This window comes from Rhizobium sp. 268 (genome assembly GCF_036571585.1).
Classification (GTDB): domain Bacteria; phylum Pseudomonadota; class Alphaproteobacteria; order Rhizobiales; family Rhizobiaceae; genus Rhizobium; species Rhizobium redzepovicii.
Window position 1 is genome coordinate 1 of the sequence record NZ_JAPPSO010000024.1, and the last position, 54,032, is coordinate 54,032.

Below are 54,032 nucleotides of genomic sequence, written 5' to 3' on the forward strand. Positions count from 1 at the left end.
ACGGGACGGAACCGAAAAGCAATTGCGGGTCGCTGAGTGCATGGAGACGAACCGTTGCAACGTGCCTGGTGATCTGTGGCCTTGCACGGTTCGTTCCCGTTTTCGAAACGGCAGATGGCTGTTCTCGGCCCTATTATTGAGGCCCTTGTGCGACCAATGGTCAAGGCCGGGTGCCACTTCCGCCTTTGCTGCACTGTAGGAGCGGAGCTTATCGGTGATGATCCGTTTGGGAGCAAAGCCATAGCGCTTCGTTAACGCCACCAGCACGCGCTTCGCTGCCCTTTTATCACGCCGCTTCTGCAATATCTCTTCGAGAACGGTGCCATGTTGATCGACCGCACGCCAGAGCCAGAATTTCTCTCCAGCGCATTTCACGACGACTTCGTCCAAATACCAAATATCGCCGGGCGTGAAACCGAGCAAACCCGACAAGCCAAAGGTCGAACCGCTGAAGGCTTTCTCTATTGGTGTGATGCTGAAGGCCTGTCAGCAGTTGGCTGACTATGGACCGGGCGGAGCTGTCGGTAGCTGGCGTGATCTTATGTCGGCAGCGGTCGTGGTGAGATCGATGCTGGGAATCAGCCCATCTGCTTACCAAGATGCGTGCGAGGTCATGGGGCCGGAAAATGCCGCGGTGGCAGTCGGTTGCATTCTTGAGCGCGCAAATCTGATCAATTCCCCAGGTGGATATCTGCGGGATCTCACGCGGCGAGCCGAGCGGGATCAGTTTTCTCTCGGTCCGGTGATCATGGCGCTACTCCGCAACAATGGTGGCAGGCTCCTTCAAGTGGTGTAAATCGCCGTTAGTTGCGACTAACTGCGCTAAACGACTGAAATAAAAATGTGTTTCTGGACTGCTTGGCGTTTCCGTCTTCTAGCCCGCGAATTTTGCTGTTTGGCAGCAAAGCTCGTTCCACTGCAATCCAGGCATCGCGATATTGGACATCGGGGGAGGGAAAGTTTAGTGCTGGCTGTAGAGTTGCTGGTGAATCTCGGGTAATTTCTTTACCTACCATGGTCTGAAACACTCGAACCCGTCTGGCTTCCAGTTCGCAGACAATCGGGTGGAAAACAGGTGCTTGCGTTCGTTGCAATTGCTCAACGGGCGTCGATGACGGGAGCTTATTGGCCGTTAGTCGTGACTAACGGCCTCAAGCGACTGAAATCACAACGGGGTCTTCGTCGACGCCATGTTCTTCGAGTTGAGCGGCGCGCCGGCAATGAGCGCGCGGGCTTTTGAAAAGTGTGGGCCCCGCGGGTGCCGCGTACTTTCCTGCTTCGGATGCCTCGTGCAAAGTCTGCGGGATCGTGACGGGATCATCGTTCATCTCCAAGAACTCGTAGCAGGACCGGCTGTCGGGCGCTGACCAAGCCTACGCGCCGCCAGTATGCTCGCCCCTCACAGTTTTGATATACACATTATCAGAGCTGCTCGTCCGGCGAGGCAGAGCAAGAAGGGAGCGAGTGCTGGGTGGGTGGCGAACATACAAGCTTCAATTCCACCGCAGGCGGAGTTTGCCGTGACTACCCGACGTCCGTCTGCCCCCGCACACGGAGGCGCGGGAGGCGAACCTCGTCTCCTCATCGTGCGACTTGTGATTTCGGTGGGAGCGGGATCTTACAATAAATGCAAAACGACATATTCGCGCATAGCCGTCGCCCGACGGCCGCCTAGGCCATGCTACGTTCGCAAGTGACAGTGAAACGGCTTAAGCGTCCATCGTCGATAACTCGTGTATGAATACCCGCCTGTTCAACCGCACCGAGCGTCTCTCTCAGGCGAGACACGCGGTTTCGAGCCTCGCCAGTCGTGGCAAGCGCGAACCGCAATGCTCGGAACCCAAGGATTTCCGGATGGAAATTATTGGCGGAACCGTGATGTGGCAATGTCATGACCACAATTCGGTCATCAAAGCCTTCGAAAAACGTACGCCATGGCTGGCGCCATTTATCATGCCGAAGCGCCGCGTCACCCGTGCCCAGCCAGCCGATGCCATCATGTGACCAGAGAAGCGACCGTAGGGTGGTCCTTCGAGCGAGGAGCGCCATTGCCGGGATGGCTCGGTGTGGCTTGAGCTTGCGCCGGCGCGTTGAGATAACGGCCCAGAGTAAAGTGACATCGAAATCGCATTGTGTCCTCCGGCAAAATGCCGGGTGTAGATTTCGACCAGCCGCTTGGCACTTTCCATAGAACGTATGCGCTCAAGCAGCGATTTGGCGAGCTTTGCCTCGTCATTTCCCCGGAAATCAAGCACCTTTTTAATGTCCCGGAGAAACCGCTTTCGGGCGGGATCATCGACGGGATGGACATAGGGCAGGAGAACCCAATCGCCCCTGCGCCACGCGTCACCTGTAAAGGATTGCCACTCAAGCTGGAGATCCGAGCCGGATGCAGCCACATAGGCGCCGTTTTGCGTCTCTCGCGCTGTTGGATCCCCAGGAGTGAGCTTTTCAGCGATCGGCCAGTGTGGGGCACGCAAGTAAGACGCCAGTCTGTTTGCCGACGAGCCTTTGGACCGGAGCGTCATCGAGTCGTATCCGGCGTCCAGCGGACGGGCCGTCGGTCGGACCGTCGGGTTCCGCGCGACGCGGAGGAGGGATATCGTCAGGCCCGCCCGGTTGAAGGAAGATGATCCGTTCCGCACCTCTCCCGACCCACCAGGCTACGGGGCTCTCAAAGTAGTCGAGCGACGATCGGGATACCGTACCGCGCTCAAAATCGGAAAGCACGAAAAGCAGCGCTCTACAGCATCCAGGTAGGGAACGATGACCGTCTTCGCTGGCGCCATTGCCTGCAGACGATCGATGCCGTTGATGTGATCAGCATGAAGATGTGAAACAAAAAGCACGTCCGTCTTTCCGTCGCATGCTGCCGGGTAGAGCGACATTTCACTGTTGAAAGCGTCGCTTCGTTCCGAGCCGCAGTCATAGACATAGGAAAAGCTTGTGACGGGGCGCTCATTGGCAGAGCGCACGCCGTCGGGCGACCCCTCGACAGTCGAGATCAATCCGGAGTGAAAGCCGCCATGGCCGACCGGGTGCTGGGTACGTGTAATTTTTGCGTGTTGCATCTATGTCCGGATTTTTAGGGGTGAAGATCCTCGTTGGCAGTCGAGGGTCTATCGTTTGAGAAGCGATTGGGGTGGTGGTCGACGTCGGCTCAAGACGAGATGGACGAGGTGTGCTGCATTTTTCTGCGGCCGAGAAGGCTCGCACGTATCTGCTCTGATTTTGTCGCGCCTGGCGTCGAGGAAGGGGAGGATGAAGACGGCTCTGTTCGCTCACCGCCGGTTGCCTTTTTGCTTCAAACCTAGAAACGGTTCTGCGCCGTCATGCAATCATCCTCGCTCAGGGCTTCCAGCGGCCTACCGTCCAGACCATGGCGAACGGAATTGGGCCGGGCGCTCGCGAAATAATATCGCTTGGAGTGGACAAAGGCAGCAAGCGCGCGGCGCAACGTCGTGATGCCAACACCGGGTTTCAAAAGCGGGCGAATTTCCTCAAAGAGCCCGATAGCAAAGGGTCGGATAGGATCGCCTTGCCTTCCCGGTAGGATCCCGACCTGGCATACCAGCAAGGCGTTTATGGCGTCTGCTTTCCGGATGTCGATCTGCGAAGCTACGATCGGGCCGCGGCTGACTATCCAAGGTTTTGTCATAGGTTCCAACCCAATCTTTTCTTTCCCTGCGAGGCTGGGATCTACATCGTCTAAGCTGTTCTTGTTGCAGAATTGCATATTGCGGCAGCCGATCTCAAGGCACGACTGCGCTTCATCCGTCTGTTTGGTACAGACCAGTCTGCGCATGAGCTATGGAAATGCTCGCCCTCGTCTCTGCGGGAGTGGCGGTCCTTGGCAGAATCCTCTATATTGCAAACATGAGCGACGAACAGACCATATCGAAATCCACCAAGTCGGCCGTTGAGAAGGTCCTCCGTGATCGCCTCGGCCAGGCAGGGTTTTCTGGCGCCGACATTCGGGCCGATCGAGACAGCGATGGCGATCCCATCCTGCTCGTTGACGTGAATTATGCCTATTCGGACAAGCCGATCAGTTCGAAACTCACTTACGGTCTTTCGACTGAGGTGCGAAAGGCTTTGAGCGCCCTTGGAGAGACGCGGTTTCCGCATATTCGGCATCATTTCGACGAACAGCAGAAGATCGCAAGCTAAGTGTCGAATGATTTAATCGCCACCGCTCGGCGGCTTGCCAAGGCCAGCCCCAAGCGTCCACGCCAGTCCGACCTCAAACGTGGTGTCAGTACAGCTTACTATGCGCTGTTTCATGCGCTGGCTCGCGATTGTGCCGATCTACTGGTGGGGACAGGCGATACGCGCAGTGAACCGGCATGGGCGCAAGTCTATCGGACTCTCGAGCACGGTGTCGCGAAAAATTCCTGCAAAGCAGCGGCAGCCCGCGGCTTTCCGGGCAGTATTGTCTCATTCGCCGATACGTTTGTCATCCTGCAGGAAGAACGTCATCGCGCCGATTACGACCCGCTTGCGCGTTATGTGCGGGCAGAAGTCCTCGTTCTAATCGACAACTGTGAGCAGGCAATCAGAGATCTTGCATCGGCGCCACGATCGGATCGCAAGGCATTCGCAGTATGGGTTCTGCTCCAGAGAAAAAGATAGCGCCGTTTTCCTGGAGCTGGTCAGGACGACGAACAGAACAAGAACATCGATGGATTGCGGACATAGGTCCTGTCTGGAAACGCTAACCTGAGTAGGTCTGGGGACGATGTCGCGCGCCCACCCTCGGGTGATAGGGAAGTGGCGAGAGCGGATTTCGCACACTGAGAGGCAGCCCGGGCCGCAAGGCCGTGGTGCTGCCGTTCGGCGTTGCTCCAATGAATGTCAGACTGCCTAGCGGAGGTCTCGCATTCAGTGCGCTGCATGAGGGGTCAGGTGGAGGCGCGGGCACGGTTGACGGTGCGGCAGTGTTGGCAAAGTTGAAGCCAGGATGCGCCAGTCTTCATCCGAGGGGCTTCGATCCCCGACGCAGCATTACCGGGTCTTGACCGCAAGGGAAGCTTCGCTTGTCGAAGAGACGGTGGGACATGGTGGGGAGGCGATAGAGGGAGAGGAGGGAAGGGGAAAGCTGTGACGGATTGAGAGGGTTGGAGAGAGGCTCCGCCCGGTCCGTCATGGAGAAACCGACATGGCCCAGGCCATTCAGAAAATCACCCTCAGTGCAGCCCGGGATATTCCCTTCAACAAGCTGGTGCTCAGCCAGCAGAACGTCCGCAAGATCAAGGCAGGCGTCTCGATCGAGGACCTGGCGGAGGACATCGCCCATCGCGGGCTGCTCACCAGCCTCAACGTCCGCCCCGAACTCGACGACGATGGCAACGAGACGGGAAGTTATCGGATTCCGGCCGGCGGACGCCGTTATCGCGCCCTCGAGCGCCTTGTCGCGCAGAAGCGATTGGCCAAAACCGCCGGCGTTCCCTGCATCGTCAGCAAAGGCGAAACCCTCGAAGTCGAGGACTCGCTCGCCGAAAACGTCCAACGCGTCAGCCTTCATCCGCTCGATCAGTTCCGCGCCTTCCAGACCTTGCGCGAGCAGGGGCTTGGCGAAGAGGAGATCGCCGCGCGCTTCTTCGTTTCGGTCGCGACGGTCAGGCAGCGGCTTCGGTTGGCATCCGTCTCACCGCGGCTTCTCGATCTTTATGCCGAGGATGAGATGACGCTCGAACAGATCATGGCGTTCTCAATCACCAACGACCACGTTCGCCAGGAGCAGGTCTGGGACACGATCTCGCGTTCGCATAGCCGCGAGCCCTATTACGTCCGTCGGCTGCTGACCGAAACCGCAATCCGTGCCAGCGACCGCCGCGCCGTCTATGTCGGCATCGAAGCCTACGAGGCCGCAGGCGGTGTGACCATGCGCGATCTGTTCGAGCAGGACCAGGGCGGCTGGCTGCAGGATCCGGCGCTGCTGGAGCAGCTTGTGATGGAAAAGCTCAAGGCTGACGCCGAGGCAATTCGGATAAGCGGGGGCTGGAAATGGGTCGAAGCCGCCTTCGACTTCCCTTACGGCCACACGTCCGGCCTGCGCCGCGTCTATGGCGAGCAGGCCGAAATGACTGAAGATGAACTGGCCCGCTATGACGCGACCCGCGCCGAATACGACAAGCTCGATGCAGAGTATGCGGAGGCAAACGAATACTCGGAAGCGACCGAACAGGAGCTCGAGGAACTCGGCAGCGAACTCGACCGGCTCAACGACCGGCCATTCGTCTTCGATCCTCAGGATATTGCTCGCGGCGGCGTCTTCGTGTCGCTCGGCGCCAGTGGCGAGATCAAGATCGAACGAGGCTTCGTGCGTCCCGAGGACGAGCAGCAGGCTGAGGTCGATCCGTCGACTGATGGCGGCGACGGTCGTGCCGATCATGGCAGTGCTCTTGCGGTAACCGGCGCGGCCGGCGGCGAGGACACCCAACCGGACGACGAGGACGAAGCGATCAAGCCGCTTCCGGACCGCCTGGTTCTCGATCTGACGGCGGCGCGCACCGTCGCGCTACGCAATGCGTTGGCAAACAATCCTGTCATCGCCTTTATCGGCGTGCTGCATGCCTTCGTCCTGAAGACCTTCTACGTCTATGGTTCCGATTCGTGCCTGGAGGTGACGCTGCAAAGCGCTCGCTTCAGCCAGACGCCCGGCCTCGGCGATACAGTCTGGGCGAAGGAGATCGATCAGCGGCACGATGGCTGGGGCCAGGATCTTCCCAAAGATCCAAACGATCTCTGGGATTTCCTGATCAAGCTCGACGAGGTCAGCCGCCAGGCATTGTTCGCGCATTGCACCTCCTTGTCGGTCAACGCGGTGATCGAACCCTGGAACAAGCGGGCTCGGGCGATTGCCCACGCTGAGCAGCTGGCCCGCTCGATCGGTTTCGACATGGTGGAAGCCGGTTGGACGTCGACCGCCGACAACTATCTCGGCCGCGTCACCAAGGCCCGCATCCTGCAGGCAGTTCGAGAAGCCAAGGGTGACCAGGCGGCGGAGCTGATTGGCCATCTCAAGAAGACCGACATGGCCCGCGAGGCCGAACGGCTGATGACAGGCAGCAGTTGGTTGCCTGAACCCCTTCGCATGATGGTCGAGGGAGGCACCATCGAACACAACGCTGTCGGAGACACCATCGGGTCCGACGAGGGCGAGACAATCTTCGAAGCTCAGGACCTACCGGTCTTCCTGCTCGATGAGCCGGAAACGTCGGACGACGACACCGGCGATACGGAGAGGGAGATCGGCGGCGAGCATCTCGCCGCCGCCGAATAGTGACCCGACTCAGCCTGACCCGATCGTCATTGCGGTCGGGTCCTTTTCCCAATAGCCCGGCCATCGCGCCGGGCTTTTCCGTTTCAGGAGGCACCTATGCCTGACTTCACCATCGAGACCACCTATCACCTGCCGGTCTTCCGGCATCGCACCTATTCCGCTGACACGCTGGACGCGGCCTGCCGTGCCGCTATCGAGGACGACACTTGGGATATCGCCGAGACGGACTTCGATTCCTCGGGCGCAATTCATGTCACCGGCATCTGGGACGGTGCACATGCGGCCTATGCGGGTCCGCCGATCCAGATCCCCCAGCAATTCAACGAACCTGTCCAGCGCCGGGCGCGTCACTTCGAGATCCTGCTCGGATTGCTGAAGATCCTGTTCGATGATGTCGGTGCTGCCCGGCCACCGTCGCTCGATTGGCTCGCTCGATCTGCCTGGGCGATTACACGAGGAGAAGCCATTCTCGCCGGAGACCCGGATCCTGAAGAAGCCGGTCGATCCGCCAAAGCCTTCCCACGTCCTGGTCAGGCTGCAGGAGGGTGGTGTGCGCGACGCAATCACCGCGGTGCTCGAAGTCGACCCGAGCTTTAAGGGTTTAACATCCGAGGCGGTGACCGACGACGAGATCCATGCTGCATGCCTCTCTGTCGCCACCACGATGGATTTTTCCGACATGGTCGGGAACGCCGAATTCCAGGCGGCGCTCTTGGCAATCCGGTCGGCGCACCGCCGGCTGGCTTCCGATTGATTCCTCTTCCCAGCATCCTTCTCAACCTCGCCCGGCCATCGCGCCGGGTTTCTGCTTATAAGGAGACAGCTTATGACCACTCTCACCTCCAACAACCTGTCCGCCCGATCCGCCTTCAAGGTCGATATCTCCCGCGGCGAACGGATCGGCCGCGTTTCGTCCGAATGGTTTTCCCGTCCTGACGATGAACGCTTCCTGTCGCTGAGCGATCTCTACGACACCGTCCGGTCCCGCGCCGAACGCGCCCATGCCCGAACGATCGAAAGCGCTGCGATCCGCGTCGAAGCAACGCGCGACAATGCCGAGCGGCTTGAGCTTCTCGTTCCAGGTCAGCGCCAAACGATCGCACCGACCCACTGGAGCTACGGCCAGCTTTGCAGCCTCGTGGGTGCTCCCGCCACCTATACGCGGCAACTGCCGGCGCCGCTTGCGGCGATCAACCTGCAGCATGGCCTGCTCAATCACCGCGCCGAGCTCGTCAAGACGCTTGAGATGGATGACGGCCGGCTGGAACTGCGCGCGGTGACCGGACCGGAATACGGTCGCATCTGGGACCACGAACTGGTCTCAGCGGTGATGAAGATCGCCGGTAACGGGACCGGCGATACGATGTGGAAAGTACCGGGCGTTCTCGACTGGGCGACGATGTCCCACAATCCTTTCGTCGACATCACCAAGGACACGACGACGCTTTATGGCAGCGACCGCGACGTCTTCCTGTTTCTGGTTGACGACACCCATCCGATCGAAGCCGGACGCCTGCCGAACGGCGAGCCCGACCTCTATTTCCGCGGCTTCTACGCCTGGAACTCGGAAGTTGGATCGAAGACGCTCGGCATCGCCTCCTTCTATTTGCGAGCGGTCTGCGCCAACCGCAATCTCTGGGGCACGGAGAATTTCGAGGAAATCACCATCCGGCATTCGAAATTTGCTGCTCAGCGGTTCGCGCATGAAGCAGCACCCGCGCTGACCACCTTCGCCAATTCGTCGCCTGCGCCCTTCATCGCCGGCATCAGGGCGGCGCGCGAGCGGATCGTCGCGCGCGAGGACGACGACCGCGAAAACTTCCTGCGCCGGCGCGGATTTTCGAAAGGCGAGACCGGCAAGGTGATCGAGATGGTGCTGTCGGAGGAGGGACGGCCACCGGAGTCAGTCTTCGATTTCGTGCAGGGCATCACCGCGCTGGCGCGCACCAAGACCAATCAGGACACGCGTCTCGAACTCGAAGGCAAAGCGAAGAAGCTGCTCGAGAGCGCTGCCTGACATGTTCATGCGCCCCTGGCTCAGGCCCGGCCGCGTCTGCAAATCCCATCGTCGTCATCCCTGAGCCCGGTCAAGCGCCGGGCCTCATTTTGTCTGGAGCACCCAATGGCTATCCCCGATCATGCCCGCACAAACTTCGACACGCTGCTGCGCGCCGCAGCCGATGGCAATCTCGCTCTGTTGGAATGCCTCGATGCCGCTACACGCGAGCCGCGTTACGTGCTCTGCGCTGTCGGCCGCACCAATGGCGAATACGTCTTTACGCCATTCGGCCATCTCGCCGACGGCAATCCTTACGACGCCTATCTGCCACCTAATCCTGACGATTCGACGGGCTTCATCGTAAGCGCGACGACCTAATCCTGACGATCGCCAGCAGTTCAAGCTGGCGATCCCAATCCCTCCCTGGCTGCCCGATTTCGTTCCTCCGACCTTCGGCAGGACGCTGGGCTCCGCTGTTCTTTCCTCACTCTTGGAGCATCCTTCGATGAATATCATCTCGCATCCTCAGAACATTTCCACCACTCCACGATCTCACGTCGGAAGCAGCGCTGAAGGCCTCATGGACGCTGCTGCCCAAGTCATGTTTCTTTTGGAACGGGGCAAAACTGTCGCCACCACAGACTTGCGGCAAATCATGAACAAGATTTTCGGCGGCAGCGACGCCGAGGGCGCCTGGCTCTGGAAGGAGGCCTATGAGGCGACTGAAATCGCCCAGGTGCTGTTCCTCCGCAAATTCCGCGCGATCGTATCCGGAACCCAGTCGCCCCAAGCGACGCTAGCAATGCTGACGAAAGTGGCAAACCTCATGCCGACCCATACACGCCGATCCGAGGAGAGCCAGGCACGACAGCAATTCTCGACCCCGATCCCGCTTGCCTACGTCGTATCTCGTGCTGCCGGCGTCATAGCCGCTGACGTGGTGCTCGAGCCGTCGGCTGGGACCGGCATGATGGCGATCTTTGCGGAGCTTGCAGGCGCACGCTTGGCGCTCAACGAATATGCGGTGGTCCGGTACTCGCTGCTACAGCGGCTTTTCCCTGGCGTTCCGGTATCGCAGCACGATGCCGCGCATATCGACGATTACCTCGATCGTTCCATTCGACCGACCGTGGTGCTGATGAACCCGCCTTTCTCAGCCGGCGTTCACGTCGAAGGTCGCGTGGCAGATGCCGCCTGGCGGCATCTGGCCTCCGCATTCGCGCGCCTTGCTCCCGGTGGCCGACTTGTCGCGATCACCGGCGCGAGCCTCTCTCCCGACAATCCCGCATGGCGGGACGTTTTCGTGCGGCTGCAGGAGAAGGGTACGGTCCTGTTCACCGCAGCGATCGACGGGAGCATCTATGCCCGGCATGGAACGACGAAGGAAACGCGCCTGATCGTGATCGACAAGATCCAGGCGGGCGATCCTTCGAAGCTGGTGACGTCGAAGGGTACCGCGCACGATCTCGAAACACTGCTCACCTGGATCACCGGCCTTCCGCCCCGCGCGCCCGCGGCGGCGTCGAACTCCATCGGTGCGCTCTCCAACGGTAGCCTGCGCGCGGACACGATGCGTCCAGCAGCGGTTGCCGCCCCGGCGTATCGCCCCGCGGTCGGAGGACAGGCGCAGCCTGCAGCAACGGTCCGTCCGATACCCGTCGATGACGAGATCATCGAACTCTCCTACGAACTGCGGGACGCTCGGCCGAAGGATGAGGCAAACGCTGCTGACGGTATCTACGAGACCTACCGGCTGCAGTCGATCCACGTTCCCGACGCAAAACCTCATCCTGACACGCTGGTCGAATCGGTTGCGATGGCCTCGGTCGCACCGCCGAAGCCGAGCTATCGCCCGCACCTGCCGAAGCGCATCGTCACCAACGGTGATCTCTCCGACGCCCAGCTCGAAAGCGTCATCTATGCCGGCGAAGCCCATTCCCGTTACCTCGCTGGCCATTGGAGCGCCGATGCCTCCTTCGACAATCTCAAGGCTGTGGCGCCCGACGTTGAGGATGCCGTTCGTTTTCGCCGTGGGTGGTTTCTCGGCGACGGAACCGGGGCCGGCAAGGGCCGCCAGGCTGCCGGCATCATTCTCGACAACTGGCTGAAGGGCCGCCGTCGCCACGTCTGGATTTCCAAGTCAGACAAGCTGATCGAGGACGCGCAGCGCGACTGGAGCGCGTTGGGCCAAGAAAAGCTGCTGGTCACACCTCTGTCCCGTTTCCGGCAGGGCAAGCCGATCAAGCTGGAGGAAGGCATCCTCTTCACCACCTTTGCGACGCTGCGCAGCGATGAGCGCGAGGGCAAGCGATCACGGGTTCAGCAGATCGTCGACTGGTTAGGTCAAGAGGCGGGGAGCGGCAAAGACGGGACTGGAAATGCAAAGAGCTTCGATGGTGTTGTCGTCTTTGACGAAGGCCACGCCATGGCCAATGCCGCCGGCGGCAAGACTGAGCGCGGCGACAAGGCGGCATCGCAACAGGGCAGGGCGGGACTTCGCCTGCAACGTGCCGTTCCGGACGCCCGCGTCGTCTACGTCTCGGCAACCGGCGCAACAGACGTTGAATCCCTTGCTTATGCCGAACGACTCGGTCTCTGGGGCAGCAGCGACTTTCCCTTCCCGAGCCGCTCCGAGTTCATCGCGGCTATCGAGGATGGCGGTGTTGCGGCGATGGAAGTGCTGGCCCGAGACTTGAAGGCAATGGGTCTCTACGCATCGCGGTCGCTCTCCTTCGAGGGCGTCGAATATGAGATCCTCGAGCACGAGCTCACCGAGGAACAGATCCGCATCTACGACGCCTATGCCGAGGTGTTCCAGGTCATCCACAACCATCTCGATGCTGCCATGGAGGCGTCCGGCATAATCGGCAAAACCGGGACGTTGAACAGACAAGCCAAGGCGGCCGCACGTTCGGCCTTCGAGAGCTCGAAGCAGCGCTTCTTCAATCATCTCCTCACCAGCATGAAGACGCCGGCATTGCTCGCGGTGACCGCCGGGGATTTGGAGGACGGCCATGCCGCCATCATCCAGATCGTCTCGACGGGCGCGGCTTTGACCGAGCGCCGGCTGGCACAGATCCCGACCGAGGAATGGGGCGATCTGCAGGTCGACGTGACGCCGCGGAATATGTCATCGACTACCTCATGCACTCCTTTCCCGTGCAGCTCTTCGAGGAATTCTCCGACGCTGAGGGCAATCTCAGCTCCCGGCCTGTTCATGACGCAAACGGCAACCCAGTGATCTGCCGGGAGGCCGAACGCCGCCGCGACGAACTGGTCGAAACCTTGGGCAGCCTGGCGGCGATCCCGACGGCTCTCGACCAGATCGTCCAGCACTTCGGCACCAGCCAGGTCGCCGAGATCACCGGCCGCTCGCGCCGCATCGTTCGCCGCGAAGACGGCAGCACGATCGCCCGCTATGCCGTGCAGAACCGGCCGGGCAGCGCCAATCTCGGAGAGGCCCGCGCCTTCATGGACGACGAGAAAGGCATTCTCGTCTTCAGCGACGCCGGCGGGACCGGCAGATCCTATCACGCCGATCTCGCGGCAAAAAATCAGCGCCTGCGTCTCCACAACCTTCTGGAAGCCGGGTGGCGCGCCGACGTGGCGATCCAAGGCCTCGGGCGCAGCCATCGCACCAACCAGAAACAGCCGCCGCGCTTCCGGATGATTGCTACCAACGTCAAGGCGGAGAGGCGGTTCTTGTCGACCATCGCCCGGCGTCTCGACACGCTTGGCGCCATCACCCGTGGCCAGCGTCAGACCGGCGGGCAGGGCATGTTTCGCAGCGAAGACAATCTTGAATCCCAATATGCCCGCGACGCGCTGCGGCAATTCTACGGACTGCTGCATGCTGGCAGGATCGAAGGCTGCTCGCTGGAAACGTTCGAAAGCATCACCGGCCTGTCGCTGACATCAGAGGAGGGCGGATTGAAGGATGAGCTGCCACCCATCCAGACCTTCCTCAATCGCATGCTGGCGCTGACCATCACCATGCAGAACGTGCTGTTCGAGGCCTTCGAGCAGCTGCTCGCCGCCCGCATCGAGGGGGCGATTGCTGCCGGCATTTACGACAAGGGCCTGGAGACGATCACCGCAGACAGCATGACGGTCACCGACCGCCGGCTGATCTACACGCATCCGGTCACCGGCGCGCGGTCGCATCTCTTGACCATCGAGCGCAGGGATCGCAATGCGCCGATGCAGCTCGAGGACGTTCAGACCCTTGTGAGCCAGGATCCGCGCGCGAAGCTGATGATCAACGGCAAGTCGGGCCGGGCAGCCGTGATGGTCCCGACCCGCTCCATCATGCTGGAAGACGGCTCCATTCAGCCGCGCGTCTCGCTAATCCGGCCGACGGATGAGCTCCGCTTCGAAGTCCGGCAGCTCGAAGAGACCAGCTGGCAGGAAATAGACGAGCAGGCTTTCGCAAATGCCTGGGATGCCGAGGTTGCCGCCGTGCCCGAATTCTCGACGTCCACGGTGCACATCGTCAGCGGATTGCTGCTGCCGATCTGGAAACTGCTGCCACAGGATTTCTGCCGGGTGCGGCGTCTGCAGACCGATGACGGCGAGCGGATCGTCGGCCGCGTCATTGCTCCGGATCGGCTCGCTGGCCTTTGCCGCAACTTCGGGATCGATCAGACGCAAGTGCTGAGCGGCGACCAAGCGTGGGCGGCGCTGGTCGACGGATCCTCGATTGTCGGTCTTGCCGGTGACATGACGCTCCGCCGCGTGCGTGTGATGAACGAGTACCGCGTCGAACTGACCGGCTTTACCGACGGCATGCGCGACTGGCTGCGGTCTATCGGCCTGTTCTCCGAGATGATCAATTGGAAGCTGCGCTTCTTCGTGCCGCTGACAGATGAGGGTGCGGATATACTGTCGAAGCTGATGCAGCGTCATCGCCTCATCGACATTGCGCGCCGGTCGTGACGGAGGTCTGCCATGCTTTCCGCTTCCGATCTGGCGGGCCGTCTCGCGCAAAACGCGGAGGCGGTCTGCCGCCACTATCTTTCCGCGGGCCGCCGGGCCGGTAATTACTGGCTCGTCGGCGATGTCGACAACAACAAGGGCCGGTCGCTCTACGTGCATCTGGTCGGTCCGCGCGCCGGCAGGTGGACGGATGCCGCGACCGGTCAGTTCGGTGACCTGCTCGATCTCCTCCGCGAGACCTGTGGCCTCGTGGACTTCCGTGACGTTGCCGAGGAGGCGCGTCATTTTCTCAGTCTGCCCCAACCCGAACCGGTGTCAGACGTCAGGGGCGACGTCGGTGATGCCTCTCCGGTCGAGCGGCCGGCGACGGAGCAGGCACGACGGCTGTTTCGAATGACGCAGCCGTTGGCGGGTACGCTCGCCGATATCTATCTGCGCGAGCGTGGCATCTTGCGGGCGTCGACCCACGCGGTCCTGCGCTTCCACCCGTCATGCTACTATCGCAATTTCATGACTGGCCGGACGACGAGCTATCCGGCCCTGATCGCAGCCGTCACCGACGACGCCGGAGTGATCACCGGCGTGCACCGCACCTATTTGTCCCCGGGGCTCGACCCGAACGGAGTCGGCAAGGCCAAGCTGGACGATCCCCGCCGCGCGCTCGGCGGACTGCTCGGTAATGGCGTCCGTTTCCGCTTTCCGGTCAACGCGTCCGCGCCTGTCCTGGTGGCAGGTGAGGGCCTCGAAACCATGCTGTCCCTCTCACACGTGATGCCCGGCATGCCGATGGTTGCGGCCCTGACTGCTAATCACCTCGCGACTTTCAACGTCCCGCCCGAATGCCGGCGCCTCTACATCGCCGCCGACGCGGATGCGGCCGGCCGGCATGGGATCGAGGGATTGAGCCGCAGGGCGCAGGATCGAGGCATCCTGCCGTTGGTGCTGTCGCCGGAACTCGGCGACTTCAACGAGGATCTGCGCTGGCTGGGTCCGGACCAGATGACCGCAAGTCTGCGGCTTCAACTCACTCCGGAAGATGCGGTGACCTTCCTGCCCCGATGAGCCTTGCCGGAAGGCGCAGGAGAGCGGGACGCAGGCGGCGTGGGCGAGAGGACGGTCCGTGGTGCGGGCTCCTCGTGTGGATTCGCGCCCGCGGGCCTGCCGAGAGGCGACCCTTACCACGCGGGCCTCCGGGCCTTCAGCGGGTCGGTCGGGTTTCTTCCCCTGCCGGGCCATTTCCGCGCATCGGCTCCCCCGAAAACCGGTTCCCACTTTTCGGCCGAATGCGATGGCCCGTCATTCCTCGCGGATCAAGAAACCCTTCCTCCGCCGCCCGGCGCTTCGCTGGGCCGCTGCGCTTCGCTCGCGGTTCCGGCCTCGGCCCGCGTGACCGGGTTCGCCGTCAGGCCGCGAGAGGCGCGGCCCACGAAACGGAGACCACTATGGACCTGATCCTTCCCCCCGACGACGGCTTCGAGCCCCATCACGCGTCCTCTCCGACCGACCGCTTCATCTACGAGATGCAGGTCTTCGGCTATCGCCCCTTCCAGGACGAGCCCGACCCACGGCCATTGCCGGAGGAACCGCAGGTCCAGTCATCGATCACCGCGATCTTCGACGCCTTCGCCGAGATGCTCGGCGACACCCGGCTGGAGCCCGATCTCGAAGACCTGTTCTGGTCGGTCCCCAATCTCTTCCATCGCGCCGGCGAGCGCATCCAGCGCGAACTCGACCGCAACGAGGAAGCGCAGCGCACCGGCCAGCGCGAGCAGGACGGCTCGGAGGTGAAAAGTGTCGAGCTCGAACGCCTGGTCGCCGAGGGCATCACGCTCTTGGAACGCAGGAATAGCTTCGAGTTCATGCGCGACTATGCCGCCGAGCTGTTCGAGGCGCAGACCGGATCCTCCTGGCGACCGCGCACCGGATCCAAGGTAAATCATGCGAACATGACGGCGGCGATGATCGACAGCCGTGACTTCCTCTCGGCCAGACGCCGCGCCGAGACCGAGGTGCTAATCCCGGCCGGCACCAAGATCGCTTTCGCCGGTGGCATGGACTATAACGATCATGAGCGGATCTGGGCCAAGCTCGATCAGGCGCATGCGAAGTATCCTGACATGGTATTGCTGCACGGTGGCGCGCCGAAGGGTGCAGAACGTATCGCCGCCTGCTGGGCTGAAGCCCGCCGGGTGACGCAGATCACCTTCAAGCCCAACTGGACGAAGCATGCCAAGGCAGCACCCTTCCGCCGCAATGACGATATGCTGTCGGTCATACCCGCCGGATTGATCGTCTTTCCCGGAAACGGCATCACAGGCAATCTCGCCGACAAGACACGCCGGCTCGGTATTCCGGTCTGGCAGGCATCAGGAGACGGCGCGTGAGCGCCGGTTTCCTGAATATATGGAAAACATGGAGAAGATGGATTATATGGAAACTGAAGTGGACACGATAGCGATGAAGCAATTCACGACAGGTGACTTGAATAAACAAATCGGCGATATCACCGACGCGGCGAGCCGCGAGCCGGTGATGCTCACCCGGCACAAGAAGCCGCGTTTCGTGCTGATGAGCTACGAGCACTATGAGCGCATGCGCACCGGCGGCGATCCGCGCCGGGCCTATCATATCTCGGAGATGCCCGCCGAGCATGCAGAACTGTTCGACGAGGCGCTCGATAAGTTGGCGCGCGGCGAAGGCTACGACGATGAGCCGTGAATTCCGCCCCGGCGAGGTCATCTCCTATCCGTACCTACGGGCCTGGCAGCAGCAGCGCGGGGAAACCGAGGGCCGTAAGCAGCGCCCCGTCTGCGTCGTGATCGCCATCCGCAATGCCGCCGACGGAAACACGCACCTTGCCCTTCTCGCCATCACCACCCAACCGCCGCAGACGGGCCGGATCGCTCTGGAGATCCCGGAGATCGAGCGCAAGCGTGCGGGCTTAAGCGATCTGAAGCAGTGCTGGATCATGGTCGACGAATACAACTACGATATCGTCGAGCGCTCCTGGTACATTGAGCCCGATCAGGACATCCTCGGCCGCTTCAGCAAACCCTTCATGGTGAAGATCGCCAGACTGTTTGCCGAGGCGCGCGGCCGAACCGGCCGGGTCAACCGCCTCGACTGAGACTTCCCGCATCCCCGCCGCCCTCCGAAGCGACATCCCTTGAAATCACCTCCGTCAAGCGGTCCGGCTCCGCAGAACTGCAGTTGCGACAGGAGAGGCGGATAATTCGAGTGTCGCGCCGACCGAAGCCGCTCTGATGACGAGGATGGGATCAGAACGGTGCCAATCTCTCGCGATGTGCCCGACTGGTTGACGGCCAGGGTCCATTGATCCGAACACCACGACGCATGTCACGAGCGCGGCACTCCGCGCGGCAGCAAACGGCCGCCACGGCGAGGTCTCCTGACGACGTCGCAATCAAGGACCATTCCCGTTCTTTATGTCGCCTTTCTAAGGGACCGGCCGCGATCAGCGTCAACCCCGCAAGGGGGTTTCCCTTCGCTACGCTGCGGTGACGCCTGCGGCGCGGCCCCTTCTTCGGGCGCCATCGGGAATGGTCCCGATGCAACGAAGGAGACAATCCCATGGCTACCACGATCGCAACCCTCACCGAAAAGACCGACGGCACTCTCGAAGGCGTCTTCGCCACCATCCGGGTCAATGCCCCGATCGCCCTCATCCCGAACGTCAACAAGGCGAGCGAAGAAGCCCCGGACTACCGCATCATCCACCGCAAGACCGGCTTTGAGATCGGCGCGGCCTGGAACCGCATCTCCCGCCAGACCGGCGAGGAATACATCTCTACGAAGCTCGAAGCGCCCGAGATCGGCGTGATCTTCGGCAACGTCGCCCCGGCGCCCGGCGGCGAGCCCGGGAAGAAGGTCATCCTCTGGAACAGCCCTGCCTGAACCGGACCGCCGGCCCCGCAATCGGGGTCGGCTCCCCCCAATTGAAAGGAGGCCGCCATGAGCCGCTACACAATTACCGTCACCAGAACCGCATCCCGCCACTCGGACCCTGATGCCGTTATCGGCTACGACCGCCCGCTTCAGACGTTCTTCCTCCAGGCATTTCCGGACGCAGGTGCCGAGGATCTTGGACTCTGGCTTGGCACTGACCTCAGGGAGTTCGAAACACTGTCGCAACTGCGGTCCGCAGCAATCGCACGCGGTTTCGACTTCATACCCTTGGCATCGGGCATCCTTCACAAGCTGCTGGACGACCGTGCCCGCGAAGCGCATCACGCGGTCAGCGACACGATTATCCAGGATCTTCTCAACGGAACATCCGCTCGCTGACGCAAACGCAAAACGAAAATAGCCCGGCACGGCGCCGGGCTATTTTTTGCTTGGCTGACAAGATTACTTGTTCAGCGCATCCTTCAATGCCTTCGCCGGCGTAAAGGCCAACTTTTTGGCCGCGGCAACCTTGATCGTCGCGCCGGTCGACGGGTTGCGAGCCTCGCGCTCCGGTGTCGCCTTCACCTTGAACTTCCCGAAGCCGGGGAGGGACGTCTCGTTGCCGGCAACGGCTGCCTCGGTGATCGATGCAATCACTGCTTCGACGATCGCCTTTCCCTGGGCCTTCGTGAGGCTGTGTTCGCCGGCGATCTTGTCGGCGATTTCATTGGTCGTAGTCATTTTCCTCTCCGCATCAATGTTAATGCGAGAATCCCTGACAGGGGATCCAAGCGCTGTCATCGACGCACCGCACCAACTTCAGCGATTTGCCCGTTTTTCCACAACTACGAAGGGCCTTTGGGGCATCGCCGTAGGTCTGCATGGTGGATCCGCAAGCGGGCATCGAGCCCGCTCGCGGATCTCTGGTGCCATACGGAGAGGGAATGTCTGCTCAGTCCGGCCGAGTATGCCATGGCGGCATGAAGGCCTCAAGGACGAGCGGTTCCCCCAAATTTCAGGCCCGGTCCTGCGGCCCGAACCAGAAATTCGGCTCCCCCACTCGCCGGCTCCGCCGGTCGCTACCGCGATCCTTGACCCCTCCATCCCGCCATGACCGCGGGCGTCGTCTTTCACAAACGTCAAGGAGACGATGACAATGACAAACGAACTGGATCGGACCATCGTGGAACTGCAGGCCGAGTTGCGGAACGCGCACCCGGACGAACGTCGCCAGATCGAGGCGGAACTCGACCTGGCACTGGCCGAGCGCGAGGTTCTGGTGGCAGAACAGGAAGGGCGCCTCAGTGCCGAGCCACCCTTTTGAGGGTGGCTTTCGCCATGTCACCTGGACCGACGCGCCGGATCGACCGGCGCTTCAGGCGCGCTTCGCTCGCCGCCGGTATGTGTCAGAACCTGCGGAGGTTCTTGCGGGAAGGGCGGAAGCGGTGGGATACCCCCACTCCTGTTTCGCTCCCATGCCATCGACATCAGGATGGCATCTGCCTCCGCGGCACTCCCTTCGCTATCGATCACCCGATGCATCTTCCCGGATATGCGGTTTCGGCCTGTATCCGCGCGACCGCCTCTTTCGCAAAAGCTGAAGGAACAGCCTGACCGCCTCTTCCTCCCGCGCGAAATGATGCTCCCGCCTTTGACCTCTTGCGCCGATACGACCCCATCGACGGATGAGACAGGCCTCGCCGAACAGGTTGGGCTCGATCGACATGGCATAGTAGCGGGCCATGTTTTTCGAAGCGTCGGTGCGTTCGACATAGAGCTGGTAGCGTTGCGCAATCATGGCACGGAGAATCGAGCAAGGCGGTCTCGGCGTCCAACGACATATTTGAATCGGTCGGTATCAATTGATTCATGCTGATGATGGCTTGTCGGCGGATGATCCGGGCGAGCCGCCTGCGGCGGACGGTGCTATTCGCCGTCGCTCACGGAGCCCGCAAAACGGTCTCCGCCCATTCGGGTCACGCCCCTCTCGCGGTTGTCGCATCGGCGGCGGGAATGTTTCACGACTACGGCCGATGATAAGGCTGCATGGCCGGCTGGACGCCGGATACGGACACGGCGCCTGGCGGCGCCGTGGTCTATCTCTCTCTGACGTCCCATTGTGCACCCGCCGCTCCGGCGTCAAGCACTGCGCGGCCCCTCCAATTTTCAGTCGCCGTCCCTTCGGGCCATCACCAGAAAATCGGTTCCTCCGCTTGCCGCCGCTGGCGGTCGCGTCCGCGATCCCTGACCCCTCGCGGCTACGGTGCGGCCTCCTTTCGTCAGAGACGGAAAGGAGACACTACAATGTCCAATGACTGGTACTACGTCCATCAGCTCGCAGTGCTTGCGGGCTTCAGGCTCACCGTCCTCGCAAATCGCTTGGGTTGCGAAGATGAATTCCTATTGGAACTGCATGACAAGCTCAGCGAGGGACTGGCATGTGCAATTGCGCGGGTGCAATCCATCACGGCACTGGAGCGCCAGCTTGCCAACGAGCCGGACGAGGGAGGCCTCGCCGCTTTCCAGCTTCACGGCGAAGAGGAATGGCTTGCCCGTTTCCGGATCACGCTGCTTGATCATCTCGAAATCGACGTCGACACTCACGAGTACCGTGTGAACGGCGGCGACTGGCACTATGCGCTCGCGGCCGATTGCGACGGCATCGAGATCAGTTATCCGAGCCTTGTCGCCCTCACCGACGCCGAGTTGGGCACGCTCGCCCCGATCATGCGCGCCATCCGCAGCGAGGCGGGCATTGGTATCAGCATCGCCCGTGTCATCTACGGTTGATGCGCCGGCGAGGGGCGGCTACGGCCGTCTCTCGCCTTTTCTGCTGGCTTGACCGCTCGCGGGCGTCGAGCCTGCGCGCGGTCTTGAGGGGAGAGACTTGCCGCCTCTCCCCTCAACTCCTCTCTCCCTGTGGTGCGGGTTGAGACCCGCCCGGCCTGTCGGGCCGGTAGGCGGACGCTGCCGCGACTTCCCCAAACAAGACGGAGAGGACGAGTACCTTGCGCTGCGCCCTCCTGCTTCGGGCATCCGCTCCAGGTGCGCGTCCACTCCTGCGGTGCGCTCGCCGTCTCATCGTTCGCATGTCGTCGAGGCCGTTCCCTCCGGTCACGGTCCTCTCGACTGCTTACGACGACGGCTTGCTTCAGCATCTCTCAAGAAATCTGTCCGGCCCACTGTGCTGTTCCTCCGGCGCGGATCACAGGCAATGAGCCCGTGATCGCTGTTGCTTTGTCTGGCGACTCGCAACAGCATCGGCGCCTCGGGCACGGTGGGCCAGACAGATTTCTTGAGAGATGGCAGGATAGGCTAACGGTATACCATTAGCCGTTTTCGCCCGAGGGGGGATTGCCGAGAGGCGTGATCAGTGCCGGAATCTGTCACCGCTTATTCGCAGGCGTAGGGTCTGCCCGGACATGGACTTGGTCCTGGTAGAGTTCGTTCGGCGGCAGAAAGAGGCACCTCCTCACGGCGCCACCTTGAATCGTTAGTCGGTGAATCGGCGGGCGGGCAATTCCCCCGTTTCGCCAATCGGTAGAAGAGAGATCCGGCGTTCTCGCGTTTCGGCGGTTGGGCTGGTCGGTGGAGCAGCGAATAGGTTCGTCCGCGATTGTGCGGCTGGGATAATGGGCGATGGGGTGCTTCGCCAACTCCGCGCATCGGCGAACCGGCGATCGCGTTTATTACTCATCGACGATTTCGGCGAATAGGTGGTTGAGCAAAGCGGCGTTTTGCGGATTGCGCGTATGAGCCGGTAGGTGATTTCGCGAATCCGCGGTTCGGCGATTGCGCTGATGAGCGATCTTGCGAATGATGTCTCGGCTACTTTTAGCGGGGAGGCTCTTACCTGCCATTTGCCAACGTAAGCCGCCAGTTCATCGGGCATTTCGTTGGGAACCGTCTGCTTGAGAAATTGCAGGAAAGCTGCCAGGCGTGCGCTGAGCAGACGTCGCGACGGATAGATCGCCGACAGTGCGAACTCAGATCATCAGCAGGTGCGGGTTCAAGACGTCGTTTGTGCGTGGCTGCGGGTGAGGCAAACGACCTTACGGCGAGCCTCGGTCTTCAACACGAGTCTTTCAGATGGTATGCCGCCCGATCAGAGGAGTCCCTGTCCGAGCGATGGAGGTTGATGATCCGAGCGGCATCTTTGAGGCTTATCCCGTGCTTCTTGGCGAAGTAGTCGACGTCATACGGATCGGAAATCTTCTTGCGTGTCTCCTGCTCGATTTGTTGACGTCGCTGCATAGAATCTCCTGAAATGATTGAGGGAAGGGTTCATGCAACGATGGCTGCTTCGTCGTTGTTTGACGATAGTGAATGCTATTCAGCAATCATCTTGGAGGCAGTTCCTGGCTGGCTGTGGCAGCGAAGACTCTGCCGCGTCAGCGGGAGGGACCGCTTCATCGGGTTTTGGTGCTTCCATTGATGTGGGCGGCGCCCCTTGCTCAATATAAACCTCATGCGTCGGATGTTGCGGCAGGTCGTCTCCGCAGCATTTGAAGCCCTCAGGCGGCCTCATCTGGTTGATAAAATATTACACTGGAGTATAAGTATAGCTCGCTGCGCGAGGGGTAAGGTCGGAGATCAGAACACCACCTGCGCGCCCTCTACGCTGTTAACAACCGGGTCTGCATCTGACACACAATCGATCCCTACTGACGAAGGAATGGTACAAAGTTCCGATATCCATCGATTGCCCGGGCTGCGGCGCACAGACCCGGTCCGCCGGCATTGTCGTCGGACCATCGAGCCTCGTCAACGCTGCCGACAGCTCTGAGAACGATGTTCTGAAGCGGCCATGGACACCGCTTGATGCCTTCGCATTCGTCGAGTCGCTCGGTGGTCGAACGAAGAATGTCGAGCAGTTCATTGTCAACCGCTTTCACAACGCGTTCGAATTCAGGAACGATCACTTGCTGGCGATCTGCCAGCACTGCGGGGAGAGTCTTTCACCTGCCGCTACCCGCTCTGTCGCCATGAACGGCTTTGTCCGCCTTGGGCAGAGACGTCTGCTGGTCAACGAACGGATGCTGCTCTTCGCATCGCACGTTGTGTTGACGGAATTCCATGGCGGCACGTCAATCGAGGAAAGCGGCCTACTGCATCCAGATTACGCGCTCATGCTGATCTGCGATGCGGAAAGTACAGGCGGCGAAACCGGTACCGTCGAACTGTGGCACAGCATCGCGCGTAATGACTACGCCATCACTGTGAAAGGTCACGAAGGTCGGGAGATTTGCCGTGACACCCTCCATGATGACCTCGCCGTCGTAGTGGCCACTGTTTCCAATCTCGGACTGGTCCTGACGCAGCTCCACCTGGCACAGCCATCATCACCCTACTGCCGGCTTGCCCGTGATCTCTTCCTCGAAACCCTTGCCCATGCCGGATATCGGCAGGAAAATTAGAAAGCAACACGATGCGGATTTCCAAAACGCGATCGGGATCTTTGGCTATATTGATCCTGTTGTCCGGATGTGGCGACCTGACACACCCAACGCGACCGCTGCCCCCAGTCCCATTTGCTTACCTCAGCCTCACCGCTTGCAGAGCCTATGCCAGCAATATCGTCGAGTGCCAGCTTGAGTATGGTACACGGTTTGGACGCCAACGCCTCGGTCCTGTCCAGCAGACGGGTCTTAATATCAGTGGCGGTGACAGCCGCTATCAGGTCGCGTCCTGCTATCCGGTCTCGAGGATCCAGAGGGAATTGCCCAATTTCGTCTGCCGAATCTATGAGCCTCGATCAGGAACGGATGTCAGTCCGGTGTTGATCAAAGGAGGCACTGCGGTGCGCTTAGCGCGTGTTCTGGGCGATCGCGAACAGATCCAATATCGCTGGATGCCAGATAAATGGTCGCGGCTAGACGACTGAATTTGCTCAGGAAAAGAGCGCCCCGCCATCGCTATCGCTGCCGATAATTATACCGGAGTGAAATTTTAAGCTTGATTTCCGTAACGGAATGCAGTTCAAAATCTTATACCACAGTATAATTATGAACTGGTTCGGCCATGGAACGAATCCCACTTCCGCCTGTGAAAACACCGCAAAAGGCATGGTCGCGAAGCACGCTGTGGGTTGCTGGAATGTCGACAATTCTGCTCACCGGTTTCGCTTCCAACTCCGGCGACAGCGATCTGCCCTTCTATCCAGGAACGCCTGCTCACGCTGTTGGGCCTGGCGGTATCACGACTGAGAAGGTGGGGAGAGTGGCAGCCCGGTTGAACCCAATCGCCGGGTCAAGTCTGGCCGCTGCAGCCAAGCAGCCGCCACAGCCGACAATCGATTGGGTCAGCTTCAGCCAGCGCTTTGACGCGCCGAACGATGAACGTCCGATTGGTGCCAGTGCTCTCCCATTGGAAAAGGTTGAAGAGTTTGATAACCGGCGTGCGGGTTTACCAGGAGAAGCGGCTGATACTGCGAATGCACGGCGCGATCGCACCGTGCATTCGCCAATCGGCGTCTTCTCTTTCGACCAGAGGCCAGCCACACCGGTCATTGATCCGGCGGCCGAACCAAACTTGGATGCCAAACAGTCGTTGGCGCCGCCTCGAGCTGATCTGCTTTCCGGCATTCCCGAAGAATATGCAAAACTGGCAGTGACGATCGCCGCTGCGGAAGAGGTTGACCCGAACTGGGTGCTCTCGATCATGCGGGCCGAAAATGCGAGCTACGATCCACGCCTCGTCAGTCCTGCCGGTGCCGTCGGTTTGATGCAGGTGATGCCGCGGATCGGCGCAGCCTTTGGTGCGAATGATCTCACCGATCCCGAACAGAATATCCGCGCCGGCACTCGATTCCTCCGTGTTCTCATCGACAAGTATCGCAATCCTGTGCTTGTCGCCTCTGCTTATAATGCCGGTGAGCCTCGTGTCGATCTTCGCCACTCCTTGCCGCAGATCCGGGAAACCGCGGACTATGTCACGCGTGTCGTCGGGTTCTACGTTGGCGCGGTGGCGACCGCTACGGGCATGCATGGCGGCCTGTTAGTTCCGTCGGAGTCCGGCTCGAAGCGCCGGGCAGGAACTGCCGACCGCGCGAAGTCGCCGATGCTTGTTTTTTCTGTTGCAGATCCGCTCACAGCGGCGAACCGCTCCCCCCAGGAAGACGGACCGACCCACGTTGGCGGTCCGGTTAAAATCGTCAAGGAAGAGGTGCATTGATGAATGTAATCGCAATGGCAGTCCTTTATGCCGGCGTCGCCTGGCGTTCGAGGGCAAAGCGCAAGTGGCTCGGCAATGCCGCGATGGTGTTGGCGACCACCCTGATCCTGCTTGTCAGCCAGTTCGAACCAGCGGCGGCGCAGAACCTTGATGCGCTGCAAAATGCCGCTGACCGGCTGGTGCAGTTCTTTACCGGCCCCTTCGGCCGCTCGGTCGGAGCGATCGCCTTCATCGGCATGTTTCTGGCCGCAGCCTTCGGATACTGGTCCTGGGGCGCCCTGCTTCGGGTCGGGGGAAGCCTTGCCGGCATGTTTGCTGCCGCCGAACTGGTCGACTTCCTCGCTGGCAGTGGGTCGTAATCATGGCGGCATTCAGCGGCAACACCGACGGCGGGGACGACTACATCGAATGCCATCCGGTCATCCTCGCTCTGACACGGCCGCCGACGGTCATGGGGATCCCTTACACATACTTTCTGGCGGAATGCTTCATCTCGCTGATGGTGTTCATGATCTTAGGCTCGATCCTTTGGTTCCCGGTCTCCTTCGTGATCCTTCACAGCATTCTCTATGTGCTGACGGTGAAGCTCGACCTGTGGTTTTTCGAGATCGTCGGACGCCTCAGCATGTGCGGCGTCAATCCTCTGGGTCGAAGGCTCGGCGGTGGCATCAGGACCTATGGGGCGTGATCGATGGGCACCATGGCGAGATCGTTGAAAGGGAGCTTGTCGAAAGGTTGGGAGATATTCGCCGACCGCAGCATATCGACACACGTCCCGTTCTATGTGCCGATCGAAAACGGCATTATCCGACTGAAGAACGACTGCCTGGTCTCCACAGTGCAATTGACCGGCTTTTCCTTCGAGACCGCCGATATCGAGACGATCAACATGCTGCAGCGGCAGCGGAACGCCGCTTTCCGCGCGATTTCGTCGATCGGCAATTTTGCTCTCTACACCCATGTCATCAGGCGCAAGGTAGCGCCGTCGCTGCCATCGGCGTTCGCCGATCCCTTCATGCGGCGTCTCGATGACGTCTATCAGTCGAGCATCTCCAGGAACGAGATGTTCGTCAACGACACCTATGTGTCCCTTGTTGTACGGCCCTTGTTCAAGAAGGGTTCGGCGCTCTCCCGTGTCATGGGCATCGGCGGCGATGTCGTGCGCAGGGAGCAGTTTCGTGCGATGCGCGACAAGCTTGTCGAAGCAACAAGGGCACTGGAAAAATCGCTTGCCGCCTACGGTCCGAAAGTCTTGCGAGACGTGCGGCGCGCCGAGGTCGATCTTCGCGACGGAAAGACGATCTACCGGACCATCTCCGACGACACGATGCTTGAGGAAGGCACGCGAACAATCTGGTTCTCGGAGCAATGCGAGTTCTTCTACACGCTGCTGAACGGCGGCCGTGTCCGGCCGATCCGTCTCGGCAACATACCGATCGACGAGATGCTGCCGGCGCGGCGCACGTCGATCGGCAACCGGATCATCCATCTCCAAGGCGAAACATCAGGCGATGATCGCTATGCCGCGATGGTATCGCTGAAGGAATATCCGCCCGAGACCGGCGCCGGCATGCTCGACTACATCCTCAAGCTGCCCTTCGAGATGGTGCTGACCCAGTCGATGTCGTTCATCGACGACATGGCTGCGCGCAGCCGCATCGAAAGGCTCGATCGGCAGATGTCGAAGGCCGACGAGGGCGGCTCCAGCGTGCAGGCCAATCTCGACATCGCCCGCGACGAGCTTGCGCGCAAACGCGTTGCCTTCACCGAGCATCACCTCACCATCATGCCGGTCGCAAGGACGACGGCTCAACTCGACGATGCGGTGGCGCTGATCGGAAACGAGCTTGGGGCGCTTGGCGCCTCCTATGTTCGCGAAGATCTGAACGCCGAGCCGGCTTACTGGGCGCAACTGCCTGGCAACCAGGCCTATATTGCGCGGCGCGCGCTCATCTCGACGCTCAATTGCGCGGGCTTGAGTAGTTTTCACGCCTATCCCTATGGCAAGCCGGACGGAAACCACTGGGGACCGGCGATCACCATTTTTGAGACGACCTCCGGCACGCCGTTCTTTTTCAACTTCCACCAGGGAGACGTCGGGCACACGACGGTGTTCGGACCGACGGGTTCAGGCAAGACCGTTATCATGGCTTTCTTGATTCTGCAGGCCTACCGCGTCAGCCCGCGACTGAAGACGATCGTCTTCGACAAGGATCGTGGTCTCGACATCATGGTTCGTGCGGCAGGCGGGCGATACATGACACTCGAACCCGGCGAACCGGCGGGCTGGAATCCCTTGCTTCTCGACGACACCGAGGAGAACCGCGTTTTCCTGTACCGGCTTTTGAGCTTCATGCTGAAGCCATCGAAGGAAGGCGAGAGCCTGACGCCACAGGAAGAAGCGATCATCCGTAGCGCGATCAAATCCGTCCTTAAGACGAAGGACAAGTCGTATCGTCGTCTATCCTCGCTGCGGGCGCTGCTCGCTGGAAGCGAGAGGACCGAAGGCAGTCTGATCGCACGACTCGACAAATGGATCGATCGCGGCCCCTATGCCTGGCTCTTCGACAATGCCGATGACAATTTGGATATTTCGAGGCCGATGATCGGCTTCGACATGACATCGATCCTCGACGATCCGACGGTGCGTACCGCGGCCCTCCTCTACATGTTCCATCGGTTGGACGAGGTTTATGACGGGAAGGCGCCGATCATCAACCTGATGGACGAAGCCTGGAAGCTGCTCGACGACGACGAGTTCAAGCGCACCATGAAGGACTACTTCAAGACCATCCGGAAACGGAACGGTCTGGTGATATTTGGCACGCAGTCGGCCGACGACGTCGTGCAGTCCAGCGTCAGCCGCACGATCATCGAGCAAACGTCGACCAACATCTTCTTTGCTAATCCGAAGGCCGACGAGCACTCCTACATGGAGCATTTCGGCCTCTCCAGAGCCGAATTCGAATGGGTCAAGAACGGTGATCCGAGCTCGCGCTTCATGCTGATCAAGCAGGCGAAGAACAGCGTGATCGCGCGTGTCGACATGTCCCACATGCCGGAGTTCATCAAGGTCTTGTCCGGCCGTGAGGAGACCGTTCGCGAGGTCGAGATGCTGCTCGACGAATACGGAGACGATCCGAAGAACTGGCTGTCAAAATTCTGCGACTGGGAGGGGGGAGCGGCCGATGAGCAACGCAAGGCTTCCTGAGTTGGCGACGGCCGGTGTGCTGGCGCTGGCGACAGTCATGACCCCAGCGCTGACCCGCGCTCAGGTTCCGGTCATCGACAACGCCCGCCAGAAGATCCAGCAGGCGACCTTGAACTGGTACCAGGGCTATCAGGCCGATACCCGGAAACTGAAAGGCGCCTCTGGCGGTACGACGGACAGCGTGGCGCCTGGCCAAGGCTCCGGCGCCCCAGCCGATTGCTCGGCAGAGGGCATGGCGGGTGAGGCCGCGCCGGCTGCACCATCGCAGCGAACGCCGAGCCAGCAGGAAGTCGCCCGCATGGTCGAGGACGAAGCGATCCGCCAGGGCGTCGACCCCAATTTCGCGCTCGCCATTGCCGAACAGGAATCGCGTTTCCGGCAATCGGCGCGCTCGGCGGTCGGTGCCACCGGCGTCATGCAGCTGATGCCGGGCACCGCAGCCCAGCTCGGCGTCAACCCCTATGACACCCAGGACAACATCCGCGGCGGCGTCAAATATATCAAACAGCTTCAGGGAATGTTCGGTAACCGCTACGACCTGATCGCCGCCGGCTACAATGCAGGTCCTTATCGTCAATCACTTCAGAACGGACAGATCCCCAACATTCCCGAGACGCAGGGCTACGTTCAAAAGGTCTCCGCCTATTACAGCCGCAACAAGGCGCAGAATGGCGATCGGACCCCGACAGCGGGCGAAAACACCGAGCCCGAAAGCGCGAGCTACGGGAACGGTTGCGGCGAGCAGCTGAAAAAGGCTGTCGACCGCAACACGCAAGCGCAGGCGGAGCGCGGGTCGGTCTGGAATGAGCTGCTTGGGAAATCGATTGAAGCGAACCAACAATATCTGCAGCGCCTTCAAGCCGGGTTGCAATCGTCGTCGGCCAACCTGCGCGGCTCCGGCGGCGGCAACTCCAAGGATTTCGACGGCTCGCTTGTCATGGCACAAATCCAGTGCCCATCGACCGTCGTCGACACCGGCAGCACGCGCTGCTTTGCGGTGCCATCGACCGCCACGACCGAGCAGATCCAGCGCTGGCTTGACGATCTTCAGGAACAGGTACGCGCCAGTGGCGACACCGCGACCTTCTCGGCGATGCAAGATCCCGTATTAGGCCTGGTGACCGTGGTCGATGCCAGACCGACAGCAAACTGAACGGACAGGAGAGGTTAGGCACATGAAGAGATTTGTCATCGCGGCAGCCCTTGGCATCGTCGCCGTCTCGCACGCTGACGCGCAGGTTCCCGTCAAGGATGCGGAGAACATTTCGCTTAGTGAGGACATCAAGCGACTGTCGTCTCAGATCCAGCAGGACACCTCGGTCGTCAAGGACAACACAACCAAGACCTTGCAGGCGATCACCGGCGATCGCAGTCAGGATGCCGGCCAATTTGCCAAACTTGCGACCGGCAATGGCTTCAGCATGGGACAGGCGCCGGATTTCGGATCGATCCTGTCGGGAAATCAGGCCGTGTTCGGCGGCATCAGCGGTCAGTTTCAGAACACGGCCGCCAAACTCATCAACGGCCTCAACCTGGTGAAGATGGTGGTCGATAGCGCCAAGGGTGGCGAGCTCTCAGGCGCCAACCAGGCCTATTCGCAAGGGGTCAATGCGCTGACGACGATGACGGCGCTGACGGATGCGATGAACAGCGCGACGAAGGATCGGCAGAATTCGTTCATGCAGGCAACCGAGAAGATCGGCACGGCACAGGACCTCAAGGGCGCGCTCGAACAAAACACCCAGATGGTGCTGCAGGGCAACCAGACCGCAAATGAAGCGGTTGGCTCGCTCAACAACCAGGTCATGCTTCTGAACCAACAGTATAAGGCAGCCCTCGCGACCTCCTCGCAGAACCTCAAGACCTTCGCACCGCTTCCCGACAGCGTGATGCGCGATGGGGGCGCGCAGCAACAGGGGGCCTCGGTTCGCGATCAGTTGAAGGCGTTCGAGGAGCAGGAGCAGTGAGGCTGGCCCTGATCCTGGCATTTTGTTGCGCGGCTCTCAGTGGCTGCGGCGGCAAATACGAACAGTTGGCGAAATGCTCGGCCGACGAAAACCCCGTGCCGGCGCCCGGCTACGATAGTGCCCCGCAGCCAGCGCCGCCGGAACAGGCGCTGGCGAGAGTGGTCAAAGACGATTGCGGCCCGATGCGGCCTGTCAATTAGGATGCGAAATGGATCCAGTCAGCTACGCGATCAATTTCTATGGCGACGCGCTCAGATATTTCGACAAAATCAACGAAGCCTCGCTTGAACGTGCCTGGGGGCTGTTTGCCCAACACAGCAATCTTGTCTCCGGCATCCTCGCGATTTTCCTGATCCTCTATTTCCTTTGGGGTGCCCTCGGACTGTCGAGTGTCTCCCTGCAGGACATGGCGGTGACGGCCTTTAAGATTGCGCTCGCCTATGCGCTGATCATGTCCTGGGCCACTTTCTACGACAATATCGGCCAGTTCGTATTGTCCTCACCACAGGATCTCGGCTCAGCTATTTCCTCGGCAATGGGCGGGCAGTCGGCCGGGTCCGATCTTGCCAGCCAAGTCGCCTCGATGGCGCGCAAGGTCTACGACTTCGCCATGCAGCTCTTCAACTCCTACGAGTCAGGATGGCTGCCCAATGTCACTGGCGCTGTGGTCGTGTTCATCGTGCTGGTGTTCGGGCTGCTGCCGATGCTGCTCATCCTCACCGGCGTAACCCTGTTTGCCAAGATGATCACCGCCGTCATGCTGGCGATCGGCCCGATCGCCATCCTCTGCTACTTCTTCGGAATCACACGGTTTGTCTTTGACGCGTGGGTGAGGGGCATCGCCTACGGCATGTTCATGCTGCTGTTCACCTATATCATGGCCGGTCTTTCGTTCGGCTTTCTGATCGGCATGATGGACACCATCAACGGCGACATGGCAACCAAGGAAAACGCGCTCGCGATCGTGCTTGCCATGGTGCTCTACCTGGCGCTGATCTCCTATTTCATTTTTCAGGTGCCCGACTTCGCCAGAACCTTTTCCTACGGCACGGCGATATCGAGCGTGCCGGGCGGAGGCGGTGTGGATACCGGGTACAGCGCCGCGCGCAGAACACTCGCATCAAGCAATTCGAGGACGGGGCAGGCGGCGGCCGTCGCCCTTGGCATGCTGAGTGGTCCGAGAGGCGCCGTGACGGCGGCAGCACTTGCCGGCCGTGGCAGTGTGGCAGGCGTCGGGACGCTCGGCCGGATGCTGACCAATCGCCGTCGCAACAGCGAGTGAACGAGACACCGAAATTCGAGGGTAACACTTGGCATTGTTCAGAAGACGGATAACACCTGCGCCGACCGACCATGTACCCGGGCCGCAGGAAATCTATGATCGGCACCTGTCCTGGGGCGAGAAGAACCGCTCGCTTCGGACCTTGATCGGTCTCATCCTGCTTGCCTTCGCCGTAGCCGGCTGGGCTATCGCCGGGATACTTTCGTTTTCCGTGGCGCAACTGTTCCCGCTCGTCCGCACCGAGGTCGTGCCCCTGATCGTGGACAAGAATACCGGCTACATGGAGACCGTGACCACGCTCGACAAGGATCGGTCGAGCGTCGCGGAGATCCAGGCCGTTCGCGCCTCATTCGTCGGCAACTACGTCATCCGCCGCGAGACCTACGACCCCCGCTATCTCTCGGACAACTTCGACATGATCGCGCTCTGGTCGGAACCGAACTCGGACGCCTTCAAGGAGTATGAGGCGTGGATGAGCCCGAGCAATCCTCGAGGGCCGGTGAAGACACTGGGTGCCACCGGCGACATCCGCCCGGAAATCTTATCGGTCAATCCTCTCAATGCCTCGACCATGGCCGTCCGATTTGAGACACGGGAGCGCCAACGTGGTGGCGATGTCGTCAATCGCTGGTCTGCAACGGTGCGCTACCGGCAGATCAATCTTCCCGCCAGCAACCGGGTTCGGCTCTACAATCCGCTCGGCTTCGTCGTCACCGAATATGCAAGGGTTCCGGAAACCATGCCGTCGGGGCCTGCCCAATGATGAAACGGATGGCGGCGCTTTCATTCTTACTGCTGCTGGGAACCACGGCCGGGCATGCCGAACTGGTCGCCCGTCCAGGAAGGCTCGATCCTCGGGTGCGATCGCTTCCCTATTCGGCCGAGCAGGTGTTCCTGGTGACCGGCACCTACGGGATGGTGACAACGATCCTGTTCGGTTTGGATGAGGACATCACCCAGGTCGTTGCCGGCGACACCGTCTCATGGCAGATCCTGACCTCGGCCGACCGGCGTTCCCTGACCTTGAAGCCGATGGAAAAGGATGCAGCGACCAATCTCTCCGTCGTCACGACCAAACGGACCTATTCTTTCGATCTGCGGGTCAACGACAGCAAGGCGATCCAGAACCAGACCTTCAAGCTGCAGTTCACCTATCCCGAAGATGCCGGGCTGAAAGGGACGGCCGAGCTTTGGAAACGGGCGCAGGATGCTGCGCGCAATCCGAACCTTAAGAACATCCGTCGCGACAAGGTCAACTACGACTATGGCTTCAAGGGAAGCGATGCGGCAAAGCCGGTCTGGGTGTTTGACGACGGATTGAAGACCTTCATGAAGTTCACCGGCGACATTCCGGCGATCTTCGTCGTCGACCGGAAGCGGCGCGAGAGCCTCGTGAACTACCGCCGCGAGGCGGATTATATCGTCATCGACACCGTCTCGCGGCAGTGGTCGCTGCGCTATGGCACCGAAGACGAGACCTGCCTGTTCAATCTGCGCACTGTCCCCGCCGATATTCCAGCACCGATCGAAGGTGCGGTTGCGCCGAAACGCATTGGTGCCGGCGCTCCTCCGCAACAAGCTCAACATTAGGAAGGCGCCATGTCGGATCCAAACTATCATTCGCTCGACACCGACAGCGCAATCGGCGGTCCGGTCCGGCGGAGTGGCGTCGGTCTCATGCGGCCGATTGCGATTATCACGGCCATCGCCGGCGTGGGCATCGTCCTTTATTTTCTTCTTGCCGGTGGCGAGCAACAGCCGGCGATCGACACGACGCCGCGCGAGGAGTTTCGTCCGGTCCAGACACCGAGGAATGAAGGCTTTAGAACGCCGGCCCCGCCGCCGCTGCCGACGGTCGTCGTCCCGGAAGCGCCGCCGCCACCTCCGCCGCCGCCGCCAGCCCCTGTCGTTCCGGCGGCTGCTCCGGTTTTGCCACCAGCCGAGGTCGACTGCACGAGAGGCAAGAACCCGGACAATCCCCGCTGCATCGAGCTCGCGCGGCAAGCCAAGCTGCTGGAGCGTGTTCGCTCATCCTCCATGGTCTTCGATCAATCGGATCAGAGGAACGGCGCAGCGCAGGCTTCGACCGGCGCCACGGGTTCGGGACTGTTCGGCGCCGGCGATCCGTCCGCGGCGCAAGCTGTACCCCCCAATGGCGGCGGCGCGGTCGATAACGATCGTGCTTTCCTGAAGGCGATGGGCGGGCAGGGTGTGGACGTTTCAGTCGCAACCGAGAACCGCCGCACAGACGCCTGGATCCCGCAGGGCACGATGATCCGCGGCACGCTGGAGACGGCCATCAATTCAGACCTCGCCGGCATGGTGAAGGGGATCGTGCGCGACGATATCTATTCCTTCGACGGCCGTCGCATCCTCATACCCGCCGGGTCGTCCCTGATCGGCGATTATAAATCCGGCGTCGAGCGGGGGCAGGAGCGGATCCTGATCGTCTGGACACGGATGATCCGCGGAGACGGCGTCTCGGTGCAGCTCGGCTCCTATGGGACCGACCGGCTTGGGCGCTCGGGCATGACGGGTGTCGTCGACCGCAAGTACTGGGAACGGTTCGGGCCGCCGGCGATGATGACGCTGATTGGCGGCGCTGCCCAATACATTGCCCAGCTCGGCCAGAAACCGGATCGCAATATCACCGTAGTCAATTCGGACGGAACTGTGACCAGTGTCCCCCAGAACAATGGTGAAACATCGCAGGATCGCGCTCGCGAAATTGCCGCCGCGACCATTGCCTCCGGTATCCAGCAGTTGGCGTCAGAAGCCTTCCAGGACAGCCGCAACATCCGGCCGACGATCCATATCCCTCAGGGCTCCGACATCAACGTCTTCGTCACACGCGACCTCGACTTCGCCGAGCTTTATCCGGACCCGGTACGCGAAGAGTTTGAGAGGCTGCGCAGAAGGAAGCTTGGCAAATGAACGCGCGTCCGTCGATTTCTGCCGAACAACATTTTCTGTCCGAGGCGATCGAGCCGATCCGGCCGTTTCTCGACGATCCCGGTGTCATCGAGATCTCCTGCCAGCGCAGCAATGAGATCTGGCTCGAGCGTATCGGCCAACTCAGCATGGTGAGGCAGCAAGTCGACGGCCTCGACCAGGAATCGATCCGCCATATGGCGTCGCGCGCCGCCTCGTTCACCAAACAGACGGTCAACGCTGAACACCCGCTGCTATCGGCGACGCTCGTCAATGGTGAGCGCGTGCAGTTCGTGCTCAGCCCCACCTCGGCAACCGGGCACGCCTTCTCCATCCGCAAGCAGTTCATCCGCCGTTTCGATTTGAACGACTATGAGAAGGCTGGGGCGTTCCGCTTCACCAAGGTGACGGGAGACGACTATATTGACGATATCGATATCGAGCTGTCGCGGCTGCTGCGGGCCAGCAAGGTCCGCGCTTTCCTGGAGCTCGCGGCAATCAATCACCGCAGCATGCTGATTTCGGGCGGCACCTCCACCGGCAAGACCACGTTTTTAAATACGATGCTCACCGCCATTCCGAACCACGAGCGCTTCATCCTCATGCAGGACACTGCCGAGCTGGAGCCGCGGCAAGAGAATGTCGTGTCGCTGCTGGTCTCGAAGGGTGACCAGGGCGAGGCGAGGGTGACGATGGGTGATCTGCTGGCCACCGCGCTCCGTCTCAGACCGGATCGGATCTTCATGGGCGAGTTGCGCGGCGACGAGGCCTTCGATTTCCTCAATGCGATCAATACCGGGCATCCAGGTTCGATGTCGACCATCCATGCAAACTCACCGCACCACGCGTTCAACCGGCTGTCGACGCTGGTGCTCAACAGCAACGTGCGCATGGAGCGCGACGATATCATCCGATACATCCGCTCGATCATCCCGATCGTGGTCCAGTTGAAGAAGAGCGATGCCGCCGGCGGTCGAGGCGTCAGCGAGATCTACTTTGCCGATGAGGTGGACGAAAATGGCAAGCGTATCCACGCACACAGAGATTGACCGTCCGAAGTGGACGGACCTGCAGCGGGCATCGTTGTTCACTTTGCCAATCGCACTGCTTAGCGTCGTTCTCCTGTGGCTCGTTTTTTTCTCGCTGATCTACGACGCCTACATCACCTCGTTCGGCTCTTCGTCCTACTTCGACTATGTCGGGCAGGCGCGCCTGATCGACGCCGTTCGCTATACCTGGTCGATCATCCATGTCCGCAACACGGTCGGACTTTCGCTTCTAGCCTTCACCCTCGCCTTGCCATTCCTGTTTTTTCTGCTCTGCCTCTGGATGCTGAAAGGTGGCAGGGGGATGTCGCGCAAGATCCTCTATCTCCTGCACATCCGGTCGATGTTCAGCCTGATTGCGCACACGGCTCTCATCTTCGCCGCCGCCTATGCCGGCGTCATCGTCTATGGCGTGGCCTTTTATCTCGTTGCCACCAAGGCCGGTGAGCATGCCGAAATTGCCAGCTACTATGGCAATCATCTGGCCGCGATGTATCAGGCGCCGTTCGGCGCGACGGATGCGGCCGGTGTCTATCAAAAGCCCTCCCGGCAGACGGTGATTGCCGCGCTCGCCGGGCTCGCTGCCGCCGGTGCCATCGTCGGATTTCCGATCGGCGCGGCGATCCAGAAACGTCAGCGGATGATCATGGGCAGAGCGCGGCTCGCGACTTTGAAGGACGCCGCCGACTTTCGGCTGCGCGACAAGCGCGGCATCGTTCTTGGGCTGAAACAGGGTTTGCTTTTGCGCAATGACGGCGACCAGCATGTGATGGTCATCGGTTCACCGGGGCAGGGCAAATCGCGGGGCTTCGTCATTCCGACCATGATGAGCTTCAAAGGATCGCAGCTTGTCCTCGACATGAGCGGCGAGCTCTTCGAGGAAACGTCCGGTTACCTGAAAGACAAAGGGTACGAGATTTTTTTGCTGGCACCCGGCTCGAAATTCACCGATGGCTACAATCCCCTCGACCTGATCAGTGACGAGCCCAACCAACGGATCACCGACCTGCAGAAGCTGGCGCAGATGCTATTACCGGAGCGACTGCGATCGGATTCCTCCGACTTCTGGGAGGAAAGCGCCAGGATCCTGTTGACGGCGATGCTGGGTTTTGTGCTCGAATGCCCCGACACCCGCAAGTCGCTCAGCGAGCTCTATCGCATCCTCAACTCGATGTCGGACGAGCGCAAGGCGATCATCCAGTTATTGGAAAACTATGAGCCGGTTCTCTCCGACCAGACTCGCATGCAACTGACCAAATTCGCCGGCCGGCATGAAAAGCTCGGGGAGGGGATCGCGGCTGAGATCGTCGCGAAGCTCAACTTTCTGCAGAACCCGTTGGTCGAAGCGTTGACCTCGATCACCACGATCCCGATCGAAACCGTCAGAAAGCGTAAGCTCGTCATCTACATCCAGGCTGACTGGAACGCCATGCAGATCTATGAGCGACTGATTTCGATGTTCATCCAGCAGATGGCCGACAAGCTCGTGCAAATGGGTCCCTTGCGCAACGGTGAGCACGAAGTCCTGATGATGCTCGACGAGTTTGGCAATGGCGGCCGGATCGATACGGTCCTGACGCTCGCTCCGCTGATCCGCAAGCATGGCGTGCGTTTCGTCTTCATCCTTCAGGATGGTGCCCAGCTTGAACGGCTGTATCAGCGCTCCGGCCAGAAGATCCTGATGGGCGCCTCGACGATCAAGCTGTTCATGAATTTTCAGAACCAGGAAGATGCGACCGCTGTCTCGATGGCTGCTGGCAAAACGACGGAGTGGGTGGAACAATCGTCGTATTCTCATCGTCACGGTCGAAGGCAGCGGTCGATATCGAAGGTGCCTGTCTCTGTCGATCTCCTTCCCGTCAATACGCTGATGATGATGAAGCCGGAAGAGGCGATCCTGCAGGTCACCGGCATGCCGCTGATGCGCATTATGAAGCTCGACTCTGGCGGTGAGCGGATGTTCTCGAAAGTGCGAAAGTTCAAGCTGGTGAAAAGACCTTGCATGGAGCCGATTGAATGGACAATCGCCGACAGCAGGTCCGCTGCGGCGGCCCCGCCCGCGACGAGCGCTCATATCCATATTGGGCGCTTCGTCGTCAAGGATGGTATCCGCCAAGTCTACATCTCCTCGCTCGACGAGCTGCGCCATCGCCTGGATCTCGACGAGACGCGCGAGGCCGGTGTGACGGAGGAAAAGCAGAAGCAGCCGGGAGGCAAGCGAAAGGGTGACCCGGTGAGCGGAAAACGGAAGCGCGGCATGCCCAAAACGTCTGGTGCCGCTGGCGAGCGTGACATCGATCTCGATATCGATGAGGAGAAGCTCAGCCGCAATGTCTATTCGGGCTCACCGGCACATCGGAGCATGCGACCCAAACAGGCCAATGGTCCATCGGATCAAATCGATCGTCGGCAGGTGGCGCCAGTTCTTCAGCGGCAGGAGGTTAGAGACGCATTTGGAGCGGATCTTAACGCGCTGAACGAGGTGATCTTCCAGCAAGCCGAAGAGAACGCGCTTGAGCCGGTCGAGCTCAACGCGGATGTCGAGCTCCTGATCGAGAGCCTTTCGGAACGGCTCACCGAGGAAAGTTCACGAGCCTATCTGCGCCAGTTCGCCAACCTGGCCCGAGATCCGCTGAGCGAGGATCGGGAGCAATCTGAGACCGAGGCGCACGCTGATTAGCAAAAGCGTCTGTCGATCACCGACCATTCACTACGGCGCGAGAGCAAGCGAGATCGCGCACCGTCTGCCAGGAGAGCAATACCATGGGTGAGATCAGACATCTCTCAAGCACAGAATTTTCAAAGGGTCGCCATCTCGAACGAATTGTCGCTGCGGCCCGAGCTGACGCCGGCTTTTGGCTGATGGTGAAGGAGCGCGAGATGGAGAGGCAAGCGATCAGAGCTGAAGTTGGCCGGGAGGGCGGTGGTGAGAATGCGGTCGACCGGTCGGCGCCGGCGAAGCTCACGCCGACGATCACGGAACTGGTTGACGACCTCGTGTCGCGCATGTTCGGGATTTGCCCACCCGAAATGCTGATGACCGTCCAACAGGCGCTCCTCGATGCCGCGAAAGGTGAGCTTAGGGCTGTTCAAGCGACCATTCATTCAAAATCCGCAGAAAATGACGACCGCAATTGACCCTCAACACAGGCTGCCGTCATCTGACGTCAGCGAAGTGTCGTGTTCAGACCGTCGAACTTGATCGATCAGCCAGTTTTGTAGCCGCTTGGCGGTGTCTGCGACCTGCGCCTCCGTTAGATCCTTGGGAAAAATGCCAAAGATCGGCCCGAGGTGCTTCATGCGAGGCAGGGTCTTTTCCTTCGCTTGCTGGTATTCCTCGGTCTCCATCCCAAAGGCTTCGATAATGAGATTCACCTGCCGGGATCCTCGATACGACGCCTCCAATATGAAGTCCGGCCTGCACAGCCCGGCGGGGGTTTCCAATGCGAATAGCGGCTTGGTGATCTTGATGCGAAGGTCCGGTACCGCGTCGAAAAGAGCTTGCTGCAGCCAGAACAACAGATGCGAAACATCTCTTTCGAATCCCGATTCCACCGGAAAGAGCGTGTCGCCGTTATAAACCGGCTGCGCATAGGCCTGGATCGCCCGCACGGGTCCCTCGTCATCGTCCTGAAAATCGACGTTCAGCAAGGTCAGGAACGGACCTCTGAGTGTGGGATCGCCACGCAATGGCTGGCGGACTTTACCGAGCACATCGATCTTTCTCAAGGACGATGCCGGCATGATCGCCTGCGCCGACACGGTTTTGACAAACAGCAACATAAAGCCGGTTCGCCGAAGGCTCTCCGGCCAGTCGGGACGAGAGGTCCAGAGCAATCGCTGCCAACGACTATCTGGATCCCAGTAATCCGCGGCCCATGTCGACATCAGCGCGTTGAGCGTCCAGGTCCGCAGCACCCTGAGCTCCCGCGCGGCGGAACGTATCCCTGAGAGCTGACCTCCTAGTGCAAGTTCGGGATTGTCCTGCAGCGCAGGGATAACATTCGTGCCTGCCGTGTCCAGCATCCGCCACAGGATGCTCGCAAGTCTGGAAGGACGGTCGTTTCGTTCCCTCGATCGGGTGGGATCATCCTCCGAGATATCAGCAAGACGGTTGGGAATGGCCGGAAGGGCGTCGATATAGCTGCGCTCGGATTTTGGCAGCGGGCGAATCTGATAGCGACGGTCGAACAGAGGCGGAGCAGCGTCCTTGTCCACATGGAACGGGCATGTCTGCGCATGGTTTGGACGCTCTTCATTTTGTTGGGGGTCCGCCTCCTTCGAGGTCAGTCGTCGCAGCGTAAATGTACGCTCCTGTTGGATCGGTGCGAGCAATGGCTGCAAGCCAGCGGCGAGGCAATCGCATTCAATCCAGCCGTCCATCACTTTGGCGCGTTTGATGACCGAAAGCGCAATAGCCTCATCTTCCTTGGATGCAGCGTTGCCATACCAGGCACGCAACGCGGTTGCCTCTCGGTCGGACAGGTCGGCAACTGGATGCGCTGGACTGTTGCGAACGACGATCCGCATGCCAGACCTTCAATAGCCGAGGAGCCAGAGCCGATAGCCGAGGTATCCCACACCGGCGGCGGCGCTTGCGGCGATGATCGTCTCTCCCCAAGCTCGGATGTTCCAAGCCCTGCCTTTGTCGATGCGCGAACCTTCGAGCACAGCCGAAAGGAAGGCATAGATCGGGATCATCATCGCGTAGCCCACCGTGAGACTGTCTCGGATTACGATGCAGGCGAGGAGGAAAACAAATCCGAAAACCAGGGTCGCCAAACATAGCCGCTGCAAGTCAAATCGGTAGCCACGCTTTTTAAGCGACGTCATCGAGTGCCTCCTTCGAACCCAGTCTCGAAAAATATAACTGCAGTATAAGTGGCGGGCAAGCTACGGCAAGGGGTTCGGATCTATGGAGGGAACTATCCATGAGGATTCGTGCCAATTGAAGACGGTGCCCCAACTACGGGGCTCAGTGACCCGAGGAGGCTCTGCCATCCTCTTGCAGGGCGTGATCGTCGCGGTGTAAGACGTGTAACAAAGTTGTGAATGCTTGGATGCAAGAGATAGGCAACAAAGGGTTTACGCTTGGTCATCATGGTCTCTAGCCGGCGTCAGGCATTGGATGAGCAGTAGAATACCAAACAAATCCCCGGCCAGCAGCTGTGGCAGTACCCTCTGTAGGCGGGATAATACGTTTGCTGGTCCCGTATCGAGCACATCTTCCGCCAGGGAAGGCGTTTCATGTCGCGTGTGAAAGACGATCAGTCCGGCAACGCAGTGGGCGTCTCGATGTTGAAGGCACTATCGTTTCAAGAAAGGCTGGCAATCGGCCTGCGCCGATTGAAGGCCGAGCGCGGCCTAACGAACAAGGATCTGGCCGAACAACTCGGCGTATCAGAGGCCTATATGTCGCAAGTGACCCGCTGCATGCGTGACGTCAAGCTGTCGACGCTCGACAAGATGCAGCGGGAGTGGAATGTCATTATCGAGGATTTGCTCAGAGTCACCGAAGACGATCTCTCTCTGATAGAAGCGTTGAAAGCCCGCCGTGGGAAGAAAAAAGCTCCCGAGACCGCGACCTGATTTTCTCCTTCATAGCGTGGGATCGGCCCGGACTAGTGATCGAGGTTAAACCAGAACCTTTCCTTCATGCCTTGGTCATTCGGGATATCAAAGAAATAGGGATCAGCGCGCCGCGGTCGCGGGGTGGCAACTTGCTGGATGCAGCCATCATGGCCGTTGCCGAAACTGCGCTCTATCGTCATACCTGACTGTCTCGTGTGGGCATTGCGCTCCATCGGTGATCGGCAGACATCGACTGTTTTGATGCACTGGTCGGGCTCGCCGCGCCAGCCACCGTCGCCTTGCGAGCTATAGCCGACCGTCGTTCCGGCCGGGCAATCCTCGTAGTTTTCCCGCCCCGGCTTGCCGGCCTTAGCCTCATGGCAAATCGGCCAGGAAAATCCCGGGTCCTTCATCGCGGCAATGAGCCTTGTCATAGGTGGAACGCAATAGGCAACGCCGTGCCATGACGGATTTTTTGATGCCGAACACAACAGAACCTGGCATCCCCACGAGGCGTCCTCGGCTTTTGCGCCGCCGACCGGGGTTCCAAGGGCTGTACCTATCAATGTTGCGACGAGAATCACCAACGGTCTCATAATTCGCCTCCGTTATCGACTACTGGATTTGCGCCCAGGCACCGTCGATCCTCGCAAAGGAAAGCACGCCCGGTTGCGCCGAGCCGGCAAAGGTGCCTGACGTTGTTGTGATGATGCCGGTACAGGTGACGCCAGGTATTGCCTCGCGCGGCTTGCACTCCGAGATCCTGATTGAAGGGCCTGACTTCGCGATTGCAGCACTTGCCTCTTCGTCACTCGGAGCGTCCACGGGCAACGGTTGCTGGGCCGACTCCTTCAGTCGGACGATCTCTTTTTCCAGGCCTGCGATATGACCGGTTCGCGCCAGCTCACTGATCGCATATCCCCCCGCTGTTCCAGCAAGGAGGGCGATGGCGGCAGCAATCACCCTGGTATCGGGACGCTTGGCCATCGGGAACCTCAATACCCCTCGATGCCCAGTCGCTTGAGGACAGCAACCGGATCGGTCTCGCAGACCTTCTTCCAGTCCGCATGCTTGGCGCAGGCGTAAGCGTATTGGCTAAGGTCTGCCGATGACAGGTCGGCAAGCCTGTTGCCAATTGCTTTCCATTGCTGCACGTCCGTCGGATCGCAGCCGGCGCCGCCCGCGCCGCAAAAGTCCGGATCACGCTGATCGGTCAGATTAGGAGTGGCGCTATCTTGCGCGCCGCTCGCGACCGGAGCGAGGACGAGCAGGATTGCCGCGGCAACGACGGAACAATAGATGCGGTTCATTCAATCTCCTTACACGTTTTTGAGTTTACCGAGCCGCTTGGGTAACAGGCAAAGGCAGGGGCAGGCCCGTCTCGGCTTCTGGTGATTGGCCGTCCGGCTTCTCTGCGGCCACAGTCGATGCGGTGTAAAGCCAAGGGGGAAGCAGGTCCGGTGACGACCAGACTCCAAAGCCCAGCCCCCTGGCTTTCCGCTCAATATCGAAATATGCAGGGACTTGTGGCTCGTTGCGGTAGTTGAATGCGTAACCGATACCCTCCGCAATTGCCGTTGCTGCCAGATTTATTTCGCCGACAAAGCAATGAGCGATCAGGATCTTGTTGGTGTCGCGGCCAATTGGCGCGCAGTTGACGTTCTGCCCAAGTGTCCGGAGGATCATCCAGGCACGCGAAACCTGACCGGCGGGCCACTCCACGCCATCGCTCGTTGCGGTCTGCTCAAGGCGAGGGGCTTCATACCCAGCCAGGCGGACGATCTGTCGGCTCTTGACGAATGCGAACGTGGTCGCGTCAACGACCTGAACCTTGCCGTAGATCTGACGCGGCACATCGGACGGGCGGCTTTGCGCAAGCAACGCCGTCGGGACCATTACGAGCCATAGTATCGAGGCAGCCGCAACTCTCATTGTTGTGCCCCCGCCTGTTGTTGGAGAACGGAAACCGGATGCGGTAGGTCCGAATAGGCCCAGAGTCCGGCGCGCGCCGAACGTGCAGATTCCTCCGCAGCCCGGTAACCTGGAACAATCAGTCGCCCCGCGCTGTCGACGGCGGCAAATCCCCAACCTTGGGCAATCATATAGGTTGCCAGGTCGTACCGATGCCGGCCTGTCGTCGTTTGGCATGCGACGACCGCGTTGTTCTGGTCGAGATTTTTGATGGTCGCGCAGACGGGCCTCGTGTCTCGGATCAACGCCTGCGCCATGACCAGATCGAGCTCTCCGCAATCCCGGACAACGCCGGCAGAGACGGTGACGTTGGTTCCCCGGAGACAGGCCTGCAGACCATAGAGGCGATAGCGTCGGCCGCCGGAGATCCAGGTGTCGCCCGTCTCGAATTGTGCCTCCGTCGGAAACGGAACGAATTCGGGTTGGACGCGACCAGCGTCAACGGCCGAGGGAATGTCGGTTTGCGATGCCTGAACAGGGACGACCGATGGCGAGAAATGCGGTTCGCGCGCGACATTGCCGTCGGCGAGCATCGGCATGATTGTCGTGGCAGCACAGACACCGGAAGCTGTGATCGTCGAAATGAACATAAGAAGCCCGATCCGCATCAATTGGTCGACGGATTGACCGGGTGGTAAGGATGGGTGAACTGGCCGTTTGCCCAGATTCCGGCCTGCTCACCGCGTGCGGTTTCCTCGGCTTGCAGGTATTCCGGGAAGACAGGCCGACCGGCGCGGTCACGGGCAGCGAACGCCAAGCCCTTGCGGATGAGCGCTTCGGAGAGCGATCGAACCGCGCCATTCTCGACGAAAAAACATTCAGCAAAACGCACGGTCGGTCTGCCGGGATTTTGCGCGAAAACGTGGCAAGGAAATGCGTCGCCGGCACCTGCCTTTGCCTCATCGAGCGTCGCAGTCATGCCGGCAAGCGAAATCATCGCACAGGTCGTCGGCATTCCGGCAAACTCCAGTGGCTCGGCCGAGAGGCAACCCTGGACGCCGGCTAGTTTGATCACGTCACCATCGGCGCCGAGAAAGGCGCTGCCGCTCAGCGCGGCCTTCGGGCTAACAGTTTGCAGATCAAGTCGGGACGCGATCGATGAGATGTCCAGCGGTATTTGTGGGCCAGGAATCAAATCCCGGCCCTCTGCGTAGGCGTTCTGATAATAGCCGACAAAATCCGAGACCGTGTCGGCCCGCGCGGCAGAGGGCAGGGCGATCAAGGCATTGAGAAGGGTGCAAAAGAGGAGGCGGTCGAACCGCCGAGCGCCATTGTTCATCCTCGCATCCGTCACCTGTTGACTGTTTCGAGCATGCACGAAATTATACTGCAGTGCAAGTCTGGAAAATGGCCTTGGATTGCAGTATGTGTTGTTGGACACTGGAAACGTGCAGATGGAGAAGGGTAATGTCCGCGGCAAGAAAGGCGCTCAGGGTTGTTGTCTTCCCGTTTCGGGCGGCATGGTTCTTAATATTGATCGCGAACTTTTTGGTCGTCTCGGCCGTCTGCCTTCTTGTCGCGTCCCTTCTTGCATACGGCGTTGCCCTGGCCTTTTCGTATGCCTTTCTGCCGGCAGAATGGACGCAAACGCTGTGGCGATGGGTGGTCGATCTTTATGTTCAGTCTTCCTGGTTCAAAGCTGCCACTATCGCTTTCTTCATATTCTTGCTCTTGCCCGTCCTCCGATTTTGGCTGGCGAGGGATCCGGTTGCGGATGTAGCCCGAGAACGCGAGATCACCAGGCTGAATGATGATCTGATTGCCGCGCGGCGGCAGGAACAGTTGCGAGCCAAATTTCGGGCCTAAAGGAGAGGCAGCTGGCACGTTTGCAGGGCGCCGGAGCCCACAACGTCCTTGTCTCCAAATTCTGAGGCTGTCGGCCGCCACTGCGATGGAAGATAGTTTGCAGCGGCGGTGACTTTTGTTGCAAAGGGCGAGGAATTCAATGGCAGCCAAACCACTTTCGCTTGCTATCTCGACGTTCAAAGGCGGTGCGGGAAAGTCGACGCTGAATGTCAATCTTGCAGCGGAATTCGCGCAACAGGGACACAGAACGCTGCTCATCGATTGCGATGAGCAGGAGTCGTCGACACGCTGGTACAATGTCTCGATGAAGCGCGGCTTGCTTCCGACCGACGGCACGTTGCTGCACCTGCGAGTGGCGCCCGGAGATCAGTTTCGGGACCGGTTGGCCGACGCGCCCGAGGCGGATATTCGGATCTATGACGTTGGCGGCTATGTCCATCAACGCGCGATCGAGGTCTATCACGAGTGCGACGCCGTTCTCATTCCGATTATTCCGGAACCGACCGCCGCGACGTCAGCGATCAAGGTCGCAACCATTTTGAAAGAGATATCCAAAAAACGGCCCCAGGGACCGATCCCTTACGCGGCGATCTGGAATTATGTCGACATGATCGCTCTCAAACATAACAGGTCGCTTCCGGAAGTCCATGCGATCCTGACGAGCGGCAGGATTCCCATGGTGGAGACCGTCATCCGCAAGAGCAATCATTTCAGCGATGTCGGGGCAGGCTTCGGCTCGCTCTATTCCAAGCTGGCCAGCATTGAGAACAACCCATCGTTGACCCCATCGGCCAAGCGCCGGGCAAGCGAGAGCGTGCTCGATGCGATCGATCTCGTCAAGAAGATCAACAACGAATTCATCGGCCTCCTGCAGGCGGAGGCGGCTTAGAGAGATGGCGGGGGAAAGAACACCGGCCGGCAACATTCTAGCCCTTGCCCGATCGAGAGAGGATCAGGCCAAGGAGGTGGAGGAAACTGCAACCTCCTATATGCCGACCAATATCGACCTTGAAATGCTAATGCCCGATGAGGCTCCTGAAGAGCAGGATGAGCGCGTCACGCCGAGCGTCAGTTCACCGGAAATACGCACTCCGGACAAAAAACGACGCCGTGAGCGACTGGCCTCCAAGGGCGCCACAGCGGCAGGCGAAGCCACGAAACGCAAGCGTATCTCGCTATATCTCGATGACGACGTGCTGACGAAGATCTTCCAAGTTTCGTTGGAGCGTCACGAGCAACTGTCCTCCGCGACGCACCGGCTGATTGTCGAGGCTCTGAAGGCGAGGGGGCTGTAGTCGATGCGCGAACCGGCCATCATGTTCCGGCTGCCTGCTCAGGTCTTAATCAACCTCGACGCCCTTGCCCGCAGGCTCGATGTCTCCGTCAACATCGTCGCCAAGCTCATTGTCACCAGGGAGATCATGCACATTCCGGCGATGCTCGAGGAGCACGACCGGCAGCTGGCAAACATGCACCAGTTTTTACGAGATCTCGCCTTCCGGAACGAGGAGTTCCTCTCGGAGGAGAGTGTGCATGCCGAAAGTACCAAAGCGATCGCGCATCAGCTCGAAGAAGTCATGAGCGCTCTTGATGCCATCCGCGACGCTGCCTTCATCCGGCCGTCCACATTTATCGCCGATCTGATCAGGAGCCACGATGAACGACCTGTCCAGAAGTCGCTCCGCATCTAAACCCGGAAGTCGTCGGCTGCCGAGCTATTTCGATCTCATCGAAGACGAGCTGCGGCGCCGCGGGGGCGGTGGCGGTGGATCGGCGAAGCGGTCGACGTTTACGAATTCCGGCTTGCCCTCCGCCAAGCATCCCGGAGCTGCTTCGGCGTTCAGCCGTGCGGCCGGCAACAATGCGGTCGTCGTCAAGGTCTTGTCTTACGGGGCCGGCGCGAGTTCGGCCCGCAACGTCCTCGCCTACCAAAGCAAGGAAGAGAAAGCGCGCGACCAGGACGGTCGCGAGGTCACCGATCTCAGTGCCGCCGTCCGGTCCTGGGAGAGGGAGTTTGGCAACCGGAAAGGCAGCCAGGACATTCTCCGTCTGACCTACGAGCTTGAAAAAGCCAACCGCGAGCACTTAGGGCGCGCTCTCGCTTCGCTGGCGGAGGATGGGTTCCGTCAGCCGGGCGACGGCGATCGAACCTATGCCTTCAGCGTCAGCGAGGGTGTGAAGGGGCAGACCCGTCTGCAATTTGCTCTGGTAATTGCACACGAGAAGAAGGACAGGTCGGATCGAAGCAGCGCCAATCGTATTCCTGCAGAAATCGATGATGTCCGCGCGATCGATGAGCGACTCGACAAGGTATTGCGCGGCGCCGGTATTACTCCGGTTTCGCGCTATCCCGCTGAATTCTCCTCCGGGCCCAAAGGCCTGACCGCCACCCTACATGCGATGCAACGGGCAGGGGCGGAGGTAACGCTGTCGACGAAAACACACCTTAGAGACCGCCCTGGCAAGAGCGGCCGTTACGAGCGCGGCGGAGAACGGCGCGAAGTCACGACCAAAGACCACAAGGAATTGACGGCCGAGGGCAAGGTCGTCGGTGCTCTCATGCAGACCCGCCAGCCGCGGGACTTCATGCACCTGTTGCTCTCGGGGCCGGCCAACGTTGATCGCGACCGGTTCATCCTGGCGGGCCGAGATTTCCTGAGGGAGCAGTTTGAGGGCCACCGCTACTCCTATGCCGTCCATAATCGCAATGATCTTGAACAGCATCCGCACCTGCATGTCATCGTTGCGCTGCGCAACGCGAGCGGAAAGATGCTCAACCCCAATATCCGCGACTTCGCCGAATGGCGGGTCCGTTTTGCTGACAAGGCGCGGGAGCGCGGCATCCCGATCGATCGGCAGAAGCGCCTCGAACGTGCTGGCCCGCCGCCCGTCAAACGATGGGAGTGGGAAATGTTTCGCCGGATGGGAGCAACGGCGCCGTCGAACGTCGTCGAAAAGGTAATGTCCAAGCTCCGCGACACGCCGACGGCGCCGAAGCGTGAGGAGGCCAGGACGCGGTTCGACCAGAGCCGGCGTTCGGTCGGGCACGTCATTCGCATGCTGGATGGTATTGCCAAGGACCGCGGTGCACCGAGCACCGCACGAGAACTCAGCCAGGATCTGTCCATCGGGCTTCGGCGCGAATATGGGCGGCTTAAAACAGCGGTCCGCGAAGGCCGTGATCCCACACGAGAGAAAGGCGAGGACCACATGCTGCGATCCACACCCATTAGTGCCGCGCAAGCAAAGGCGGCGAAGGAAACGCTGGCGAACACCGCGCTCACGGTTGCCGCGAAGATTGCCAATCCATCTGATCGGCTAATCTTCGAGCAGGCGACGAAGATCATCGGCAAAGTCGTCGGGCTGCAGCTCGACTCACGCGTTGACAAGAATCGAGAGCGAACGGAGTCTGGCAGGGATAAGCGGAGTTCGGACAGCCTCGAAACCAAGTCGGGTGCCGGTCGCGATCATATTGCGGAGCAGGGCGTGGTTAATAGGAGTTCGAACAACCGTTCTCTCGACGCATCGCGCATCGCCCGGTCTAATGCGGAGCATGACGCGCCGGAAACAGATCGTTCGAATCGGGAGCGCCCGAAACCCCGGCAGCAGGATCGCGACATACCAAAATCGATCAAGCTTCGCCCGCCTCAGGAGAAGGACAGGGACCGCACCCGCTAACCCTGCGAACCGCGCTGTTGGACACAGTTAAGCTCTCCAGCGATGGACCAGCCCAACGTCGCCTGGATCTCGGCGCGGAGTCGCTGGACCTCCGTGGCTTCAGGCGAAGACAAATTGGGGGCATGCTTTCGGGCCCAACTCTGAGCGGTTCCCTCGCTTCGGTTGCTGAAGTAGTCGATTACCGAGACACCCGCATCGTTGGCAGCGAGGCTACCAGCGGTCGAGCTGCCGATGAATACGGTTTCCTTCTTGCCGATCCCATACCGCTCCATAACTTGGAAGATCGCTCCGGCGCCAGCCTCCTGTTGCCGATCCGCCTCGCGCTGAAGGCCGGTTCCGCTTGCATGTGGGACATCACTCCATGTCACCCAGAAATCCGGCAGGGCACATCTGATGCTCAGTAATGCGTCAAGCAGTTCGGTCAGGGTTGCGAATTCTGATCCTCCATAGGCATCCGCGTCCATTCCACGCTCGTCCGAAATAAAGCCGAAACGAGCATCGAGGTGTCGCAGATGCCTTAACATTTCAACGAATTCTTCGTTGATATCTCCGAGCATGTAATCCCCGGAGGGACTAGTCTTTCTCAGGAGGGTGCCATCTCTCTCGAAAATGACGAGGCCGTTTGAACCGATACTCCTAAAGATCCTGTCTGCATATTTTGCATGATTATTCATTGGCTAAATTCCAAACCTTGAAGCCAGCTTCGCCATCACACGACTTCGAAATGATGCGCAGCTTCCTCTTGGGACAAGTCGGTCGCGATTGTCGTCATTACCCGGTTATGGGATGGGAAACGGTGAGGTATCTCCGGCGTTCGTACAAGCGAGCGGCAAAATGGCTTCCTCCTCTCACTCGCCGCTCATCTGTTCTGAAATCAACATCCCAACTTCAAAGTTTTGCTCCTGATAGTAGAATCGCTATGGAGTTGCGTGTAGTTGCGATACCCGTTAATCGGGCACAGACGCACGAAATATACCGAAACCAAACGAAACCAGAGCCGGTAAGCCATTGCCAAAGAATGGAAAGTTATTTCTCTCTCCGCCGAAGGACGGAAGTGATTTCAAAGAACTCTTCAAACAATTGACCGCGGCGGGAGCGGGCCGGCCGTTGGGAAGTGATGGCTTTCCCGCAGGCCCATGGACGCCCGAACTTCTCGCTGAGGCGATTTCACAGATCGATTCCAACCGGACTGGGGTCGATCTGCGAACGGTCCAGCTTTGGTTTCAAGAAAATGAGAAGGGTATCAGCACGACCAATATTCGTTGGCTGGCGAGAGTCTTCGGGTGTGATGATCCGGTAGCAACAAGCGAATGGCAAATGGAGCTAAGTGCGGCGCAATCTCGCTTGACGGCGAAGAGGCGAGGTTTGAAGAAAGCGGGAAGCAGCCCTGCGGCAGAGGTTCCAAATCTGGCATTGAATGTCGTCGATGAGGAGATGGAGTCGCCGGGGAAGCTGGAAAGGGATACTGAGGCTAATCAGCCGAGCCGACGTTTTAATTTGGCGAGGAGGTCGGAGGCGCTATTTAGCCGCGGATCTACCTTAGATCTACCTGCGTCGGTGTTTGCGGGTGCCACCGCCCTTGGGTTTCTCTCGTATATTGTGGGGATCCACAACGCGACTTACAATCGGGCGGATGGTCTCGTCAAACAGGTAGGTTTCCTCTGGGCACCCAATTGGACGTTCCTCTTTATGGTGTTCTTGCCACTGTTTTTTGCGTTCGTCATAGAGTTGCTGTTGTTTTGGAAGAATGAAGGGCGCTTACGGATTGTCGCGGCGGGCAATCGTGTGGAAAGCGACGACGCTTGGGCCCGCAACGTAGATGCTTCTTCGTATACATATTGGGCGGTCTTTATAGTCTGCGTGTTGTTCGCCGGTCTGTTTCAGTGGATCGGTGTGTGCTTGATCCCGTTGGTAAAAGGCGGTGGCAACTATGCGATAGATTGGGGCAAGTTAGCGCTCGTGCGGCCCGAAGTCATATCGGTGCCGATGGAGATTGTATTCACGGCGTTCGCTTATCTCTACATGTGCTTGTGCTTCTATCTCTTCTTCGTAGGTCTCATTTTGCTTCATACGATGATTAATGACCTTTGGAAAATCGGAGGAGCATCGAGGAGCCGGCCGCGAATTGATTATCAATACCATGTCCATGAAATCGGCTTACGGGTGATGCGCGGAATTTTTCGGTGCACTGTTTTAGGTCTTCTGATCGCCGTATGCATGAAGGCCCAAAGCTCCTACTTGGCGTCGAATGGAAAGAACATCGTGGCTTGGCTGCTTGCCGATATGTCGTCAGCTTTGTATGAGGGCAAAGACATGGGCAAAGGATTCAGCTACAGGATGCCGACCCACTACAGCAGCCTTCTTATCGCTATCTCGACGATTATCGTTTTTCTTTACGGTTCTATCCGTCTAGGTGCCGGAAGCCGATTTCATTTTCCCATGTGGAAGATGTCAGCGGCAGTAGGGTTACTTTTTACCAGCTACCTGCTGATCGACGCATTTACAGGCTTTTCGATCCTTCTGTGCCTTGCAGTGCTGCTCGCGATGTACGGCCTCATTGATCCAGAGCTTGGGCGATGGAGAGCGAGCGACTGGGGAAGCAATCAGAATGTATCATAGTTGGCTTGATCGTTGGGATGAGCGGCGGGCAAGGCGCGGTGAGGAATCCAAGGAAATAAGCGATTTCGTCCTTGATGCCAACCTCGCCTTCCCACGCGCCAAGAACATAGGAAGTATCGGCGAGTTTTGTGTCCTCGCGGACCAGGCCGCGGCTGATCCAGCCTTTTTCGATGAACCGAGCGGGGACGATCAGCATTTTCAACGGCAAGACGGGTGGATCAAATTTCCGTCGGACATGTCCACTGACATCGAAGAGAACAATGTAGTCTGGGCAAAAATCACAGAAAGCGGGTCCTTCGAGCAGGCGTTGATGATTTTTCATCACTGGAATGCAAGTGCACGCAATCGTCAGATCGCCAACTTTTTCTCACAGCGTGGAATCACGGTTGTCGAGATCGCTATGCCTTATCATTTCGAGCGCAGCCGCTCCGGGTCCGTGCACGCCGATTTTATGCTTAGCCCTAATCTCGGTCGAACCATCCAGTCTGTACGGCAGGCGGTATGGGACGGGCGAAAACTCATTCGTTGGTTGAAAAGCGAAGGCTATCGAGAGATTTCTGTTCTTGGTATGAGCTTAGGTTCCTGGGTCGCAGGCTTAATCGCTGCGCACGACTTGGCTGTGTCAAAAGCCTCGTTGTTTCTTACAGCGGGAAGTCTCGCGGATATGGTTTGGACAGGGCGCGCGACACGGTCGATACGTGAAAGCCTTGAACCCGTTATTGAGCTGATCGATCTCAGAAGGGCGTGGGGTCCGCTTAATCTAGAGAATTACGCGCACAATTTGGCAAGACCCGATCTCGAACTTCACGTTGTGTTGGCTAAGAGGGACAAGGTTGTTCTGCCAGAGATATCACAGGGGTTCATGCAGATGCTGAAGGCCGCCGGAGCTCGGCCAAACATTTTGGAATTAAACTGTGGTCACTATTCGCTCGGCATGCCGCCTTACATTTTGTTGGCTGGTTTGAGCCTGAAACGGTTTCTGTCGTTCCGCCAGGCTCAGGGCTCAGTGAACAAACCCAGAAGATGACCGTTGTTGCGATCCAGATTTCCGAGAAGAGGATTTCCACACGATACTGACCTCGCTCGGTTCCATGCGGAAATCAACAATGTTGGGGGGCCGGCGCTCTTTCCTATCAACAAGGGGTACCGGTGGGGACGGTGCGGTGTTCGTTCCGACAGTCGGCTCGCGGGAGAGGCATGACTATGGCGTGATGGTATAACGTATCGCATAGGCATATTTGTGGAACTTTGCTGAGGATCGCAACTCATCAGAGCGGGCACATCGCCACTTTGACATCTCGTGAAAGTTCCGCGGACTTAGGACAGTTCTGTATGGTTCCAATCTGGATGGAAAGCGTCATCGGTGATGTGGAGTTTTGCGATCTGGGCATTGGAGACCTTGACCCCTTTGTGGTAGGTGCGGGTGTCAGGGCCTATTCGGCCTTGAGGCCGGTCTTTGCCGTGGTGGCACCGATCAGTTCGACCGCGGCCAAGCGATTTCGAGCCGGCGACACCGCCGGTTCTGAGTAATATGGCCGAACAGACGGTGCTCGATCTTGTTTCACTTCGAGGTACGGGCGGATAATGGGTGGACGTGAAGGATCAAGGCGGTCTCGTCTCACACTTTCGGCAATTCCAACTTCGGGAGCCTGACGCGCGCGCGGTTTGAGCCGCCGCAATCGGCCGTGACGGTCTGTTCACGTACCTTGGGATAGAGCGCTCTCGTCCCATGCGATTGAGCCAGCACCGGATCGACTGAACGGCGAACATCTTGACGCGGGTCGGCGTACATTTCGGGCGATAGTCGTTGCCGACATTCTTGTAGTTGCCCACCAGTTCCTTGTTCTTGGTGTCGGCGAACGTCACCGTCCTTGGTCAGATCGCCGAAGCCCAACTGTTGACCCGGCCAAGCTTATGACGAAATCACGATATCCGGCAAGTCCCGACACAACGTCAATTGGGTTCGGACCGCACCAGCTACGCGTACCGAGTTGTCAACGGAAACCAGCTAGAGAATATAAGGCGACCCAGCTGAAGGAACCCGAAATGCCTTTCGACCTCAAACGTTCGCCCGTTGCGAGCGACCATCGTGCAATTTGGAAAATGCTCGTGCGCAAAGACGTCCACGGCCTCGCGTCGAGGCAGCCGCTTCCAACAAGCCATGGCAGGGAAACTTTGATCTGGATCAAAGCGCGGTCCCGGCGAAATTGATAATCATCAAGCCGTGCCGGAGAAACAGGATAGCCGAACCCGCAATCGCGGCGTAATCGTCTAGGGTATGGCCAGCATGCCCGGCATGCGCAGCTACGCCCGGCACATGTGGGTTTCGAAGGGATCAGGATATGGACGTCGCACATAGTGGGGTTCTCGAGGTTGGCATCCCCGTCGCCTGCCGTTCCTGCCAGGCGCGGCACGGCGTCGTCTGCGGCGTACTGTCGAGCGGTCAGTTGAAGGACCTTGGCCGCCACTCACTGCGCCGCAAGGTCGATGCTGGCTGCGAGATCATCGCACAAGGGTCGGAAAGCTCTTTCTATTCGAACATCATGCGCGGGGTCGTGAAGCTCTGCAAGGTGATGCCGGACGGGCGCCAGCAGATCGTCGGTCTGCAATTCGCTCCCGATTTCGTCGGCAGGCCTTACGTGCGCGAAAGCA

At 59.8% G+C, this 54,032-nt stretch carries 49 protein-coding genes and 8 pseudogenes; 38 read left to right on the plus strand and 19 right to left on the minus strand.

Annotated features, from left to right (window positions below):
- Positions 1–402: pseudogene (locus OS035_RS30235) on the minus strand (IS6 family transposase); the annotation flags it as partial.
- On the opposite strand from OS035_RS30235, the pseudogene repC reads away from it, so the two are divergent.
- A pseudogene (gene repC / locus OS035_RS30240) lies at positions 386–796 on the plus strand (plasmid replication protein RepC); the annotation flags it as partial. The pseudogenes OS035_RS30235 and repC sit on opposite strands and share 17 nt — an antisense overlap.
- A 1,093-nt stretch (positions 797–1,889) precedes the next feature.
- Here the strand turns inward: repC and OS035_RS30245 are convergent.
- The 3 genes and pseudogenes from OS035_RS30245 to OS035_RS30255 form a co-directional block, all read right to left on the minus strand.
- On the minus strand, positions 1,890–2,528 hold the full coding sequence (locus tag OS035_RS30245; protein WP_331814656.1) for a hypothetical protein: 639 nt from the start codon (positions 2,526–2,528) through the stop codon (positions 1,890–1,892).
- Positions 2,529–2,663: 135 nt separating this feature from the next.
- Complete coding sequence (locus OS035_RS30250; RefSeq protein ID WP_331814658.1) at positions 2,664–3,071, minus strand: hypothetical protein; 408 nt, start codon at positions 3,069–3,071, stop codon at positions 2,664–2,666.
- 89 nt (positions 3,072–3,160) lie between these two features.
- Positions 3,161–3,658: pseudogene (locus OS035_RS30255) on the minus strand (ProQ/FINO family protein).
- Positions 3,659–3,816: 158 nt separating this feature from the next.
- On the opposite strand from OS035_RS30255, the gene OS035_RS30260 reads away from it, so the two are divergent.
- The 13 genes and pseudogenes from OS035_RS30260 to OS035_RS30325 all read left to right on the plus strand — a co-directional run bounded on the left by OS035_RS30260 (position 3,817) and on the right by OS035_RS30325 (position 18,524).
- On the plus strand, positions 3,817–4,170 hold the full coding sequence (locus OS035_RS30260) for a hypothetical protein (protein ID WP_017958513.1): 354 nt from the start codon (positions 3,817–3,819) through the stop codon (positions 4,168–4,170).
- Entirely contained in the window at positions 4,171–4,632 is a 462-nt protein-coding gene (locus OS035_RS30265) for a hypothetical protein (RefSeq protein ID WP_033182425.1), read from the plus strand. It begins immediately after the preceding gene.
- A 526-nt stretch (positions 4,633–5,158) separates the two neighbouring features.
- A complete protein-coding gene (locus OS035_RS30275; RefSeq protein WP_331814665.1) occupies positions 5,159–7,285 on the plus strand; it encodes a ParB/RepB/Spo0J family partition protein in 2,127 nt (708 codons plus the stop codon).
- A gap of 96 nt (positions 7,286–7,381) precedes the next feature.
- A pseudogene (locus OS035_RS30280) lies at positions 7,382–8,039 on the plus strand (hypothetical protein).
- Positions 8,040–8,111: 72 nt separating this feature from the next.
- Positions 8,112–9,302: a DUF932 domain-containing protein gene (locus OS035_RS30285; protein ID WP_331814669.1), complete on the plus strand. Its 1,191-nt coding sequence runs from the start codon at positions 8,112–8,114 to the stop codon at positions 9,300–9,302.
- A 105-nt stretch (positions 9,303–9,407) separates the two neighbouring features.
- On the plus strand, positions 9,408–9,662 hold the full coding sequence (locus tag OS035_RS30290) for a DUF6117 family protein (RefSeq protein ID WP_033182422.1): 255 nt from the start codon (positions 9,408–9,410) through the stop codon (positions 9,660–9,662).
- A 127-nt stretch (positions 9,663–9,789) separates the two neighbouring features.
- Positions 9,790–14,219, plus strand: a pseudogene (locus tag OS035_RS30295) (strawberry notch-like NTP hydrolase domain-containing protein).
- Between the two features lie 12 nt (positions 14,220–14,231).
- A complete protein-coding gene (locus OS035_RS30300; protein ID WP_331814674.1) occupies positions 14,232–15,281 on the plus strand; it encodes a DUF7146 domain-containing protein in 1,050 nt (349 codons plus the stop codon).
- Between the two features lie 380 nt (positions 15,282–15,661).
- Positions 15,662–16,603 carry a DUF2493 domain-containing protein gene (locus OS035_RS30305; RefSeq protein WP_331814677.1) on the plus strand — a complete coding sequence of 314 codons (942 nt, stop codon included), beginning with the start codon at positions 15,662–15,664 and terminating at the stop codon, positions 16,601–16,603.
- A 73-nt stretch (positions 16,604–16,676) separates the two neighbouring features.
- Entirely contained in the window at positions 16,677–16,937 is a 261-nt protein-coding gene (locus OS035_RS30310; RefSeq protein ID WP_033182464.1) for a type II toxin-antitoxin system prevent-host-death family antitoxin, read from the plus strand.
- On the plus strand, positions 16,927–17,346 hold the full coding sequence (locus tag OS035_RS30315; protein ID WP_033182418.1) for a hypothetical protein: 420 nt from the start codon (positions 16,927–16,929) through the stop codon (positions 17,344–17,346). The genes OS035_RS30310 and OS035_RS30315 overlap by 11 nt, the downstream gene beginning before the upstream one ends.
- A gap of 464 nt (positions 17,347–17,810) precedes the next feature.
- Entirely contained in the window at positions 17,811–18,134 is a 324-nt protein-coding gene (locus OS035_RS30320) for a DUF736 domain-containing protein (protein ID WP_331814680.1), read from the plus strand.
- A 57-nt stretch (positions 18,135–18,191) separates the two neighbouring features.
- Entirely contained in the window at positions 18,192–18,524 is a 333-nt protein-coding gene (locus tag OS035_RS30325; RefSeq protein WP_033182416.1) for a hypothetical protein, read from the plus strand.
- A 63-nt stretch (positions 18,525–18,587) separates the two neighbouring features.
- Here the strand turns inward: OS035_RS30325 and OS035_RS30330 are convergent, their stop codons facing one another.
- On the minus strand, positions 18,588–18,866 hold the full coding sequence (locus OS035_RS30330) for an HU family DNA-binding protein (RefSeq protein ID WP_011654510.1): 279 nt from the start codon (positions 18,864–18,866) through the stop codon (positions 18,588–18,590).
- Between the two features lie 415 nt (positions 18,867–19,281).
- Between OS035_RS30330 and OS035_RS30335 the strand changes: the two genes are divergently transcribed.
- Positions 19,282–19,449, plus strand: coding sequence for a hypothetical protein (locus tag OS035_RS30335; RefSeq protein WP_165402123.1), 168 nt, complete (start codon positions 19,282–19,284; stop codon positions 19,447–19,449).
- Between the two features lie 198 nt (positions 19,450–19,647).
- Here the strand turns inward: OS035_RS30335 and OS035_RS30340 are convergent, their stop codons facing one another.
- Positions 19,648–19,923 (minus strand): WGR domain-containing protein, encoded by a 276-nt coding sequence (locus OS035_RS30340; protein WP_033182415.1) that lies wholly within the window; start codon positions 19,921–19,923, stop codon positions 19,648–19,650.
- Between the two features lie 506 nt (positions 19,924–20,429).
- Between OS035_RS30340 and OS035_RS30345 the strand changes: the two genes are divergently transcribed.
- Positions 20,430–20,915, plus strand: coding sequence for a hypothetical protein (locus tag OS035_RS30345; RefSeq protein WP_064682855.1), 486 nt, complete (start codon positions 20,430–20,432; stop codon positions 20,913–20,915).
- A gap of 1,069 nt (positions 20,916–21,984) precedes the next feature.
- On the opposite strand, the pseudogene OS035_RS30350 reads toward OS035_RS30345, so the two are convergent.
- A pseudogene (locus tag OS035_RS30350) lies at positions 21,985–22,098 on the minus strand (LysR family transcriptional regulator); the annotation flags it as partial.
- A gap of 98 nt (positions 22,099–22,196) precedes the next feature.
- Positions 22,197–22,379 carry a hypothetical protein gene (locus OS035_RS30355; RefSeq protein ID WP_029875109.1) on the minus strand — a complete coding sequence of 61 codons (183 nt, stop codon included), beginning with the start codon at positions 22,377–22,379 and terminating at the stop codon, positions 22,197–22,199.
- Positions 22,380–23,047: 668 nt separating this feature from the next.
- Between OS035_RS30355 and OS035_RS30360 the strand changes: the two genes are divergently transcribed.
- The 14 genes from OS035_RS30360 to OS035_RS30425 all read left to right on the plus strand — a co-directional run bounded on the left by OS035_RS30360 (position 23,048) and on the right by OS035_RS30425 (position 38,873).
- Positions 23,048–23,542: a hypothetical protein gene (locus OS035_RS30360; protein WP_245304491.1), complete on the plus strand. Its 495-nt coding sequence runs from the start codon at positions 23,048–23,050 to the stop codon at positions 23,540–23,542.
- A gap of 679 nt (positions 23,543–24,221) precedes the next feature.
- A complete protein-coding gene (locus OS035_RS30365; protein ID WP_331814713.1) occupies positions 24,222–25,298 on the plus strand; it encodes a lytic transglycosylase domain-containing protein in 1,077 nt (358 codons plus the stop codon).
- On the plus strand, positions 25,298–25,657 hold the full coding sequence (locus tag OS035_RS30370; RefSeq protein ID WP_033182410.1) for a TrbC/VirB2 family protein: 360 nt from the start codon (positions 25,298–25,300) through the stop codon (positions 25,655–25,657). The genes OS035_RS30365 and OS035_RS30370 overlap by 1 nt, the downstream gene beginning before the upstream one ends.
- Positions 25,658–25,659: 2 nt before the next feature.
- Complete coding sequence (locus OS035_RS30375) at positions 25,660–25,986, plus strand: VirB3 family type IV secretion system protein (protein WP_026154667.1); 327 nt, start codon at positions 25,660–25,662, stop codon at positions 25,984–25,986.
- A gap of 3 nt (positions 25,987–25,989) precedes the next feature.
- A complete protein-coding gene (locus tag OS035_RS30380; RefSeq protein ID WP_331814723.1) occupies positions 25,990–28,509 on the plus strand; it encodes a VirB4 family type IV secretion/conjugal transfer ATPase in 2,520 nt (839 codons plus the stop codon).
- Positions 28,487–29,662 (plus strand): lytic transglycosylase domain-containing protein, encoded by a 1,176-nt coding sequence (locus tag OS035_RS30385; protein WP_331814726.1) that lies wholly within the window; start codon positions 28,487–28,489, stop codon positions 29,660–29,662. The genes OS035_RS30380 and OS035_RS30385 overlap by 23 nt, the downstream gene beginning before the upstream one ends.
- A 22-nt stretch (positions 29,663–29,684) precedes the next feature.
- A complete protein-coding gene (locus tag OS035_RS30390) occupies positions 29,685–30,476 on the plus strand; it encodes a conjugal transfer protein (RefSeq protein ID WP_331814729.1) in 792 nt (263 codons plus the stop codon).
- Positions 30,477–30,684: 208 nt separating this feature from the next.
- Positions 30,685–31,758, plus strand: coding sequence for a type IV secretion system protein (locus OS035_RS30395; protein ID WP_331814732.1), 1,074 nt, complete (start codon positions 30,685–30,687; stop codon positions 31,756–31,758).
- 28 nt (positions 31,759–31,786) lie between these two features.
- A complete protein-coding gene (locus OS035_RS30400; protein ID WP_331814735.1) occupies positions 31,787–32,521 on the plus strand; it encodes a virB8 family protein in 735 nt (244 codons plus the stop codon).
- Positions 32,522–32,529: 8 nt separating this feature from the next.
- Positions 32,530–33,348, plus strand: coding sequence for a TrbG/VirB9 family P-type conjugative transfer protein (locus OS035_RS30405; protein ID WP_331814738.1), 819 nt, complete (start codon positions 32,530–32,532; stop codon positions 33,346–33,348).
- Between the two features lie 9 nt (positions 33,349–33,357).
- Positions 33,358–34,692 (plus strand): type IV secretion system protein VirB10, encoded by a 1,335-nt coding sequence (gene virB10 / locus OS035_RS30410; protein ID WP_331814741.1) that lies wholly within the window; start codon positions 33,358–33,360, stop codon positions 34,690–34,692.
- Entirely contained in the window at positions 34,689–35,738 is a 1,050-nt protein-coding gene (gene virB11, locus OS035_RS30415) for a P-type DNA transfer ATPase VirB11 (RefSeq protein WP_331814744.1), read from the plus strand. The genes virB10 and virB11 overlap by 4 nt, the downstream gene beginning before the upstream one ends.
- Positions 35,707–38,415 (plus strand): type IV secretory system conjugative DNA transfer family protein, encoded by a 2,709-nt coding sequence (locus tag OS035_RS30420; RefSeq protein ID WP_331814747.1) that lies wholly within the window; start codon positions 35,707–35,709, stop codon positions 38,413–38,415. Before virB11 ends, OS035_RS30420 begins: the two co-directional genes overlap by 32 nt.
- A gap of 83 nt (positions 38,416–38,498) precedes the next feature.
- Positions 38,499–38,873 carry a hypothetical protein gene (locus OS035_RS30425; protein ID WP_331814750.1) on the plus strand — a complete coding sequence of 125 codons (375 nt, stop codon included), beginning with the start codon at positions 38,499–38,501 and terminating at the stop codon, positions 38,871–38,873.
- A 3-nt stretch (positions 38,874–38,876) separates the two neighbouring features.
- On the opposite strand, the gene OS035_RS30430 is transcribed toward OS035_RS30425, so the two are convergent.
- Positions 38,877–40,265 (minus strand): hypothetical protein, encoded by a 1,389-nt coding sequence (locus OS035_RS30430; protein WP_331814753.1) that lies wholly within the window; start codon positions 40,263–40,265, stop codon positions 38,877–38,879.
- Between the two features lie 9 nt (positions 40,266–40,274).
- Positions 40,275–40,568 (minus strand): hypothetical protein, encoded by a 294-nt coding sequence (locus OS035_RS30435; protein ID WP_029875125.1) that lies wholly within the window; start codon positions 40,566–40,568, stop codon positions 40,275–40,277.
- 414 nt (positions 40,569–40,982) lie between these two features.
- On the opposite strand from OS035_RS30435, the gene OS035_RS30440 reads away from it, so the two are divergent.
- Positions 40,983–41,324 (plus strand): helix-turn-helix domain-containing protein, encoded by a 342-nt coding sequence (locus OS035_RS30440; protein WP_017969115.1) that lies wholly within the window; start codon positions 40,983–40,985, stop codon positions 41,322–41,324.
- A gap of 32 nt (positions 41,325–41,356) precedes the next feature.
- Here OS035_RS30440 and OS035_RS30445 read toward each other — a convergent pair whose 3' ends face one another.
- The 7 genes from OS035_RS30445 to OS035_RS30475 form a co-directional block, all read right to left on the minus strand.
- Positions 41,357–41,902, minus strand: coding sequence for a hypothetical protein (locus OS035_RS30445; protein WP_033182403.1), 546 nt, complete (start codon positions 41,900–41,902; stop codon positions 41,357–41,359).
- Between the two features lie 19 nt (positions 41,903–41,921).
- A complete protein-coding gene (locus OS035_RS30450; RefSeq protein WP_331814764.1) occupies positions 41,922–42,293 on the minus strand; it encodes a hypothetical protein in 372 nt (123 codons plus the stop codon).
- Between the two features lie 8 nt (positions 42,294–42,301).
- Positions 42,302–42,616: a hypothetical protein gene (locus OS035_RS30455; protein WP_029875128.1), complete on the minus strand. Its 315-nt coding sequence runs from the start codon at positions 42,614–42,616 to the stop codon at positions 42,302–42,304.
- A gap of 25 nt (positions 42,617–42,641) precedes the next feature.
- The gene (locus OS035_RS30460; protein ID WP_331814767.1) at positions 42,642–43,202 is read right to left on the minus strand and encodes a thermonuclease family protein; all 561 of its coding nucleotides are present in this window, start codon (positions 43,200–43,202) and stop codon (positions 42,642–42,644) included.
- Positions 43,203–43,234: 32 nt separating this feature from the next.
- The gene (locus OS035_RS30465) at positions 43,235–43,885 is read right to left on the minus strand and encodes a thermonuclease family protein (RefSeq protein WP_331814770.1); all 651 of its coding nucleotides are present in this window, start codon (positions 43,883–43,885) and stop codon (positions 43,235–43,237) included.
- Positions 43,885–44,556 (minus strand): thermonuclease family protein, encoded by a 672-nt coding sequence (locus OS035_RS30470; RefSeq protein ID WP_029875131.1) that lies wholly within the window; start codon positions 44,554–44,556, stop codon positions 43,885–43,887. Before OS035_RS30470 ends, OS035_RS30465 begins: the two co-directional genes overlap by 1 nt.
- A gap of 188 nt (positions 44,557–44,744) precedes the next feature.
- Entirely contained in the window at positions 44,745–45,233 is a 489-nt protein-coding gene (locus OS035_RS30475) for a hypothetical protein (protein WP_331814774.1), read from the minus strand.
- On the opposite strand from OS035_RS30475, the gene OS035_RS30480 reads away from it, so the two are divergent.
- The 4 genes from OS035_RS30480 to OS035_RS30495 all read left to right on the plus strand — a co-directional run bounded on the left by OS035_RS30480 (position 45,223) and on the right by OS035_RS30495 (position 48,761).
- Positions 45,223–45,972, plus strand: a complete 750-nt coding sequence (locus OS035_RS30480; RefSeq protein ID WP_025398135.1) for a ParA family protein — start codon at positions 45,223–45,225, stop codon at positions 45,970–45,972. The two genes, OS035_RS30475 and OS035_RS30480, sit on opposite strands and share 11 nt — an antisense overlap.
- Before the next feature lie 100 nt (positions 45,973–46,072).
- Positions 46,073–46,378, plus strand: a complete 306-nt coding sequence (locus OS035_RS30485) for a hypothetical protein (protein ID WP_245268488.1) — start codon at positions 46,073–46,075, stop codon at positions 46,376–46,378.
- Positions 46,379–46,381: 3 nt separating this feature from the next.
- Positions 46,382–46,774, plus strand: coding sequence for a hypothetical protein (locus OS035_RS30490; protein ID WP_029875132.1), 393 nt, complete (start codon positions 46,382–46,384; stop codon positions 46,772–46,774).
- On the plus strand, positions 46,740–48,761 hold the full coding sequence (locus OS035_RS30495) for a relaxase/mobilization nuclease domain-containing protein (RefSeq protein WP_331814780.1): 2,022 nt from the start codon (positions 46,740–46,742) through the stop codon (positions 48,759–48,761). The genes OS035_RS30490 and OS035_RS30495 overlap by 35 nt, the downstream gene beginning before the upstream one ends.
- Here OS035_RS30495 and OS035_RS30500 read toward each other — a convergent pair.
- Entirely contained in the window at positions 48,758–49,435 is a 678-nt protein-coding gene (locus tag OS035_RS30500) for a hypothetical protein (protein ID WP_033182397.1), read from the minus strand. The genes OS035_RS30495 and OS035_RS30500 overlap by 4 nt on opposite strands.
- A gap of 334 nt (positions 49,436–49,769) precedes the next feature.
- On the opposite strand from OS035_RS30500, the gene OS035_RS30505 reads away from it, so the two are divergent.
- Positions 49,770–51,380, plus strand: coding sequence for an RcgA family putative transporter (locus tag OS035_RS30505; protein WP_331814782.1), 1,611 nt, complete (start codon positions 49,770–49,772; stop codon positions 51,378–51,380).
- On the plus strand, positions 51,370–52,407 hold the full coding sequence (locus OS035_RS30510) for an RcgR family putative quorum lactone hydrolase (protein ID WP_331814784.1): 1,038 nt from the start codon (positions 51,370–51,372) through the stop codon (positions 52,405–52,407). Before OS035_RS30505 ends, OS035_RS30510 begins: the two co-directional genes overlap by 11 nt.
- 290 nt (positions 52,408–52,697) lie before the next feature.
- Here the strand turns inward: OS035_RS30510 and OS035_RS33635 are convergent.
- Positions 52,698–53,246 (minus strand): annotated as a pseudogene (locus OS035_RS33635) (ISAzo13-like element transposase-related protein); the annotation flags it as partial.
- Between the two features lie 476 nt (positions 53,247–53,722).
- On the opposite strand from OS035_RS33635, the pseudogene OS035_RS30520 reads away from it, so the two are divergent.
- Positions 53,723–54,032: pseudogene (locus tag OS035_RS30520) on the plus strand (Crp/Fnr family transcriptional regulator); the annotation flags it as partial.

Coding starts and splice junctions, on each gene's coding strand:
- OS035_RS30395 (WP_331814732.1), top strand. CDS start 30,685: ATGGATCCAGTCAGCTACGCGATCAATTTCTATGGCGACGCGCTCAGA.
- OS035_RS30485 (WP_245268488.1), top strand. CDS start 46,073: ATGCCGACCAATATCGACCTTGAAATGCTAATGCCCGATGAGGCTCCT.
- OS035_RS30385 (WP_331814726.1), top strand. CDS start 28,487: ATGAGCAACGCAAGGCTTCCTGAGTTGGCGACGGCCGGTGTGCTGGCG.
- OS035_RS30285 (WP_331814669.1), top strand. CDS start 8,112: ATGACCACTCTCACCTCCAACAACCTGTCCGCCCGATCCGCCTTCAAG.
- OS035_RS30405 (WP_331814738.1), top strand. CDS start 32,530: ATGGCGGCGCTTTCATTCTTACTGCTGCTGGGAACCACGGCCGGGCAT.
- OS035_RS30325 (WP_033182416.1), top strand. CDS start 18,192: ATGAGCCGCTACACAATTACCGTCACCAGAACCGCATCCCGCCACTCG.
- OS035_RS30340 (WP_033182415.1), bottom strand. CDS start 19,923: ATGATTGCGCAACGCTACCAGCTCTATGTCGAACGCACCGACGCTTCG.
- virB11 (WP_331814744.1), top strand. CDS start 34,689: ATGAACGCGCGTCCGTCGATTTCTGCCGAACAACATTTTCTGTCCGAG.
- OS035_RS30495 (WP_331814780.1), top strand. CDS start 46,740: ATGAACGACCTGTCCAGAAGTCGCTCCGCATCTAAACCCGGAAGTCGT.
- OS035_RS30355 (WP_029875109.1), bottom strand. CDS start 22,379: ATGCAGCGACGTCAACAAATCGAGCAGGAGACACGCAAGAAGATTTCC.
- OS035_RS30315 (WP_033182418.1), top strand. CDS start 16,927: ATGAGCCGTGAATTCCGCCCCGGCGAGGTCATCTCCTATCCGTACCTA.
- OS035_RS30290 (WP_033182422.1), top strand. CDS start 9,408: ATGGCTATCCCCGATCATGCCCGCACAAACTTCGACACGCTGCTGCGC.
- OS035_RS30435 (WP_029875125.1), bottom strand. CDS start 40,568: ATGACGTCGCTTAAAAAGCGTGGCTACCGATTTGACTTGCAGCGGCTA.
- OS035_RS30380 (WP_331814723.1), top strand. CDS start 25,990: ATGGGCACCATGGCGAGATCGTTGAAAGGGAGCTTGTCGAAAGGTTGG.
- OS035_RS30440 (WP_017969115.1), top strand. CDS start 40,983: ATGTCGCGTGTGAAAGACGATCAGTCCGGCAACGCAGTGGGCGTCTCG.
- OS035_RS30425 (WP_331814750.1), top strand. CDS start 38,499: ATGGGTGAGATCAGACATCTCTCAAGCACAGAATTTTCAAAGGGTCGC.
- OS035_RS30245 (WP_331814656.1), bottom strand. CDS start 2,528: ATGACGCTCCGGTCCAAAGGCTCGTCGGCAAACAGACTGGCGTCTTAC.
- OS035_RS30490 (WP_029875132.1), top strand. CDS start 46,382: ATGCGCGAACCGGCCATCATGTTCCGGCTGCCTGCTCAGGTCTTAATC.
- OS035_RS30365 (WP_331814713.1), top strand. CDS start 24,222: ATGTCGACAATTCTGCTCACCGGTTTCGCTTCCAACTCCGGCGACAGC.
- OS035_RS30420 (WP_331814747.1), top strand. CDS start 35,707: ATGGCAAGCGTATCCACGCACACAGAGATTGACCGTCCGAAGTGGACG.
- OS035_RS30460 (WP_331814767.1), bottom strand. CDS start 43,202: ATGGTCCCGACGGCGTTGCTTGCGCAAAGCCGCCCGTCCGATGTGCCG.
- OS035_RS30470 (WP_029875131.1), bottom strand. CDS start 44,556: ATGAACAATGGCGCTCGGCGGTTCGACCGCCTCCTCTTTTGCACCCTT.
- OS035_RS30510 (WP_331814784.1), top strand. CDS start 51,370: ATGTATCATAGTTGGCTTGATCGTTGGGATGAGCGGCGGGCAAGGCGC.
- OS035_RS30300 (WP_331814674.1), top strand. CDS start 14,232: ATGCTTTCCGCTTCCGATCTGGCGGGCCGTCTCGCGCAAAACGCGGAG.
- OS035_RS30370 (WP_033182410.1), top strand. CDS start 25,298: ATGAATGTAATCGCAATGGCAGTCCTTTATGCCGGCGTCGCCTGGCGT.
- OS035_RS30310 (WP_033182464.1), top strand. CDS start 16,677: ATGAAGCAATTCACGACAGGTGACTTGAATAAACAAATCGGCGATATC.
- OS035_RS30275 (WP_331814665.1), top strand. CDS start 5,159: ATGGCCCAGGCCATTCAGAAAATCACCCTCAGTGCAGCCCGGGATATT.
- OS035_RS30320 (WP_331814680.1), top strand. CDS start 17,811: ATGGCTACCACGATCGCAACCCTCACCGAAAAGACCGACGGCACTCTC.
- OS035_RS30465 (WP_331814770.1), bottom strand. CDS start 43,885: ATGCGGATCGGGCTTCTTATGTTCATTTCGACGATCACAGCTTCCGGT.
- OS035_RS30445 (WP_033182403.1), bottom strand. CDS start 41,902: ATGAGACCGTTGGTGATTCTCGTCGCAACATTGATAGGTACAGCCCTT.
- OS035_RS30430 (WP_331814753.1), bottom strand. CDS start 40,265: ATGCGGATCGTCGTTCGCAACAGTCCAGCGCATCCAGTTGCCGACCTG.
- OS035_RS30335 (WP_165402123.1), top strand. CDS start 19,282: ATGACAAACGAACTGGATCGGACCATCGTGGAACTGCAGGCCGAGTTG.
- OS035_RS30500 (WP_033182397.1), bottom strand. CDS start 49,435: ATGAATAATCATGCAAAATATGCAGACAGGATCTTTAGGAGTATCGGT.
- OS035_RS30330 (WP_011654510.1), bottom strand. CDS start 18,866: ATGACTACGACCAATGAAATCGCCGACAAGATCGCCGGCGAACACAGC.
- virB10 (WP_331814741.1), top strand. CDS start 33,358: ATGTCGGATCCAAACTATCATTCGCTCGACACCGACAGCGCAATCGGC.
- OS035_RS30390 (WP_331814729.1), top strand. CDS start 29,685: ATGAAGAGATTTGTCATCGCGGCAGCCCTTGGCATCGTCGCCGTCTCG.
- OS035_RS30455 (WP_029875128.1), bottom strand. CDS start 42,616: ATGAACCGCATCTATTGTTCCGTCGTTGCCGCGGCAATCCTGCTCGTC.
- OS035_RS30250 (WP_331814658.1), bottom strand. CDS start 3,071: ATGCAACACGCAAAAATTACACGTACCCAGCACCCGGTCGGCCATGGC.
- OS035_RS30305 (WP_331814677.1), top strand. CDS start 15,662: ATGGACCTGATCCTTCCCCCCGACGACGGCTTCGAGCCCCATCACGCG.
- OS035_RS30345 (WP_064682855.1), top strand. CDS start 20,430: ATGTCCAATGACTGGTACTACGTCCATCAGCTCGCAGTGCTTGCGGGC.
- OS035_RS30450 (WP_331814764.1), bottom strand. CDS start 42,293: ATGGCCAAGCGTCCCGATACCAGGGTGATTGCTGCCGCCATCGCCCTC.
- OS035_RS30375 (WP_026154667.1), top strand. CDS start 25,660: ATGGCGGCATTCAGCGGCAACACCGACGGCGGGGACGACTACATCGAA.
- OS035_RS30480 (WP_025398135.1), top strand. CDS start 45,223: ATGGCAGCCAAACCACTTTCGCTTGCTATCTCGACGTTCAAAGGCGGT.
- OS035_RS30260 (WP_017958513.1), top strand. CDS start 3,817: ATGCTCGCCCTCGTCTCTGCGGGAGTGGCGGTCCTTGGCAGAATCCTC.